48 protein-coding genes (2 of these 48 only partly in view) are annotated in these 57111 nt (G+C 72.7%); 23 read left to right on the top strand and 25 right to left on the bottom strand.

Going from position 1 to position 57111, the window contains the following annotated elements; translation table 11 throughout:
- A protein-coding gene (locus AC4IJH_RS14200) for an NCS1 family nucleobase:cation symporter-1 (RefSeq protein ID WP_490852020.1) crosses the window boundary here: on the top strand, positions 1-577 show its 3' end. 956 nt of this gene lie to the left of the window's left edge; 577 of the gene's 1533 nt are visible here — the last part of the coding sequence; its start codon lies off the left edge, out of view; its stop codon occupies positions 575-577.
- 159 nt (positions 578-736) lie between these two features.
- Here AC4IJH_RS14200 and lplAB read toward each other — a convergent pair whose 3' ends face one another.
- Both lplAB and AC4IJH_RS14190 read right to left on the bottom strand, forming a co-directional pair.
- A complete protein-coding gene (gene lplAB / locus AC4IJH_RS14195; protein WP_490852019.1) occupies positions 737-1804 on the bottom strand; it encodes a lipoate-protein ligase LplAB in 1068 nt (355 codons plus the stop codon).
- Positions 1805-1940: 136 nt separating this feature from the next.
- On the bottom strand, positions 1941-2699 hold the full coding sequence (locus AC4IJH_RS14190) for an SIR2 family NAD-dependent protein deacylase (RefSeq protein ID WP_490852018.1): 759 nt from the start codon (positions 2697-2699) through the stop codon (positions 1941-1943).
- A gap of 101 nt (positions 2700-2800) precedes the next feature.
- Between AC4IJH_RS14190 and AC4IJH_RS14185 the strand changes: the two genes are divergently transcribed.
- The 9 genes from AC4IJH_RS14185 (at position 2801) to AC4IJH_RS14145 (ending at position 11708) form a co-directional block, all read left to right on the top strand.
- On the top strand, positions 2801-3385 hold the full coding sequence (locus AC4IJH_RS14185) for a TetR/AcrR family transcriptional regulator (RefSeq protein WP_490852017.1): 585 nt from the start codon (positions 2801-2803) through the stop codon (positions 3383-3385).
- A 113-nt stretch (positions 3386-3498) separates the two neighbouring features.
- A complete protein-coding gene (locus AC4IJH_RS14180; RefSeq protein ID WP_490852016.1) occupies positions 3499-4284 on the top strand; it encodes an SDR family oxidoreductase in 786 nt (261 codons plus the stop codon).
- Positions 4285-4498: 214 nt separating this feature from the next.
- The gene (locus AC4IJH_RS14175) at positions 4499-6325 is read left to right on the top strand and encodes a gamma-glutamyltransferase family protein (protein WP_490852015.1); all 1827 of its coding nucleotides are present in this window, start codon (positions 4499-4501) and stop codon (positions 6323-6325) included.
- A gap of 32 nt (positions 6326-6357) precedes the next feature.
- Positions 6358-6645, top strand: a complete 288-nt coding sequence (locus AC4IJH_RS14170; RefSeq protein ID WP_490852014.1) for a hypothetical protein — start codon at positions 6358-6360, stop codon at positions 6643-6645.
- A gap of 20 nt (positions 6646-6665) precedes the next feature.
- Complete coding sequence (locus AC4IJH_RS14165; RefSeq protein WP_490852013.1) at positions 6666-7523, top strand: inositol monophosphatase family protein; 858 nt, start codon at positions 6666-6668, stop codon at positions 7521-7523.
- A gap of 49 nt (positions 7524-7572) precedes the next feature.
- A complete protein-coding gene (locus AC4IJH_RS14160; RefSeq protein ID WP_490852031.1) occupies positions 7573-8985 on the top strand; it encodes a phytoene desaturase family protein in 1413 nt (470 codons plus the stop codon).
- A 69-nt stretch (positions 8986-9054) separates the two neighbouring features.
- Positions 9055-9585 carry an O-acetyl-ADP-ribose deacetylase gene (locus AC4IJH_RS14155; RefSeq protein ID WP_490852012.1) on the top strand — a complete coding sequence of 177 codons (531 nt, stop codon included), beginning with the start codon at positions 9055-9057 and terminating at the stop codon, positions 9583-9585.
- 118 nt (positions 9586-9703) lie between these two features.
- A complete protein-coding gene (locus tag AC4IJH_RS14150; RefSeq protein WP_490852011.1) occupies positions 9704-11179 on the top strand; it encodes an AlkA N-terminal domain-containing protein in 1476 nt (491 codons plus the stop codon).
- Positions 11180-11189: 10 nt separating this feature from the next.
- A complete protein-coding gene (locus tag AC4IJH_RS14145) occupies positions 11190-11708 on the top strand; it encodes a methylated-DNA--[protein]-cysteine S-methyltransferase (protein WP_490852010.1) in 519 nt (172 codons plus the stop codon).
- 71 nt (positions 11709-11779) lie between these two features.
- On the opposite strand, the gene AC4IJH_RS14140 is transcribed toward AC4IJH_RS14145, so the two are convergent.
- Both AC4IJH_RS14140 and AC4IJH_RS14135 read right to left on the bottom strand, forming a co-directional pair.
- Positions 11780-12430, bottom strand: coding sequence for a hypothetical protein (locus AC4IJH_RS14140; protein WP_490852009.1), 651 nt, complete (start codon positions 12428-12430; stop codon positions 11780-11782).
- Between the two features lie 153 nt (positions 12431-12583).
- A complete protein-coding gene (locus AC4IJH_RS14135) occupies positions 12584-13393 on the bottom strand; it encodes a nucleotidyltransferase domain-containing protein (RefSeq protein WP_490852008.1) in 810 nt (269 codons plus the stop codon).
- 73 nt (positions 13394-13466) lie between these two features.
- Here AC4IJH_RS14135 and AC4IJH_RS14130 point away from each other — a divergent pair, with 73 nt between their 5' ends.
- Positions 13467-14192, top strand: coding sequence for a hypothetical protein (locus tag AC4IJH_RS14130; protein WP_490852007.1), 726 nt, complete (start codon positions 13467-13469; stop codon positions 14190-14192).
- A gap of 37 nt (positions 14193-14229) precedes the next feature.
- Here the strand turns inward: AC4IJH_RS14130 and AC4IJH_RS14125 are convergent, their stop codons facing one another.
- The 3 genes from AC4IJH_RS14125 to AC4IJH_RS14115 all read right to left on the bottom strand — a co-directional run bounded on the left by AC4IJH_RS14125 (position 14230) and on the right by AC4IJH_RS14115 (position 16972).
- Positions 14230-15168 carry an LLM class flavin-dependent oxidoreductase gene (locus AC4IJH_RS14125; protein WP_490852006.1) on the bottom strand — a complete coding sequence of 313 codons (939 nt, stop codon included), beginning with the start codon at positions 15166-15168 and terminating at the stop codon, positions 14230-14232.
- Between the two features lie 17 nt (positions 15169-15185).
- Positions 15186-15689 carry an NUDIX domain-containing protein gene (locus tag AC4IJH_RS14120; protein ID WP_490852030.1) on the bottom strand — a complete coding sequence of 168 codons (504 nt, stop codon included), beginning with the start codon at positions 15687-15689 and terminating at the stop codon, positions 15186-15188.
- Between the two features lie 173 nt (positions 15690-15862).
- Positions 15863-16972, bottom strand: a complete 1110-nt coding sequence (locus tag AC4IJH_RS14115; RefSeq protein ID WP_490852005.1) for an ADP-ribosylglycohydrolase family protein — start codon at positions 16970-16972, stop codon at positions 15863-15865.
- A gap of 418 nt (positions 16973-17390) precedes the next feature.
- On the opposite strand from AC4IJH_RS14115, the gene AC4IJH_RS14110 reads away from it, so the two are divergent.
- A complete protein-coding gene (locus AC4IJH_RS14110) occupies positions 17391-18884 on the top strand; it encodes a caspase family protein (protein WP_490852004.1) in 1494 nt (497 codons plus the stop codon).
- A 69-nt stretch (positions 18885-18953) separates the two neighbouring features.
- Here the strand turns inward: AC4IJH_RS14110 and AC4IJH_RS14105 are convergent, their stop codons facing one another.
- The 5 genes from AC4IJH_RS14105 to AC4IJH_RS14085 all read right to left on the bottom strand — a co-directional run bounded on the left by AC4IJH_RS14105 (position 18954) and on the right by AC4IJH_RS14085 (position 27845).
- Entirely contained in the window at positions 18954-22304 is a 3351-nt protein-coding gene (locus AC4IJH_RS14105) for an SAV_2336 N-terminal domain-related protein (RefSeq protein ID WP_490852003.1), read from the bottom strand.
- Between the two features lie 2 nt (positions 22305-22306).
- Positions 22307-23320 (bottom strand): AAA family ATPase, encoded by a 1014-nt coding sequence (locus AC4IJH_RS14100; RefSeq protein ID WP_490852002.1) that lies wholly within the window; start codon positions 23318-23320, stop codon positions 22307-22309.
- A complete protein-coding gene (locus AC4IJH_RS14095; RefSeq protein ID WP_490852001.1) occupies positions 23317-25584 on the bottom strand; it encodes a VMAP-C domain-containing protein in 2268 nt (755 codons plus the stop codon). The genes AC4IJH_RS14100 and AC4IJH_RS14095 overlap by 4 nt, the downstream gene beginning before the upstream one ends.
- Before the next feature lie 3 nt (positions 25585-25587).
- Entirely contained in the window at positions 25588-25959 is a 372-nt protein-coding gene (locus AC4IJH_RS14090; protein WP_490852000.1) for a CU044_2847 family protein, read from the bottom strand.
- A 170-nt stretch (positions 25960-26129) separates the two neighbouring features.
- Positions 26130-27845, bottom strand: coding sequence for a BCCT family transporter (locus AC4IJH_RS14085; protein ID WP_490851999.1), 1716 nt, complete (start codon positions 27843-27845; stop codon positions 26130-26132).
- Positions 27846-28063: 218 nt separating this feature from the next.
- Here AC4IJH_RS14085 and AC4IJH_RS14080 point away from each other — a divergent pair, with 218 nt between their 5' ends.
- Positions 28064-29188, top strand: a complete 1125-nt coding sequence (locus tag AC4IJH_RS14080) for a glycerate kinase (protein WP_490852029.1) — start codon at positions 28064-28066, stop codon at positions 29186-29188.
- 163 nt (positions 29189-29351) lie between these two features.
- On the opposite strand, the gene pssA is transcribed toward AC4IJH_RS14080, so the two are convergent.
- From pssA to AC4IJH_RS14035, 9 genes are all read right to left on the bottom strand, one after another.
- The gene (pssA, locus tag AC4IJH_RS14075; protein ID WP_490851998.1) at positions 29352-30224 is read right to left on the bottom strand and encodes a CDP-diacylglycerol--serine O-phosphatidyltransferase; all 873 of its coding nucleotides are present in this window, start codon (positions 30222-30224) and stop codon (positions 29352-29354) included.
- The gene (locus AC4IJH_RS14070) at positions 30211-30858 is read right to left on the bottom strand and encodes a phosphatidylserine decarboxylase (RefSeq protein WP_490851997.1); all 648 of its coding nucleotides are present in this window, start codon (positions 30856-30858) and stop codon (positions 30211-30213) included. Before AC4IJH_RS14070 ends, pssA begins: the two co-directional genes overlap by 14 nt.
- A gap of 169 nt (positions 30859-31027) precedes the next feature.
- Positions 31028-32233 (bottom strand): acyl-CoA dehydrogenase family protein, encoded by a 1206-nt coding sequence (locus AC4IJH_RS14065; RefSeq protein WP_490851996.1) that lies wholly within the window; start codon positions 32231-32233, stop codon positions 31028-31030.
- 2 nt (positions 32234-32235) lie between these two features.
- The gene (locus tag AC4IJH_RS14060; protein WP_490851995.1) at positions 32236-32748 is read right to left on the bottom strand and encodes a MaoC family dehydratase; all 513 of its coding nucleotides are present in this window, start codon (positions 32746-32748) and stop codon (positions 32236-32238) included.
- Positions 32749-32753: 5 nt separating this feature from the next.
- Positions 32754-33716 (bottom strand): HpcH/HpaI aldolase/citrate lyase family protein, encoded by a 963-nt coding sequence (locus AC4IJH_RS14055; protein WP_490851994.1) that lies wholly within the window; start codon positions 33714-33716, stop codon positions 32754-32756.
- Complete coding sequence (locus AC4IJH_RS14050) at positions 33713-35725, bottom strand: protein meaA (RefSeq protein ID WP_490851993.1); 2013 nt, start codon at positions 35723-35725, stop codon at positions 33713-33715. Before AC4IJH_RS14050 ends, AC4IJH_RS14055 begins: the two co-directional genes overlap by 4 nt.
- A gap of 42 nt (positions 35726-35767) precedes the next feature.
- Entirely contained in the window at positions 35768-37105 is a 1338-nt protein-coding gene (ccrA, locus tag AC4IJH_RS14045; protein WP_490851992.1) for a crotonyl-CoA carboxylase/reductase, read from the bottom strand.
- A gap of 443 nt (positions 37106-37548) precedes the next feature.
- Positions 37549-38352: a TetR family transcriptional regulator gene (locus AC4IJH_RS14040; protein WP_490851991.1), complete on the bottom strand. Its 804-nt coding sequence runs from the start codon at positions 38350-38352 to the stop codon at positions 37549-37551.
- Positions 38353-38506: 154 nt separating this feature from the next.
- Positions 38507-40381 (bottom strand): 3-hydroxyacyl-CoA dehydrogenase family protein, encoded by a 1875-nt coding sequence (locus AC4IJH_RS14035; RefSeq protein ID WP_490851990.1) that lies wholly within the window; start codon positions 40379-40381, stop codon positions 38507-38509.
- A 340-nt stretch (positions 40382-40721) separates the two neighbouring features.
- On the opposite strand from AC4IJH_RS14035, the gene AC4IJH_RS14030 reads away from it, so the two are divergent.
- Positions 40722-41372, top strand: coding sequence for a HEAT repeat domain-containing protein (locus AC4IJH_RS14030; protein ID WP_490851989.1), 651 nt, complete (start codon positions 40722-40724; stop codon positions 41370-41372).
- Here AC4IJH_RS14030 and AC4IJH_RS14025 read toward each other — a convergent pair.
- Complete coding sequence (locus tag AC4IJH_RS14025) at positions 41348-41890, bottom strand: GNAT family N-acetyltransferase (protein WP_490851988.1); 543 nt, start codon at positions 41888-41890, stop codon at positions 41348-41350. The two genes, AC4IJH_RS14030 and AC4IJH_RS14025, sit on opposite strands and share 25 nt — an antisense overlap.
- A 111-nt stretch (positions 41891-42001) precedes the next feature.
- Between AC4IJH_RS14025 and AC4IJH_RS14020 the strand changes: the two genes are divergently transcribed.
- Both AC4IJH_RS14020 and AC4IJH_RS14015 read left to right on the top strand, forming a co-directional pair.
- Entirely contained in the window at positions 42002-42811 is an 810-nt protein-coding gene (locus AC4IJH_RS14020; protein ID WP_490851987.1) for an SDR family NAD(P)-dependent oxidoreductase, read from the top strand.
- Between the two features lie 26 nt (positions 42812-42837).
- Positions 42838-43206, top strand: coding sequence for a MerR family transcriptional regulator (locus AC4IJH_RS14015; protein ID WP_490851986.1), 369 nt, complete (start codon positions 42838-42840; stop codon positions 43204-43206).
- Positions 43207-43571: 365 nt separating this feature from the next.
- Here the strand turns inward: AC4IJH_RS14015 and AC4IJH_RS14010 are convergent, their stop codons facing one another.
- A complete protein-coding gene (locus tag AC4IJH_RS14010) occupies positions 43572-44579 on the bottom strand; it encodes an Rv2578c family radical SAM protein (protein WP_490851985.1) in 1008 nt (335 codons plus the stop codon).
- Between the two features lie 169 nt (positions 44580-44748).
- Between AC4IJH_RS14010 and AC4IJH_RS14005 the strand changes: the two genes are divergently transcribed.
- A complete protein-coding gene (locus AC4IJH_RS14005; RefSeq protein WP_490851984.1) occupies positions 44749-45192 on the top strand; it encodes an SRPBCC family protein in 444 nt (147 codons plus the stop codon).
- A gap of 257 nt (positions 45193-45449) precedes the next feature.
- Positions 45450-47957, top strand: coding sequence for an MFS transporter (locus tag AC4IJH_RS14000; protein ID WP_490851983.1), 2508 nt, complete (start codon positions 45450-45452; stop codon positions 47955-47957).
- Positions 47958-48062: 105 nt separating this feature from the next.
- On the opposite strand, the gene AC4IJH_RS13995 is transcribed toward AC4IJH_RS14000, so the two are convergent.
- Both AC4IJH_RS13995 and AC4IJH_RS13990 read right to left on the bottom strand, forming a co-directional pair.
- On the bottom strand, positions 48063-48740 hold the full coding sequence (locus AC4IJH_RS13995; protein WP_490851982.1) for a dioxygenase family protein: 678 nt from the start codon (positions 48738-48740) through the stop codon (positions 48063-48065).
- 49 nt (positions 48741-48789) lie between these two features.
- Complete coding sequence (locus tag AC4IJH_RS13990) at positions 48790-49779, bottom strand: helix-turn-helix transcriptional regulator (RefSeq protein ID WP_490851981.1); 990 nt, start codon at positions 49777-49779, stop codon at positions 48790-48792.
- Positions 49780-50000: 221 nt separating this feature from the next.
- Between AC4IJH_RS13990 and AC4IJH_RS13985 the strand changes: the two genes are divergently transcribed.
- The 5 genes from AC4IJH_RS13985 to AC4IJH_RS13965 form a co-directional block, all read left to right on the top strand.
- Positions 50001-52538, top strand: a complete 2538-nt coding sequence (locus AC4IJH_RS13985) for an ATP-binding SpoIIE family protein phosphatase (protein ID WP_490851980.1) — start codon at positions 50001-50003, stop codon at positions 52536-52538.
- Between the two features lie 53 nt (positions 52539-52591).
- Positions 52592-53314 carry a class I SAM-dependent methyltransferase gene (locus tag AC4IJH_RS13980; RefSeq protein WP_490851979.1) on the top strand — a complete coding sequence of 241 codons (723 nt, stop codon included), beginning with the start codon at positions 52592-52594 and terminating at the stop codon, positions 53312-53314.
- Positions 53315-53400: 86 nt separating this feature from the next.
- On the top strand, positions 53401-54234 hold the full coding sequence (locus AC4IJH_RS13975) for a M55 family metallopeptidase (protein ID WP_490851978.1): 834 nt from the start codon (positions 53401-53403) through the stop codon (positions 54232-54234).
- Positions 54227-55585 (top strand): M20/M25/M40 family metallo-hydrolase, encoded by a 1359-nt coding sequence (locus AC4IJH_RS13970; protein ID WP_490851977.1) that lies wholly within the window; start codon positions 54227-54229, stop codon positions 55583-55585. Before AC4IJH_RS13975 ends, AC4IJH_RS13970 begins: the two co-directional genes overlap by 8 nt.
- Positions 55586-55691: 106 nt before the next feature.
- Positions 55692-57111, top strand: the 5' portion of a protein-coding gene (locus AC4IJH_RS13965; protein WP_490851976.1) for a S9 family peptidase. The gene runs 665 nt beyond the window's last position; only the first 1420 of its 2085 coding nucleotides appear in the window; it begins with the start codon at positions 55692-55694; the stop codon falls past the right edge of the window.

The following is a 57111-nucleotide window of genomic DNA, read 5'->3' as shown; positions in this document are numbered from 1 at the left end:
GGCGGGCAAGACCGACAGCACCTTCGGCCTCCTCTTCGCCCTGCTGACCGTCCTGATCGCCACCATCTCGGTCAACATCGCCGCCAACGTCGTCTCCCCCGCCTACGACCTCGCCAACCTCGCCCCGCGCCACATCAACTTCCGTACGGGCGCCCTCATCACCGGCGTCGTCGGCGTGATCATCCTCCCCTGGAAACTCACCACCACCCCCGAGCTCTACATCTTCACCTGGCTCGGCGTCGTCGGCGGCCTGCTCGGCACGGTCGCCGGCATCCTCATCGCCGACTACTGGATCGTCCGCCGCACCACCCTGCACCTGGCCGACCTCTACCGCCCCACCGGCCGCTACTGGTACCACGCAGGCTGGAACTGGCGCGCGGTCACCGCCTTCACCCTCGGCGGCCTCCTCGCCATCGGCGGCTCCCACTCCACCCCCGGCAAGGGCCCCTTCCCCGCCGACGGCCTCATCCCCTTCCTCCGCCCCCTCGCCGACTACGGCTGGGCAGTGGGCCTGACGGCGTCGCTGCTTCTGTACACGCTCTTGACGCGTACGGCCCGCGGCACGACCGCCTCTTAGGCCGGCCTCTCAGGCGCTCGGGCGCTCAGACCGACCGACCACCGCCGGGGCGGCAGCGTCCTGGCGAAGGAAAGCCGCCGCCGCGGCGCGAGACCACGCCGACGTGGGTCCGGCTGCGTCCGAGGCGGTTTCGGCCACCGCGCCCGGCAGGCCTGCCCGCTACGGAACCCGTGCCGTCCACTCCTCGGAGCTGAACTTCTCCGTTGCCAGCTCCTGGGCGCGGGCCATCTCTTCGGGGGTGACCTTGCCCTCGGCGCCGCCGTAGCGGGAGCGGAAGGAGGTGATCATGCGGTCGATGACCTCGGCGCGCGGCAGGCCGGTCTGGCGGCGCAAGGGGTCGACTCGCTTCTTGGCGCTGGTGGTGCCCTTGTCGGAGAGCTTTTCCTTGCCGATGCGCAGGACCTCGACCATCTTGTCCGCGTCGATGTCGTAGGACATGGTCACGTGGTGCAGTACGGCGCCGTCGCGGCCCACCATCCGCTTCTGGGCCGCCCCCGCGATCTTGCCGGCCTCGGTGGCGATGTCGTTCAGCGGCTTGTACCAGGCGTTGATACCCATGTCGCCCAGCGCGGCCAGTACCCAGTCGTCGAGGTAGGCGTAGCTCTCGGCGAAGGACAGGCCCTGGACGAGGGAGTCCGGGACGCAGAGCGAGTAGGTGATGGTGTTGCCGGGCTCGACGAACATGGCGCCGCCGCCGCTGATGCGGCGTACGACCGTGACGCCGTGCCGCTCGGCGCCCTCGGGGTCGATCTCGTTGCGGAGCGACTGGAAGCTGCCGATGATCACCGCGGGGCGGTCCCACTCCCACACCCGCAGCGTCGGCGGCCGCCGCCCGGCCGCGACCTCGGCCGTCAGTACCTCGTCCAGCGCCATGTGCAGCGCGGGCGGCTGCGGCCCCTCGTGGATGATCTGCCACTGGAAGTCGGTCCAGTCGGCGGCCTGGGCCACCGCGCGGCGCACCGCGATGCCCACCGCCTCGCTGGAGAACCCGAACAGCACGGTCCCGGCGGGCAGCGCCGCGTCGATGCGGGCGGCCAGGGCGCGCGCGTCGGTGTCGGCCGGGGCCCCCTCCAGCGCGCGGTTGATGTCGAGCAGCGCCTCGTCCGGCTCCAGGAAGAAGTCACCGGCGACCCGTACGTCCCGCAGCACCCCGTCGCGGACGTCCAGATCCACGACCACGAGCTTGCCGCCCGGCACCTTGTACTCACCGTGGTGCTTGCTCTGCACGGCGCACTCCTTCTTCCGTCACGTGCTCGACCCGCGGCCCGGGACGGACGGCGGCGAGAGAACGGAATCAACGGTAACGCCGTGCACTGACAATCCCGCCGGGACGGACGGATCAGCCGGTCCCGGCCTGCCCGGTCTACCCGGGGTGCTCCGCCAGCGAGTCCAGCAGGGCGGGCAGCGCGGTGCCGATCGGGTCGCGGATGATCTCGTCGGCCAGTTCGTCGTACGGCGTGGGCTCGGCGTTCATGACGATCAGGCGGGCGCCGTGCTCGGCGGCCGTCCCGGCCAGTGACGCGGCGGGCTGCACCTGGAGGCTCGTACCGACCGCGATGAAGATCTCGCAGGCCTTGGCCACGCCGATCGCCGTCCCCAGCACCTGCGGGTCGAGGCGCTCGCCGAACATCACCGTCGCCGACTTCAGGATCCCGCCGCACTGCTCACAGGCCGGGTCGCTGTCGCCCGCGGCCACCCGCTCCAGCGCCTCGGTCATCGGCGTACGGGCGTGGCAGCGGGTGCAGACGGCGGTGCGCGCGGTGCCGTGGAGTTCGAGGACCTTGCGCTCGGGCATCCCGGCGAGCTGGTGCAGCCCGTCCACGTTCTGGGTGATCACCCGTACCGGCACACCGGACGCCGCCAGCCGCGCCACGGCCTCGTGCGCGGCATTCGGCCGCGCCCGCAGCGCCGGGCCGTCCTTGCGCATCAGCCACGAGCGGCGGCGGATCTCCGGATCGGCCATGTAGTAGTCGTACGTGACGAGCTTCTCGGCCTCCGGGTCGCGCCGCCACAGCCCGTTGGGGCCGCGGTAGTCGGGAATGCCGGAGTCGGTGGAGATCCCGGCGCCGGTGAGCAGCGCCACCAGGGGCCGACGGCCCGCGCCCGCTTCGTCACTGGTCATGCGGCGAGCGTACGCAGGGCTGCGGGCGGTGGGCCAGCGGTTTCCCACGGCGTCCGGCCCTTATTTGACCTGTAGGTCAAGAACGGTGCTACGGTGCGGGCATGGGAAGGCCGAAGCAGTTCGATCCGGATGTCGCCGTCGAGCGGGCGATGGACGTCTTCTGGCGCAAGGGGTACGAGCGGACCACGCCGCAGGACCTCGTGGACGAGCTGGGGATCGGCAAGGGGAGTCTCTACAACACCTTCGGCTACAAGCGCGCCCTGTTCGACCTGGCGCTGCGCCGCTATGGCGACACCCGGAGCGTCGCGGTGATCGACGTACTGGAGGATGCGGGCCGACCGGTGTGCGACCGGCTGCGGACCGCGTTGGGCATGGTCATCGAGCTGGATCTCATGGATCCCGACCGGCGTGGCTGCCTGGCCGTCAACACCGCGGCGGCCGGTCCGGCGGCCATGGACGCCGAGGCGATGGAGCTGGTGCGCCGGATGTTCGACCGTACCGAGGCGGCCTTCAAGGCCGCGATCGAGGACGGGCAGCGGGCGGGCGAGATCGATGCGGCGCGGGACGCCGCCGCGCTCGCGAGCCTGCTGCTGAACACGGTCGTCGGCCTGCATGTCATCGGCAAGGCGGACCGGGGGCCGGAGCGGATGCACCGGGTTGTGGACGCCGTGCTCGACCTGCTCTGAGCCGGGCCCCGGCCTGTCAACTCCTTGAATTCGTCGGGGAGTTGGTTGCCGGGTTCTCTATTTACGCTAGTTCTGTACCTGTAGGTAAAAAATGGAGGGAGATGGAGCGCATCATGGATCTCAACCTCACCGGGAAGACCGCCGTCGTCACGGGAGCCAGCCGCGGCGTGGGGCTGGCCGTCGTGCGGACCCTGGTTGCCGAAGGGGTGCGGGTGGTGGGCGCCGCGCGCACCATCACCCCCGAACTGAAGGGCACCGGGGCCGAGGCGGTCGCCGTCGACCTCAGTACGGCCGAGGGCGCCGGTGAACTCATCGAACGGGCCCGGCTCGCGGTCGGCGGCATCGACCTGCTCGCCAACTGCGTCGGGGGCGCGGACGCCGACGATGCCGTGGGCGGCTTCGGACCGCTCGGCGACGCCGACTGGCAGCGCATTTTCGACCTCAACTTCCACAGCGCGGTACGGGTGATCCGCGCCGCCCTCCCCGACCTGCTGGAGCGCCGCGGCTCCGTCGTCAACATCTCCTCCATCGGTGCCCTCATGCCGGGCGCCGGGCCGCTGCACTACGACGTCGCCAAGGCCGCGCTGACGGCTCTGGGCAAGGGGCTGGCCCAGGAGTTGGGGCCGAGCGGCGTGCGGGTGAACACCGTCACGCCGGGCCCCGTACGCACCGCCATCTGGAATGCGCCGGACGGCTACGGAGCCCGCCTCGCCCAGGAGGCGGGGCTGCCGCTGGAGGACTTCCTGCGGCAGGTGCCCGGGCAGCTGGGCATGGTGACCGGCCGGCTGGCCGAGCCCGAGGAGATCGCGGGCCAGGTCGCCTTCCTGCTCTCCGACCGCGCGGGCAGCACCACGGGCGCGGACCATGTGATCGACGGGGGTCTGGTCAAGGCCCTGTGAGGCGGGGGCCTGGTTGCGGCACTGTGAGGGGAGGGCTGGTTGCGGCGCTGCGAGGAGGAAGGGGGGACGGCGTTGCGAGGGGGTGGGTGCGGATACCGGCCTCCTCCCTGGGCGTCCGAGGCGCCCGTCCCGTACGGCCACCGCTCCCTTCCCGTACGCCGTGCCCTGTGCCTACGATCCGCAGCGCCCCGCCAGGAGACGAGGAGTACGCCCCGTGTTCACCACCCGCCCCACCCTCCAAGGCACCTTCGGCATGGCCGCCTCCACGCACTGGCTGGCCTCGCAGTCCGCCATGGCGGTCCTGGAGGACGGCGGCAACGCCTATGACGCGGCCGTCGCCGCGGCCTTCGTCCTGCACGTCGTCGAGCCGCACCTGAACGGCCCGGCCGGAGAAGCACCCATCCTGGTGGCGCCCGCCGGCGGCCCCGTACGCGTGCTGTGCGGGCAGGGCCCGGCCCCGGCGGGGGCGAGCGTGGCGCACTACACCGCGCTGGGCCTGGACCTGGTCCCGGGCACCGGGCCGCTGGCCGCCGCCGTACCCGGCGCGTTCGACGCCTGGATGCTGCTGCTGCGCGACTACGGCACGCGGTCGGTGGTCGAGGTGCTCAGGTACGCCATCGGGTACGCCGAGCACGGGCACCCGGCCGTCGAGCGGATCGGCCAGAGCATCGAGGCGGTGCGCGAACTCTTCGAGACGGAGTGGGTCTCCTCCGCCGCGATCTACCTTCCGGGCGGCAGACCGGTGGCGCCCGGCGCCCTGCTCACCAACCGCCCGTTGGCCGCGACCTGGCGCCGCCTGATCGCGGAGTGCGAGGCCGCGCCCGGCGGCCGGGAGGCGGGCATCGACGCCGCCCGCCGTATCTGGCGCGAGGGGTTCATCGGGCAGGCGCTGGCCGACTTCGCGGCCCGCCCGGCCATGGACACCTCCGGCGAGCGGCACGCGGGCACGCTCACCGGCGAGGACCTGGCCGCGTTCAGCGCGACCTACGAGGACCCGGTGACGTACGACTGGAACGGCTGGACCGTCGCCAAAGCAGGCGCCTGGTCCCAGGGCCCGGCCTTCCTCCAGCAACTGGCCCTGCTGCCGGGCGAACTGCCCGAGCGGGAGAGCCCCGAGTACCTGCATCTGCTCATCGAGGGCGGCAAGCTCGCCATGGCCGACCGTGAGGCCTGGTACGGCGACGCGGCCGAGGTGCCGCTTCAGGCGCTGCTGAGCGCCGAATACAACGCCGGCCGCCGCGCACTGATCGGTGCGCAGGCCTCGTACGCACTGCGGCCCGGCAGCCCCGAAGGGCGTACCCCGCGGCTGAGCCGCCATGCCGAGGCAGCCGCCGAGCGGTGGGAGAGCGGCCAGCACCGGCCCGTGGTCCGGGTATTGGGGGCGGGCGAGCCGACCGTGGCACCGGCGGAGGACCGCAGCGAGGCGGATCTCCTCGGCCGTGGCGACACCTGCCACATCGACATCGTCGACCGCTGGGGCAACATGGTCTCGGCCACGCCCTCGGGCGGCTGGCTCCAGTCCAACCCCGTGATCCCCGCGCTCGGTTTCCCGCTCGGCACGCGGCTGCAGATGGCCTGGCTGGAGGAGGGCCTGCCCAACTCCCTTACCCCCGGCCGCCGTCCGCGCACCACCCTCAGCCCGTCCCTCGCCCTGCGCGACGGCGTCCCCGTCATGGCCTTCGGCACCCCCGGCGGCGACCAGCAGGACCAGTGGCAGCTGCACTTCTTCCTCGCCGTCGCCCTCGGCCCCCAGGTACGCGGCGGCCTGGACCTCCAGGGCGCCATCGACGCCCCCAACTGGCACCAGGACTCCTTCCCCAGCTCCTTCTTCCCCCGTGCGATGCAGCCCGGCAGCGTCACCGTCGAATCCCGCCTGTCCCCGGACGCCGTGGCCGCGCTCCGCCGACGCGGCCACGCGGTCACCGTCGGCGCCCCCTGGTCGGAGGGCCGCCTGAGCGCGGTGGCCCGCGACCCGGAGACGGGGGTGCTGTCGGCGGGGGCCAATCCGCGGGGGATGCAGGGGTACGCGGTCGGCCGCTGACACCGACCGCCGTCGCAAGTCCGCTTCCGCACATGGTGATCGTCTGGCTGAACGGGGCACTCGGTTCGGTCAAGATCACCACCGCCGAGCTGCTGACCGGACTTCTGTCACCGGCGCGAATCCTCGCCTCCGGGTACGTCGGCGCTGTGCTGCGCCGCTTCGTCCTGCGCCGCTTCGTCCTGCGCTCCGGCAGGGCCGCGCGGCGGGTCGCGGACGCCGGGCGCCGAGCAGGGTCGCACGGTGCGCAACCTGGGGGAAACCGTGGGTTCATCTGCCGGACGGGCCGGATGTCAGTGGGCCGTGATTCGATGGAGGCATGATCGATACGAATCGTGTGGACATGGGAGACACGACGGACACGGCAGGCGCGGCGGAGGTGCTGTCCCGGGTGGACATGGCGGCGGTGGCCGACGCCGTGCGCAAGGCGGCGGCCGAGGAGATAGTGCCGCGCTTCAGGCAGCTGGCCGTCGAAGAGGTCATCGAGAAGAACGGGCCGCACGACCTCGTCACGGTCGCCGACCGGCTGGCCGAGGTGCATCTGACGGCCTCGCTGAGTGCCCTGCTGCCCGGCTCGGTGGTCGTCGGAGAGGAGGCCGTGCACGCCGACCCCGCCGTATTGGACGCGCTGCGCGGCCAGGACCCGGTGTGGATCGTCGACCCGGTCGACGGCACCCGCCAGTTCGTGCACGGCGACCCCGGCTTCGCCACCCTGGTCGCGCTCGCCCACCGCGGGCAGGTCCTGGCCTCCTGGACGTACGCCCCCGCGCTCGACCTGATGGCCGTGGCCCGCCTCGGCGGCGGCGCCGAGCTCAACGGCGTGCCCCTGCGCTCCGGCTCCCCCGAGCCCGGCGCGCGGCTCGAAGTGGCCATATCCCACTACGACTTCACCAACGACGAGCAGAAGCGCGTGCTGGGCGGCCTGGACCGCGACCCCCGTATCGTGCCGCGCCCCTGCGGCTCGGCCGGTCTGGAGTATCTGCACATCGCCCAGGGCGTCCTGGACGGCACCGCCTTCAGCTGGGAGAACGCCTGGGACCACGCCGCGGGCCTGCTCCTGGTGCACGAGGCGGGCGGCGCCAGCGGCACGGTCGCCGGGGAGCCGTTTCGTATCGAGGGAGGCAACGCCCTGCCCTTCGCGGCGGCCCGGGACGCCGAAACGGCCCGGCGTATCCTCGAACTGCTGGCAGCCGCCAACTGATCCTCAAGGGCGAGGGTCGGACACGAGGGGAGTGGCGCAGGTGCCGACGATGCTCGATGCCGTGGTGGTCGGGGCGGGTCCCAACGGGCTGACCGCGGCCGTCGAACTGGCCCGCAGGGGCCTTGCCGTCGAGGTGTTCGAGGCGCGCGGGGCCATCGGCGGCGGGGCCCGCACCGAAGAGCTGACCCTGCCCGGCTTCCGGCACGACCCCTGCTCCGCCGTCCACCCCTTCGGCGTCGGCTCACCCGCCTTCAACACCATGCCGCTGGCCCGGCACGGCCTGCGCTGGCTGCATCCGGACATCCCCATGGCCCACCCCTTCGACGACGGCACGGCCGCGCTGCTGGCCCGCTCGGTGGGTGAGACCTCGATGTCGCTGGGGCCGCGCGACGCGGGCAGCTACCGCCGCCTGGTGGCGCCGTTCCTGGGCAAGTGGCCCACCCTGTCGGCCGACTTCCTGCGCACGCAGTGGATGGGCCTGCCGAGCGACCCGGTGACCTACGCCCGCTACGGCCTGGTCGGCATCCGCTCCGTCTCCCTGCTCAACCGCCGCTTCGACGGCGAACGGGCCCGCGCCCTGCTCGCCGGGCTCGCCGCCCACGTCAGCGCGCCCATCGGCGGCATCGGCACGGCAGGCGCCGCCCTGATGTTCGCGCTGGCCGCGCACGCGGTGGGCTGGCCGGTGCCGCGCGGCGGCTCCCAGGCCATCTCCGACGCCCTGGCCGCCCTGCTGCGCGAGCACGGCGGCGTCATCCACACCGGCTTCGAGGTCAAGCGCCTGGACGACCTCCCGCCCGCCCGCGCCTATGTCTTCGACACCTCGCCCACCGCGCTCGCCCGTATCGCCGGGCTGGGCAACGCCTACCGCACCGTCCAGTACGGCGCCAGCGTCTTCAAGATCGATTACGCCCTGGACGGCCCGGTCCCCTGGACCGCCGAGGAAGCCCGCCGCGCCGGCACCGTCCACATCGGCCCCCGCGCGCAGGACATCGACGCCTCCCTCCGCAGCGCCGTCCACGGCCGCGCCCCCGCCACCCCCTTCCTCATCACCGCCCAGCCCAGCCTGATCGACCCCACCCGCGCCCCCGAGGGCAAGCACACCTTCTGGGCGTACGGCCACGTCCCCAACAGCTGGCAGGGCGACGCCACCGAAGCCATCGAGCGGCAGATCGAGCGCTTCGCCCCCGGCTTCACCGACCTCGTACTGGCCCGAGCCACCGCGGGCCCGCCCCAACTCGCCGCCCGCAACGCCAACTACGTAGGCGGCGACACCGCCGCCGGCACCGCCGCCGGCCTCCACCTCCTCATCCGCCCCAAACTCACCCACAACCCCTACACCACCCCCCACCCCGCCGTCTTCCTCTGCTCCCAGTCCACCCCACCGGGCCCCGGCGTCCACGGCATGTCCGGCCACCACGCGGCCAGGGTGGTGTGGCACCGCCTGCGGGCAACGGGGCGCTGAGCGCGTACCGCCACAGCAGCCGCCGAAATTCTGTTCTCGCAGGTGGGCGCGGGCGGCGATGATGGAGGTATGAGCGCGCAGACCGTTTTGACCCTCGTCCGTGGTGATATCACCGAGCAGGTGGTGGACGCCGTGGTCAATGCCGCCAACTCCTCGCTGCTGGGCGGTGGGGGAGTGGACGGGGCGATTCACCGTAAGGGCGGGCCCGAGATTCTTGCGGAGTGTCGCGCGTTGCGTGCCGGGCATTACGGGCGCGGGCTGTCGGCCGGGCAGGCCGTGGTGACCACCGCGGGGCGTCTTCCTGCCCGTTGGGTCGTGCACACCGTTGGCCCTGTGTGGTCCGAGACCGAGGACCGCTCCGCGCTGCTGGACTCCTGTTATCGCCAGTCGCTGCGCGCTGCCGCCGAGTTGGGGGCCCGTGCGGTCGCGTTCCCGGCCATCTCCACGGGGATTTTCCGCTGGCCGGTGCGGGATGCCGCGCGGATCGCGGTGGCCGCCGTACGGGAGGCCGTCGCGGAGGGAGGGGAGTTCCGGGAGGTGCGGTTCGTGGTCTTCGATGAACGGGCCGAGGAGGCGTACGCCGAGGCCCTGGCGCCGTAGTGGCGGCGCCCTCAGGTCCCCGCCCGGGTGAGGGCTGGACAGGAGTACGGGCCGGTCGTCCGACGTCCATGTCGGATTCTCGCCAGCCTCAGCGGACCTCCTGCTGAATCCTGGAGGCATGCACACCGATACCGAGCGCTGTGTACGCGCCGTGCAGTCCAAGGACGCCCGCTTCGACGGGTGGTTCTTCACGGCGGTGCTCACCACGCGCATCTACTGCCGCCCCAGCTGCCCGGTGGTGCCGCCCAAGGCCGAGAACATGACGTTTTATCCCAGTGCGGCCGCGGCTCAGCAGGCCGGGTTCCGGGCCTGCAAGAGGTGTCGGCCCGATGCGGTCCCGGGCTCGCCGCAGTGGGACGAGCGGGCCGATCTGGCCGCGCGCGCCATGCGGCTGATCGATGACGGCGTGGTGGACCGCGAGGGCGTCCCGGGTCTGGCCGCCCGGCTCGGCTACAGCACTCGCCAGATCGAGCGGCAGCTGCTGGCCGAGGTCGGGGCGGGCCCTCTCGCGCTCGCCCGCGCCCAGCGCGCCCAGACCGCCCGCCTGCTGATCGAGACGACCACGCTGTCCATGGCCGAGGTCGCCTTCGCCGCCGGATTCGCCAGCATCCGCACTTTCAACGACACCGTGCGGGAGGTCTTCGCGCTCGCCCCGACGGAGCTGCGCCGGCGTGCAAAGCCGGGCGCCGGGCACCTGGCCGCCACCGGAGCGCTCTCGCTGCGGCTGCCCTTCCGCAAGCCGCTGTGCCCGGACAATCTCTTCGGGCACCTGGCCGCCACCGCCGTCCCCGGCGTCGAGGAGTGGCGGGACGGCGCCTACCGCCGCACCCTGGCCCTGCCGTACGGGCACGGCATCGTCGCCCTGACCCCGCGCCCCGACCATATCGACTGCAAGCTCTTCCTGACCGACCTGCGCGACCTCGCCGGGGCGATCGCCCGCTGCCGCCGGATGCTCGACCTGGACGCCGACCCCGAGGCCGTGGACGAGGTGCTGCGCAGGGACCCGTATCTGACCGAGCTGGTCGACAAGGCTCCCGGGCGGCGGGTGCCGCGCACCGTGGACGCCGACGAGTTCGCCGTACGGGCCGTGCTCGGCCAGCAGGTGTCCACCGCGGCCGCCCGTACCCACGCCGCCCGCCTGGTCACCGCGCACGGCGTGCCCGTCCAGGACCCGGCGGGCGGGCTGACCCACCTCTTTCCCACCGCCACCGCGCTGGCCGGGCTGGACCCCGAGGCCCTCGCCATGCCGCGCACCCGCCGCGCCACCCTCACCGGCCTGATCGCCGCGCTGGCCGACGGCGACCTGAAGCTCGGCGTCGGCAGCGACCGCGAGCTGGCCCGCGCCCAGCTCGCCGCGCTCGCCGGCATCGGCCCCTGGACGGTGGAGTGCATCGCGATGCGGGCCCTGGGCGACCCCGACGCCTTCACCCCCACCGACCTCGGCGTACGCCGCGCCGCCGCCGGGCTCGGACTGCCGGACACCCCCGCCGCCCTGACCCGGCACTCCGCCGCCTGGCGGCCCTGGCGCGCCTACGCGGTCCAGTACCTCTGGGCCGCCGAGGACCACCCGATCAACCACCTCCCCGCGAACTGAGGCCCCGCACATGCCCGTTGAGAGCACCGCCCTGCACCACACCACGATGGACGGCACCCCCGTCGGCCCGCTCACCCTCGTCGCCGAGGGCGCGGCGCTGACCGGCGTCTACATGACCGACCACCGCCACCGCCCGCCCCTGGAGACCTTCGGGCCCCACCTGGCGCCCGAGGAGGCCCCCTTCGCCGAGGCCGTCGCCCAGCTGCGCGCCTATTTCGCCGCCGAGCTGAAGGAGTTCGACCTGCCGCTGACCCTGCACGGCACACCGTTCCAGCGCCGTGTCTGGGCGGCGCTGCGCACGATTCCGTACGGGGAGACGGTCTCCTACGGCGAACTGGCCGAGCTGATCGGCAAGCCGACCGCGGCCCGCGCGGTCGGCCTGGCCAACGGCAAGAACCCCATCAGCATCATCGTGCCCTGCCACCGGGTCATCGGCGCTTCGGGAAACCTCACCGGCTACGGCGGCGGGCTCGACAACAAACGCCGGCTGCTGGAATTCGAGCGCGGGGACACGCTGCCTTTGATGTGAGGGTTTTTGACGTGAGGGTCTTTGGGGCGGGGCCTCTGGTGTGAGGGCCGCTGAATTCAGGGCGGCGACGGTCAGGAGCCCTTCACCTTCGGGCCGTTCCTGCCGGTGTCCCAGGTCCATTGGGCGGGTGCGAAAGCCTTGACGCCGAGATAGCTCCGGCCGATGTCCGCGTGATAGTCGAATGCGGTCTCCGCGTAACCGATCTTTGCCGGATCGGCGAGGTACTTGGTGAGTTCGTCGAAGACCGTCTGGAGCTTTTGGTAGTGCGTGGTGGTCGGGCCGAGGATGTGCGCGGCGGGGGCGTCGAAGCCCTCGCCCGGGTCGTCCACCCGGTTCCGGGGGCCGCAGAAGAGGTTCCCGGGGAGCCAGACGTAGACCTGGGCGAAGTTGTCCCAGCCGTCGGGACGGGGCCGGGCGGCGTCATGGGTGCAGGACCCGTTCTTGATGCCGTTCGCGATGTTCTTGACGTGCTGCCGGTCGGCGGGCACCAGCGTGGTGCCGTACTTGTCGACGTACTGGGATATCGCGCTCAGCAGCGGCTTGGCGGCGGAGAGATGGCCCCTTTCGAGGGCGAGATTCCACAGCCGGATCAGACCGGTGCGCGCGCTCTTGGGGACGATGTGGTGGTACATCAACTCCACTTGATGGCCCGAGACCGTGCCGGTGCCCGGATTCGGATACGGGTGGCCCAGTTCCTGCATCGTGAGATTGAACGACGGCATCGCAATTCCTCCCGCGCACTGTGTCCGGCCGTGCCATGACGTTCGGCTGGGTCATGGCCTTCGGCCGTGCCATGACTCCGGAAGTCCTTGGCCGCACGGCCACCGGGCAAACGGCCGAAACCGGCCAGGCCGGGAATCACCCAGGAAATCGCGCTATTCGGCCACGGCCGCCCGTACGTCCTTCACCAGCCGCTCCGCATCCTCCAGCGTCCGAGCCAACTCCTCGCCCGTACAGCCCACACGGCCCAGCAGGACGCTCGCCCGCTCGGCGAATCCGGGCGGGGTGCCGGGCAGCGCGGCCACCGCCGCCAGCGCACCCTTCTCGTTGAGGCACCACATGCGGTGGTGCGCGTGCAGCGCCTGCACCAGGTAGCCCACGGCCCGCGACAGACACAGCGCGGCGTGCAGCACATCCGCCGACGCCGCCGACTTGCCCGCCATCGCCACCGAGAAGCCCGCGTCCCACACCGCGGCCCCGGCCAGCGCCTTGCGCAGCGCCTCGGGGTAGTCCCGCGTCTCGTGCTGCAGCGCCGCCAACTCGCCCTGCGGATCGGCCAGTACGCGCCCCAGCGCCACCTCGCCCGGATACGCGGGCGACCAGAAGCCGAGCGGGTGGCCCGGCTGCGTACCGATCTCGAAGCGTCCGCCCCGGCAGTCCCGCCACACGCCGCGCACCCGGTCCAGATCCCGCAGGATCCAGTCGACATGGCTGCCGTCGGGCATGACCAGCCAGGCACCGCCGTTGACCCACGCGCCCCACTGGCCCGGCGCGTGGATCTCCACCGCGCCGCCCGTCACCTCCGCGGCCAGCTCCGCCAGCGCCCCCGTATCCACCTCGCCGCGGTAGTACACCCCCAGATCCCAGTCCGAGTCCTCCCGGTGCGTCCCCCGTGCCCGGCTTCCGCCGAGCATCACCCCCACCACGCCCGGTACGTCCACCAGTTGCTCGGCCACCCTGTTCATACGGTCAGGGTAGTGAGGTGTTACGTTCCCCGTTCCGCCGACCACGTCCACGCACTACGGGGGACCACGAGAAATGAGCACGTTCGTCTGGCTGATGCTTCGCGAGGAGGGGTCGGACAAAGGTGAGAAGACCGGAAAGGACCGGCCGCCGCGGCCGGACGACGGCCGGGTCCGGCACGAGTTGTGGACCAGCGGCCCCGAAGGGGGCTTCGGTGACACTCCGGGCCACGTACTGGCCTATATGGAGCGGGAGTTGGGGCCCGAGGGTCCGGGTCCGTACCGGGAAGCACGCAAGCGCGGCGCGCGGTCCTTCCTGCTGTGGGCCGACCCGTACCGGCGGCAGCCATGGGCAAGGGTGGTCACCACCTCGGCGGGCAAGGGCAAGCCGTCCGTCTACGAGGTGCACGGCCCGGCCGGTGAGCCGCTGGCGCAGATCATCCGCGAGCGGGCGCTGAACGGCTCGGCGGGCCGCACCCGCTGGACGGTACGGCAGCAGGGCCGGTCCGACGCGGTCGGCCGCAAGGGGCGGCTGTTCTGGTGGTGGGTCTGGTGGCTGTTCTCCCCCGTACAACTGGCCATTGCCGTCGGCAGCCTGATCGGCGGGGGCGGAGACATCGCCCGTATGCCGCGCCGCATCCGCTTCCGGTCCAGCGGCGAGTACGTCCTGGACCACCCCTCCGACGGCCCCCTCGAGGTCGTGTCCGGCACCTGGGACCCCCGGGTGACGGCGGGCCTGCTGGCCCTCCTGGACAGCCACGACGGGATCTTCGGCAGCGCCTGGGACGACTACAAGGACTGACGCCCCCACCCGCACCGAAGGCGCTTGCCGAAGCCCCTCACCGCAACAGCTCCCGCACCCGCGCCAGCAGTTCCACCTGCCCCCGCCAGTCGCCGCCCGCCACCGCCATCACCACCCGCGTCGCGCCCGCCCCGCAGTAGCTGTGCAGGCGCTCGGCGGCCTCCCGTACGCTCCCGGTCACCGCTGCCTCGGCCGACGGCGGCCGGACGGTTCCGAAGGCCGCCGCGCCGTTCGCCGCCAGTTGCGCGCGGGAGGGAAGGCCCGCGCCCTCGCCCAGCGCCCCGGCCGCGCCGATGGTGACGGCGGGGGCGGGGCGGCCGTGCCCGGCGGAGAGTTCGGCCAGCCGGACGGCGCCCACGGCCACCTCGGCCGGGGTCGTCAGCGAGGGGAACCAGCCGTCGCCGAGCCGCGCGGCGCGCCGTACCGCGGCCGGCGAGCTGCCGCCGACCCACACCGGAGGCATCGCCACCGGCGGCGCCAACTCGGCCTCCGGGCCGCCCGTTTCGTACGGCAGGGGCACCCGCTCGCCCGCCAGCAGCCGCGGCAGCAGCCGCAGTGCGGAGTCGGTGCGGCGGCTGCGCTCCTCGTAGGGGACCCCGGCCGCCGCCCACTGCGCGGGCCGCCCGCCCGCGCCCACGCCCAGCACCAGCCGCCCGCCCGAGACCTGCTGCAGACCGGCGATCTGCTGGGCCGCCCACACCAGCGGGCGCAGCGCGGGGACGTAGAGCGCGGTCATGATGCGCAGGTGGTCGGTGGCCGCCGCGGCCGCCGCCAGCGCCACCGCGACGTCCAGCGACGGGGTGCCGGCGGCCAGGTGGTCGCCGTGTGCGACCAGGTCCAGGCCCGCGTCCTCGGCGTGCCGCGCGGCCTGCGCGACCGAGAGCTTCTGCTCCTGCTGTACGGCGGGGGACGGCAGCATCACCCCCACCTCGAACCGGTCCAGCACCGACGCCCGTCGGCTCGCCCGAGAAGTCATGCACCGACGATGCAACGTCAAGCGGACTTGAAGTCAAGCGCCGCGGGCGGCACTCCGTCCTCCAGTTCGACGGGGCCGCTGCCGCGGGCCGCCGCGTCCAGGGCGGCCCGCAGGCGCCGCGCCAGCCCCTTGTCCAGCAGCCGCTCCGCCTCGTCCCACTCCACCAGCCGCCAGGAGAGCAGCTCGGACTCCTGGAGCCGGATCGCGGCGAGCTGCCCGGCCGTGAGCACCCCGCCGTCGTACAGGTAGGACACCAGCGGCGGGCGCCGCTCGCTGGTGACCCAGTCGACCGCGAGCAGCGCGCCCAGCTCCACGTCCAGCCCGATCTCCTCGGCGCTCTCGCGGCGCGCGCCCTGGCGCGGACTCTCGTTGCGGTCGGACTCCACGGTGCCGCCGGGCAGGGTCCAGGTGTCCCGGTAGTTGGGCTCGACCAGCAGGATGCGGTCCTGCTCGTCGCGGAAGACGGCGGCCGCCGCGGCGAACACGCGGGGCAGCGAAGCGATGTAGGTGGCGTAGTCCATGGTCACGGCCCCGAGCCTAGGGCCTGTCGGCAAAGTCCCGTCCGGCCTGCGGCGCCTGGCACGCGCGCTCGCGGCGTTGTCGGGCCCGACCGGGTACGCCCCGTACGCGGTCGACCCTCCGCCCTGCGCGCGCACGCACCGGACTTCCGCGAGTGCGTTCGCGCCGCCGCGGATCATCCAGCGAGCGCCAACCGGCAGGTCCGGTCCGCCAGTTCGCTGATCCGGGCGCCGTCGAAGCCGAAGACCGCGCTGCGCACCCGGTCGTGGAGTGGCGCGGTCCACTGCGGCGGGAGCGCGGCGGCGCCGCACAGCACACCGGCCACCGAACCCGCCGTCGCGCCGTTGGAGTCCGTGTCCAGGCCGCCGCGTACGGTGAGCGCGATGGTGGAGGTGAAGTCGCCTGCGCCGTACAGGAGTCCGGCGGTGATCACGGCGGCGTTGGGCAGGACGTGGATCCAGTGCAGCCGCCCCACGGTGCGCTCCATCTCCTGCAGGGTGTCGGCCCACGCCAGCCCGGCGTCGTGCAGCGAGACGGTGTGCCGGACCGTGCGCGCCAGCCTGCTGCCCGGCGGTACGCACGCCAGCGCCTCCTCCAGTGCCGCGCGCGGGCCGTCGGCGGTGAAGGCCGCCGCGATCAGCGCCGCCGCCCACATCGCGCCGTACACCCCGTTGCCCGTATGGGAGAGCACCGCGTCGCGGCGGGCCAGCGCCGCGGCCCGGCGCGGGTTGCCGCAGCACACCCAGCCATAGACATCGGCCCTGATCAGCGCGCCGATCCACTCCTGGTGGGGGTTGTCGACGGTGGCCGTGAGCGGCGGGCGCAGCCCGGCGGTGAGATTGCGGTACGCGGCCCGCTCGGCGGTGTAGGTCTGCAGGTACGGCAGCCGCCGCAGCCACAGGTCGCCGACCTGCTCGGTGGTGAAGTCCTGCCCGTGGCTCTCCAGCAGCTCCAGGCCCAGGATCGCGTAGTCGATGTCGTCGTCCCGGCAGCTGCCGTCGATCCGCCCGCGCACACACGCGGGCCACTCCGGCCGCAGCGCGAACTCGCCCGGATCGGCGGCCGGTTCGAGCTCGGGGAGATAGTCCTCCAGCGGCAGCGCACCGGCCGCGCGCAGATAGCGCTCGATGCGCTCCCGCGTCCAATGGTCCCCGTCCTCCACGGGCTTGCCGAGCATGTTCCCGGCGATCCGCCCGAGCCAGCCGCCGTGAATGCGGTCGGCCAGGTCCGTGCGGTCCGCGGCCTTGCCGCGGCGGTCGGGGTCGGGGCGCGCGGGGATCGTCATGCGCCACATCTACCGGAGGCGGCGCCCCTTGGCGAGCGTGCGGCCCATGGCGCCGCGCAGTGCATTTTCGTGCCCGGTGTGCCTGTTCGTGCCCGGTGTTCCTGTTCGTGCCCGGTGGTTGGGCGTCCTGGTGCCCGCCCTTCGGGTCGCGCCGGGGTGCCTGATGGACGAATGAGCGCGAAGGGCTGCCGTCGGCGGTCGCGGTTCGTCACACTGTGAGCAACGGTATGGGACGCTTCGTCATCGGGGGACTCGTGCAGGTTGAGGAATCCAGGGGCCACGGACCGGGCAGATCCGGTTCGGACGGCGTGATGCAGGCGCTGCCGCCCACCGCGGTCGATCCCGGGCGGGCACCGGAGCCCGCCGAGCGGCGGGAGCGGATCGATGCGTCCGTCCGTCGCCACCCCGGCGGATAGCCATGGCTCGCCGACTGGCGCTGCTGATCGCCACGTACGAGTACCAGGACGACGGGCTGCGGGCGTTGACCGCCCCGGCGCACGATGCGGAGGCGCTCGCGGCGGTCCTGAGGGACCCCGGCATCGCGGGTTTCGAGGTCACCACGCTGATCAACGAGGCGCACTACCGAGTCGGTGAGGCCATCGGCGACCTGTACCGCGACCGCAGGCGCGACGACCTCACCCTGCTGTACTTCACCGGCCATGGCCTGAAGGACGACGACGGCCGGCTCTATCTGGCGACGACGAACACCCGCCGCGGCAGTCTGCTGTTCACGTCGCTGCCCGCGGAACAGATCGACCAGGCCATGTCCGGCTGCGTGTCCCGGCAGAAGGTGCTGATCCTCGACTGCTGCTACAGCGGCGCCTTCCCCGCCGGGCGTGCCGCCAAGGCCGACACGGACGTGCACACGCTGGAGCGCTTCCAGGGCCGGGGACGCACCGTGCTGACGGCATCCGACGCCACCCAGTACTCGTTCGAGGACAACCAGCCGCACGGCACGGCCGCGCGGTCGGTGTTCACCCGCCACCTGGTGGCAGGTCTGCGGGACGGCAGCGCCGATCTCGACGGCGACGGCGACATCGCCCTCGACGAGCTGTACAGCTACGTGCACGACCGGGTCGTCGACGAGATGCCGCAGCAGCGGCCCAAGAAGCAGGACAACGTCGAGGGCCGCATCATCATCGCCCGCAACATCCACTGGACCCTGCCCTCCCACCTGCGTCACGCGCTGGCCAGCCCCATCGCCACCGACCGGCTCGGCGCCCTCGACGGGCTCGCCCACCTGCACCGGATCGGCAACGACCACGTGCGCCGACGCGCCCTCGACGAGATCCGGCGGCTGGTGGACGACGACAGCCGCACCGTCTCCGCCGCCGCTGCGGCCCGGCTCCAGGCCCTGCTGCCACCGGCCCCTGAGCCCGCGCCCGAGGCGGCCGTCGAACCCGCGCCGGCCACCGGGCCGGTCGTGGCAGCACCGGCCCCGCCGGCCGGCCCCGCACCCCAGCCGTCCCGGCCGCGGGAAGCGCGGCCCGACTCCGGCAACGGCTTTCGGTCCCCTCCGCTCATCAGGCCGGCTCCTGCGCAGCCGGGGCACACGGCTCCTGCGCAGCCGGGGCACACGCGAGATCCCGGCCAAGGTGCTCGGAGAGCACGCACCAGGGCCACCACCGGCCCGGGGACGGGGCCACCCCACGGCCCCGGACGTTCACGGCTCTCCGTTCCACTACGGCGAAGGGCGGCACCGCCACGCACGGACACGCCAAGGGGGACCTGGCCCCGGATTCTCCGGATCGCCCGCACCGCCGTCGCGGCCTATGTGTGCGTGTTCGGCTGCGCAGCCCTGATCGGCGTCCTCTTCGAGCACGGCCCCGTCTGGCTCGGCCTGCTCGTCATCGTCGCCGTCGCAGCGGTGGCGGTGACGTTCTTCGTACGCCGTCGCCGTCGCGATCACTGACTGGTCCCGGCGCCGTACCCGTCACCGTGAGCCACTCGGCATCCCGCGTCCCGAACCGGGCACGCAGGATTAGGTCAGCAGCAGTGCCGCCAGCCGCAGATACGCCTTGTACGTCTCCGGGGCGAGCCAGGACAGTTCGATGACGCTGCTGGTGGCCAGGTGGCTGTCGCGCGGGATCATGATCACGCCGCGGCAGCGGGTGCCCAGGTCGCGCACGGTGGCGGGGTCCAGCGTCCAGCCGGCCGCCGGGCGGCTGTTGTTGAGGACCACCACCGCCCCGGCGACCAGGTGCGGCATGCCCAGGGTCAGCAGCCGGTCCATGGCCTGCTGGGCCTGGGTGAGCCCGGCCGGGTCGGCGCGGCTGACGATCACGACCCGGTCGGCGCGCTCCAGTACGGCCTGCGGGAACCGGTCGGTGTCCGTGAGGATGACCCGGTGGAACCAGTCGGCCAGCGCCGACACCCGCGCGTACTCCTGGTCGGAGAACTGCCCGGGGACCGCGGGCCGCGAAACGGAGTCGTTGGCCAGCACCGTCAGCCCGGAGCGGTGCTCGGAGACGAACAGCCGGAACGCCTCGTAGGTGTGCACCTCGCCGGCGGCGTGGGCCAGGTCGGCCAGCCGGGCCTCGGTGCTGCGGTAGACCCGCCGGGTGATGCGGATGTGGCCGCCGGGGTGCTGGTCGGCGTCGATGGCCAGTACGGGCTCCTGGCGCTGCTCGGCCAGCAGCGCGCCGAGCACGGTAGTGGTCGTGGTGCAGCCCACCCGGTCCTTGACGCCCAGCACCGTCAGGTGCAGCGAGCTGGGCACCGGCGCCCGGATCTGGCCGAGCAGGCGGTCGCGTTCGGCGTCCTGGTCCGGCCCGGCACCGACAGGCTCTCCCTTCGGGGGAGTTGCCCGTTCCTCCTCGTGCACCCACGCGTCGGGCAGGTAGGCGGCGAAGACCTCGGCCACCTCCGCAGCGGTGGGCCGGGCCTCCGGCTCCTGCTCCACGCAGCGCGTCAGGACGTCCCGCAGATCGTCGCTCAGCTGCTGGAACTCGTGCTGGAGGAAGAGCGGTTCGCGCTGGAACCACCGCCAGTTCCGGCCGGTGGCGGCCTCCACCAGGATCGTGCCCAGCGCGTACACATCACCGGCGGCGATCCGCGACTCGGCCCAGCTGGTGACCTCCGGCGCGCGGTAGGGCGAGGCGGTGGGCATCGCCAGCGGGGAGGCGCTGGAGGTCCCGTCGATGCGCGCCGAGGTCCAGTTGACGATGCGCAGGGTGTCCTCGGTGACCAGCACCGTGCCGGGGGTCAGCGCGCCGTGCACGATGCCCTTGGCGTGGCAGCGGCCCACCGCGCGCGCCAGGTGCCAGCCCAGCCAGGTCAACAGCGGCGAGTCGTGGAGCGGGCCCGCCGCGTCCAGTACGGCCCGCAGGGGCGGTGCGGGCAGCCCGGTGCTCAGGGTGTCCAGCTCCAGCGCGATCCACGGGTCGGGGTGGTTCACGGCGCTGTCGAGCACGGCGGGCGCGTACACCCCGTCCATCCGGCGCAGGGCCCGCAGTTCGACGCCCAGCAGTTCGCGCGCCATCGGTGAGGCGAAGGTGTGCGGCACCCTCAGCAGCACCTGCCGCCCGTCCGCGTCGGCGCCGATGTACGCCACCGGCCTGACCTCCGCCTCACCGCGCATCCGCAGCTCGTACGGGCCCAGCCTGCGCGGATCCAGGGGCCGCAGCGGGAGCCAGGAGGGGGAGCGCTCCAGCCCCTCGGGCAGCCGCACCTCCTGGAAGTCCTCCACCGGACGGGCCCGCGGCGGCGCCATCGGCTGGGCTCCCAGGTGGGTGAGCAGCCGGTCCTCCAGCCAGGCGAACGGCCGGGTCCCCGGCATGAGTTCGCCCGTTCCCGCCGGGTGCGCCAGCCAGGCGGGGAAGTCCGGCGAGCGGCCCACCAGCGCGCTCAGGTGCTCGGTCACCGCCCGTGTGGTACGCAGCAGTTCGACGGGCGAGGCGGTGTCCAGCAGGATCTCCTGCGCGCCCTCGACGAACTCGAAGCTGTGCTGTTGCGGCGGCAGCCGGTCGCCGTCCTGCGGGCTGCGGCGCATCAGCCCGCCCAGGAACACCTCCGCCAGATGCCCGGTCTGCGCCGACGGCACCGCGGCCAGCACCAGCCGCATCACCGGCACCGTGATCGGTGATACCGCCGCCAGATGGGCGGCCAGCCGGTACGCCTGCGGGGAGGCGGCGTCCTTGAAGCGCAGCACCGCGTCCGGCGCCGCACTGCCGCGCACCGCCGCCGAGGGACGCCGCCCGGGCTCCGACACCGGTGCCAGCAGCGGCAGTTCGGCACTCGCGCCGGGCGAGGCCACCAGCTGGGCCCAGGCGGCGATGTGCGCGGGGTAGGGCTCCAGTACGGGGACGGCCACCCCCTCGAAGTCCTCGGCCAGCTCCGGCGGCAGCAGTGGATCGCTCACCTCCCAGCTGTCGTTGGCCGAGCCCCGCCGCCGCGTGGTCACCCGCCACTTCTGGGCGCGTATCCCGGAGCCGTCCCACATGTGGGCGGGCAGCGCGTGGATGACCGCGGTGGGGCCCAGCCGCGCCCAGCGCTCCAGCGCGGCGTGCATGTCCTTGCCCCGCCAGCACGCGCCCACGCCGTCGCTGATGACCAGCACCAGACTGCGGCCCGAGGGGTCGGCGGCCGAAGCGGGCGACAGCAGCGGGGCGTCGGGGTCGAAGGGCCGTACCCGAAGCCGCGGCCCGTCCGGTGAGCGGCTGTCCAGGCCGTGGACGCGGAGGGCGCGGAAGGCGCCGAGGCGCTCCAGCATGAAGCGCAGCTCGGTGGCCAGCCTGCGCCACAGCAGCATGGAGATGCCGTCGTCGATGACCAGGACGAGGTCCAGCCAGCGCTCCCTGGCCGGGCGGGTCACCACGTCCGGCAGACCGGTCTCGGCCATCGCTGCGGCGGTCGCGCTCTCGTCGAACTCCCGGTCGTGGCGCCCCGGCTGACGTTGTTTCAGTGGCCGTAGCGCGCGGCCGATCCGCAGTTCCTCGGCGCCCAGCGCCTTGTCCTCGGGGACGCGCACCGGCAGCGCCCCGGCCGGCGGCGAGGGGCCGCGCGGCGTGGCGGGCCCGGTGAAGTCGGGGGCGCGGGCCGTGGAGGCGGCCGCGTGCAGGGCGCCGATGAGCTGGGCGGGGGAGTGCCGGGGCGGCGGGGCGGGGCCCGGCGGCTGCCCGCTCCCGGGTGGTCCGCCGCGCGGCGCGGGCGGCGGGCGCTCGGAGGGCGGGGATCCGTAGGGCACCGGCGTGGCGTGCAGCGCCCCGGCCAGCGGCGCCGAGCCGTCCCTGGGCAGCCGCCCGGCCAGCCACAGCGCGTCCAGCAGCTCGTGGATGGACAGGTCGTAGCCGGTGAGCGCGGCCAGCTGTGCCAGCGAGGAGCCGCCGGACACGCCTAGACCGTCCCGCCGAGCCGGTGCAGCACCGCCTTCAGCAGCCCCTCGGCGTTCAGATTCACCCCGCCCTTGCGCAGGAAGACGGCGTTCAGCAGCTGGTCGGTGGCCAGTTCGCCGGGCGCCCGCCGGTTGATGAAGGCGTGCACGAGGTCGTCGACCTCGCCGAGCGCGTCCTCGCCCAGATGCGCGGCCACGATGTCGCGCAGCTGCTGTTCGTCCGGGTCCGGCAGCGCCAGGCGCACACAGCGGCGCAGGAACGCCGGAGGGAAGTCCCGCTCACCGTTGCTGGTGATCACCACCACCGGGAACTCCCGGCAGCGCACCAGCCCGTGCGCCACCCGCACCCGCCCGCCACGGGTGTCGTGGGTGAGCACGTCGACCTCGCTCTGGTCCTCCGGCAGCCGCGACAGCTCGGGAATCTCGAACTCGCCGTCCTCGAAGACGGTCAGCAGGTCGTTGGGCAGGTCCACATCGCCCTTGTCCAGCTCGTCCACCAGCAGCACCCGCGGCTTGTCGCGCGGCACCAGCGCCGTCCCCAGCGGCCCGAGCTTGACGTACGTGCCGATGTCGGGCTCGGGGCCGCCGCGCTCCTTGCGCAGATGGGTCTCGCGCAGCCGCCCGATCGCGTCGTAGTCGTACAGCGCCTCCTTGAGCACCGAGCGGCTGTTGACCGCCCAGTGCAGGACGGGGCCCAGGGACAGCTCGTGCGCGATCGCGTGCGCCAGCGAGGACTTGCCGGTGCCGGGGTGGCCGGTCACCAGAAGCGGCCGGCGCAGATGCAGGGCGGCGCTGACCACATCGGCCTCGGCCTCGCCGATCAGGTACGGGCGGTAGCGGGCGCGGCCCGTGGGCGCGGGGGAGAACTGCCGCCAGGGCGGGGCCTCGGGGAAGGTGACCTCGCGGGCCCCGCCCGTGCCCCTGAACAGCCGCCAGTCCTCACCCTCCGAGGTAGGGGCACGGTCTGGCAGGTGCGCCGTCGGCGGGGTGGCCGGGCGGTCCGGGGTGTCCGTCATCGGCTCTGCGATCCTTCCGGAGGGTCGGTGTACCCGGCGCCCGTGCCGGGTCCGTCCAAGGGGTCGGCCAGCCGCAGCTCCTCGGGCACCGGCAGCCCCGCGTCCTCCCACACCAGCGCGGGGCGCGCGGGCTGCGCCGGATCGCGGTACGCCAGTACCCTGAAGTGCCGTACTTTCTCCGGGAGTTCCTCCAGCGGCCCGGCCGGCTGCGCCGCGTCCAGCCGGATTGCGTGCCGGTGGTCCACCGCCTCCCGGTCCCACAGCACCACCGGCACCCCCAGAAACAGGCACACGTTCAGCAGCTGCGCCCGCAGCTTGGGCGGGCCGTGCACCACGACCCGGCAGGCGTCGCGGTGCGTGGTCTTGAGCATCCCCAGCAGCTCCTGCTCGCCGGTGATCCGCTCGTCCGCGACCAGCGGGTCGCCCTGCCCGCGCGCGTCCCAGCGGCGCACCAGGTCGCCGGTGCCCGTACGCGAGCGGCGGCGCATCTCCGGGCAGCGCAGCACCAGTTGGAAGTCCTCGCCCAACGGCGCGGGGTAGAACTCCTCGGGGCCCGCGCCGTCCCACTCGTCCACGGGCAGCTGGAGGCCCGCGCGGTCCACGGACACCGCGACCATCGGCACGCTGTGCCCCGGGGTGTCCGTACCGCCCGCGATCTCGCGCACCAGCCGGGCGATCTCCCGCCCGGTGCGCGGCAGATCGCCGGTGGCGCCGGTCCGCGCGGCCGTGCCGTCCTCGCGCACCCGCCACACCGCGCAGCGGTAGTGGTCCGCCGGATCGCCGGTGTGCCGGGTCAGCTCGACCAGGATGCGGGCGCCGGGCGCGGCCGACCTGGCCGCCCAGCGCTCCGCGTCCGCGCGCCGCTCCTCCAGTGCGGAGGGGTGTACGCCCAGCCGCCCGGCGACCCGGGTGTTCCACTCCTGGAGCACCTGGCAGGTCAGCCCGCCGAACTCGGCCGCCACGTACTCCACCACCCGCAGCAGCGCCGGCAGCCGCGGGGACTCCCCGGGCACCGCCGTGCTGTCCCCCGTCCAGGCCTCCAGGGACCGTACGGCGGCGGGCACGGCCGCCTCGGGAATGCGCGCGGCGTGCAGCGGGCGGGGCAGCGCCACGAAGGGCAGCGCGGCCGCGGCGGCCCGGGGCAGCAGCGCGGGGTCGAGCTTGGCGATGTGCCGCAGTTTGCCCGTCAGCTTGCGGTGTTCGCCCGCCGACAGCAGCCCGGCGCTCTCGATGAGCCGCCCGAGCGCCAGCAGCCGGTCCAGCTCGGCGCGGGCGGTGCGGTCGGCGAGCAGCGCGGGCGCCAGCGACTCGGTGAGCGTGGGCAGCGCCCGCTCGCGTGCGCACAGCTCGTCGGCGAGCTCCTCCACCGTGGGCGCCGAGCCGTCCCCCGGGGTCCCCAGGCCCAGTTCGGCGGCGAGTTCGGTGGCTCTGGACGCCCGTGTCCCGGGCGCGCCCAGCAGTCTCTGGAGCGGCCCGATGAGCATGTCCCGTACCGATTCGTCGCCGGGCGCGGCTCGCGCGGCGGGTACGGGGCCGGGGTCGGGCCGCAGCAGCGCGGCGGCTCCTATGCGCTCCAGCTCGGCGTGGACGGCCTGGCGGGTGATGCCCCAGCTGCGCCGCACGGTGTGCTGGGCGGAGAACGGCCCGGACGGCGCGGTGATCCGCCCCATCACCAGCCCGACCACGGCCGCGTCCCGCAGCGACCACAGCGGGCCGCCGCTGTAGCCCTCCTCGACCGCCGCCCCCGCCAGCTGCCCGTCCAGATATCCCGTCCGCCCGTCGCAGGCCCCCACCCGTACATCCGCGTACGTGAAGGGCTGCCCGCCGCCGTACCACGCCCGCACCTCCTGACCCACCGTCATATCCCGCCAGGGCAAGGGGTGTACGGGTTCGGTCGGCGCATCCGTCAGCTCCAGTACGGCCAGGTCGCCCGCCCACTCCAGCGCCCCGTCCGCCACCGGGCCGTCGTCCGCGGCATCGCGCGGCGGCACCCAGGCGATCAGCGTCGCGGACAGCGGGTCGCGCGCGGGCAGTGCGGGGAAGGCGACCTTCAGGCGCGCCCGGCCCGGGTGGCCGTCGGCCAGCGCGCGTCTGCCGAGCGCCTCGTTGACCACGTGCGCGCAGGTCAGCAGGCGGCGGCCGGACAGGCACACCCCGGCGCCGACCGTCCGCGGCACTCCCGTACGGCCGATGCGCACCACCCGCACCAGCGCCTCGCGCGCATCGGCGGGCCGCGCCGCATCGGGCGCGGTGAACCAGCCCATCGCTCACCCCCGTTCGCCGGGCTGCCAGGTCGCACTCACGGTGATGCTGGCCTGGCCGGTGGCGCCCACGATGCCGAGCTTGAGGTCCTGGCCGATCTGGACGCCGAAGGTCACCGACAGCTCCCGCGGCGGCTCGGGCACCTGCGCCACCGCGTCGTGGATGTGCTGCAACAGTGGCCCGAGCGGGCGCAGGACGGCCCGCAGCGCGTCCGAGGCCAGCACGGCCGCCCCGGCGCCGCGCCCCACGGGAGTCAGCCCGCCGACACCGCCGGGCAGGTCCGCCGCGCCCTGCCTCTCTTCGCCCGCCGGCGCCAGCTCCACCCGGATCGAGGAGGCGTCGTCGAGCGGGAACTCCACATAGTCGTAGTGCGGCACAGAGACATTGTGCAGATCAACTCCCTTTGCCGACAGGGTTGTTCACGGATCGGTTCGGCTGTTCGACCCGTACGGGAGCGGGTCAGGACACCGAAAGCGGGCCCGTTCCCGTGCCCCCAGTGACGCGGGGAAACAGGAACGGGCCCGTCACAGACCGGGTGCGGCGCCGGTCAGGCCTCGGGTCCGGAGGAGTCGTCGCTGGAGCGCTTGGACTCCGCCGCCCTGCGCAGCCGGTGGTGCCGGGTCGGGCCCTGTTCGGTGACCGCGTCGCCGACCATCGCCTTGACCGCGTCCCGCAGCCCGTGCAGCGCGTGGTGCCGGGCGGGCCCGGCCCCCGGATCCTCGCGCAGCTCCTTCAGCAGCGCCCAGCACAGCGCCAGCATGACGATGGCGAACGGCAGCGCCACCAGGATCGTGGCGGTCTGCAGCGAGCTGAGCCCGCCGGCCACCAGCAGTACGGCGGCGACCGCGGCCATCAGGATGCCCCAGGTGACCACCAGCCAGGTCCGTGGGTGCAGCGCGCCCTTGCTGGTCAGCGAGCCCATCACCAGGGAGGCGGAGTCGGCGCTGGTGATGAAGTACGTCATCACCAGGATCATCGCCACCCAGGAGGTGACGGTGCCGACCGGCAGCGCGTCCAGCATCCCGAACAGCGAGGCCTCCGCGTCCTTGGCGTTCTTCGCCAGGTCCGCGACGCCGGTCGCGTCCAGCCGGATCGCGCTGCCGCCCATCACGCAGAACCACACCATCGTCGCGCCGCTGGGCACCAGCAGGACGCCGATGAGGAACTCACGGATGGTGCGGCCGCGCGAGATCCGCGCGATGAAGGTGCCCACGAACGGCGCCCAGGACAGCCACCACGCCCAGTAGAAGATGGTCCACGCGCCCAGCCAGGACTGGTCGGTGAAGGCGCCGGTGCGCGAGGCCATCGGCAGCAGGTCGTGCAGATAGCCGCCGACGGTGGCCGGGATGCTGTCCAGGATGTAGACGGTGGGCCCGAGCACGAAGACGAACAGCATCAGCAGCGCGGCCAGCGCGATGTTCAGGGTGGACAGCCACTTGACGCCCTTGTGCAGGCCGGAGAAGGCCGAGGCCACGAACGCCGCGGACAGCGCGGCGATGATGACCAGTTCGACAGTGGTGCTCTCCTCCACGCCCGTCGTCAGGTTCAGTCCCTTGGCGACCTGGAGGGCGCCCAGGCCCAGGCTGGTGGCCGTACCGAAGACGGTCGCGAAGACCGCCAGCAGGTCGATGCCCTTGCCCTGCCAGCCGTCCGCCCGCTTCTCGCCGATCAGGGGGACGAAGGCGGAGGAGAGCCGGTTGCCGCGGCCCTTGCGGAAGCCCGCGTACGCCAGGGCGAGCCCGGCGATGCCGTAGATGGCCCAGGGCTGGAGCGTCCAGTGGAAGAAGGAGTACTCCAGGGCGGTACGGGCCGCGGCGCCCGTCTGGCCCTCGACGCCGCTGGCCGGCGGCGGATCCACATAGTGCTGGAGCGGCTCGCCCACCCCGTAGAACATCAATCCGATGCCCATGCCCGCGCTGAACATCATCGCGATCCAGGCGAGATTGCCGAACTCCGGCTCCGCGTCGTCCTTTCCGAGCCGGATGCGGCCGAAACGGCTGAAGGCGATGACCACGCACAGGACGAGAAAGACATCGGCGGCCACCACGAACAGCCAGCCGAAATTGTTCAGCACCCAGCTCAGCGCGGTGCCGGAGACGGACTCGAAATTCTTCTTGCCGAGCGCGGCCCAGGCGACCACCGCGAGTACCGCGGCCACGCCGATACCGACGACGACGCGGTCCGGCGGCGGATCGTGGGCGGTTTCCCCCGGGGTCCCCGGTACGGGATTCGGGCTCGTTTCTTCGGTCGAATGCACGCTCATGGCGCCCCACTATGGCCGCTGATAAGGGGCTATGCCCGATTGGCGCGCCGTATGGCAACACCCCGCGCCGCACAGCGTTCTCTATTCGCCACCGGCCTTTGGCGGATAGGGTCGCACCGGCGCGACTGCCAGTTCGAAAGCAAGGGGAATTGACGATGGCGGACGCAGCAAGGACGCAAGGGACACGGGCGGCCGAGGGGCCGCAGGACGGCGTGCGGGTGCTGATCGCCGCCGACAAGTTCAAGGGCTCGCTGACGGCCGTCGAGGTCGCCGAGCACGTCACGGCCGGGCTGCGGCGGGTGGTCCCCGGCCTGGCGGTGGAGTCGGTCCCGGTCGCCGACGGCGGCGACGGCACGGTCTCGGCGGCGCTGGCGGCCGGTTTCGCCCGGCACGAGGTACGGGTGACCGGACCGGTCGGCGAGCCGGTGACGGCCACGTTCGCGCTGCGCCCGGACGGTACGGCCGTGGTGGAGATGGCCGAGGCCTCCGGCCTGCAGCACCTGCCCGACGGCGTCTTCGCGCCGCTCACGGCCACCACGTACGGCACCGGCGAACTGCTGCTGGCCGCGCTGGACGCCGGCGCCACTTCCCTCGTCCTCGGCGTCGGCGGCAGCGCCACCACCGACGGCGGCGCGGGCATGCTCGCGGCGCTGGGCGCCCGCTTCCTGGACGCGGCGGGGCAGCCGCCGGCCCCCGGCGGCGGCCCGCTGCGCGACCTGGCCACCGCGGACCTCTCGGGCCTGGACCCCCGCCTGGCCCGTACGGACATCACCCTGGCCAGCGACGTCGACAACCCGCTGACCGGGCCCAAGGGCGCCCCCGCGGTGTACGGGCCCCAGAAGGGCGCCACCGCGCAGGACGTCGCGGCGCTGGACGCGGCGCTGGCGCACTACGCCAAGGTCCTGGAGGGTGCGGTGGGCCCGCGGGCCGCACAGTGCGTGACGGCGCCGGGAGCGGGCGCGGCGGGCGGCATCGGCTACGGCGCCCTGGTGGGCCTGGGCGCCGCCTTCCGCCCCGGCATCGACGTCATGCTCGACGTCCTGGGCTTCGCTCCCGCCCTGGCCCGTGCCACCTTCGTCATCACCGGCGAGGGCTCCCTGGACGAGCAGACCCTGCACGGCAAGGCGCCGGCCGGCGTCGCCGCGGCGGCCCGCGCCCGCGGCCTCGACGTCGTCGCGGTCTGCGGCCGCCTCACCCTCCCCCCGGAGGCCCTCGGCCACGCCGGCATCCGCCGCGCCTACCCCCTCACGGCCCTGGAGCCGGACCCGTCCCGCTGCATCGCCGAGGCGGGCCCCCTCCTCGAACGCGCTGCCGCACACCTCGCCCAGGACTTCCTGACCTGAGCCCGCCCACGCCCTCTGCCTCCCCACCCACGGGAGGGGACGGGCCGGCACAGCACCAAACAGCCCCGCGCAGCGGCCGCGGGCGCAACGGCGAGGGCCCCGTGTGAACCGGAAGCGGTTCACACGGGGCCCTCCTGCGTCGGCCGGGCTCAGGCGCCGGCGGTTACGGCAGCTGCGCCGCCCGCGCGGCGCGGCGCTCGTCGCGGACCTCGCGGCGGTTGCCGCGGAAGGTGTTGACGCGGCGGGCCGTCGCGAAGACGGGGATCATCGCGCCGAGGACGACCTGGAGCGCACAGCCGGTCTGGAGCAGGAGCTGGCCGCCGGGGGCGTCCAGCGCCCAGGCCGCCAGCAGGCCCATGGCCAGCACGATCCAGGTGAGCATCGCCACCGCCAGCACACCGCGCGGCTTGGGGTACTCGACCCGGCTCACCATCAGCCAGGCCACCCCGATGATCGCGAAGAGGGTCGGCAGGAAGGGGAGCTCCAGCAGGACGATGGCGACCACCGTCAGCGCGCCGAAGGGGCTCGGCATGCCCTGGAAGATGCCGTCACGCAGGGTGACGCAGGAGAAGCGGGCCAGGCGCAGCACCACCGCCAGCAGCACCACCACCGCCGCGACCACCGAGACCCGCTGGTGCGCGTCCTGGGCGACCATGCCCCAGGTGACCACGAAGTAGGCCGGGGCCAGACCGAAGCTGATCAGGTCCGAGAGGTTGTCCAGCTCGGCCCCCATCGCCGAACTGCGCAGCTTGCGCGCGACCAGCCCGTCGAAGAGGTCGAAGACGGACGCCGCGAGCATCAGGATCACGGCCATGGCGGCGCTGTGCCGCGCCATCCCGCCGTCCTCGTTGCCCGTCAGGTGCGGGATCAGGACGCCGGTGGTGGTGAAGTACACCGCCATGAAGCCGCAGATCGCGTTGCCCAGGGTGAGGGTGTCCGCTATTGACAGCCGCGTGGACAGCGGCATGTCATCGGCCTCGTCCTCCTCGGCCTCGGGGACCCACCCCGCCTGGGTGTCGGGATCAATCACGGTCAAGGCGAGTCACCCCCGCGGTGGTGGCCTGGCCGACCTCGACGGCGACGTCCACGCCTTCCGGGAGGTAGACGTCGACCCGCGAACCGAAGCGGATCAGGCCGATGCGCTCACCCTGCTCGACCTTGGTGCCCTCGGGGATGTACGGAACGATGCGCCGCGCGACCGCGCCGGCGATCTGGACCATCTCGATGTCGCCGAGCTCGGTGTCGAAGTGCCAGACGACCCGCTCGTTGTTCTCGCTCTCCTTGTTGAACGCGGGAACGAATCCGCCGGGGATGTGCTCCACGGACGTCACCGTGCCGGCCAGCGGCGCGCGGTTGACGTGGACGTTCAGCGGGCTCATGAAGATCGCGACGCGGGTGCGCCCGTCCTTCCACGGCATGATGCTCTGCACCACGCCGTCGGCCGGAGAGATGACGCGGCCCTGAGCGATCTCTCGCTCGGGGTCGCGGAAGAACCACAGCATGCCCGCCGCGAGTGCGGTGGTGGGCACGGCGACGGCGGCCCAGCGTCCCGAACGACGGGAACGGGCCAGGCTGACCGCTGCCGTTGCCACGGTCGGGAGGAGCCACGGCGACGCTCCGCGCGCGAGGCGGACGCGACCGCGTTGTGCAGAGGATTGGCTGTGGGGCATGGATGACCTTCGTAGCGGAGGATGCCGCATATGCAATGGGGGACGGCGGCTTTCCGGGGATGCTATCGGTTGCGAGCGGCAACTGGCCAAGAGCCAGAGCCAATCCGTGGCCGAACAACGATGACAGGGTGTGATCTTCGTCTAGAATAAATCACCCCAAATCGGGCGTTCACCCCTGGATTCGGTACTCCTCGAGTAGGCGACGTCCAATGATCATTTTCTGGATCTCGGCGGTACCTTCACCGATCAGGAGCATCGGAGCCTCACGGTAGAGACGCTCGATCTCATACTCCTTGGAGAAGCCGTAACCGCCATGGATGCGGAACGCGTCCTCCACCACCTCCTTGCAGTACTCGGAGGCCAGGTACTTGGCCATGCCCGCCTCGAGGTCGTTTCGCTGTCCCGAGTCCTTTTTGCGAGCGGCATTGACCATCATCGCATGGGCGGCTTCGACCTTTGTCGCCATTTCGGCCAGTTTGAACTGGATGGCTTGGTGCTGGGCGATCGGCTTCCCGAAGGTGTGCCGCTGCTGCGCATAGGAAATTCCCAGCTCGAAGGCGCGTTGTGCGACTCCGCAGCCCCGTGCGGCGACATTGACCCGGCCGACCTCGACGCCGTCCATCATGTGATAGAAGCCACGTCCACTCTGCCCGCCCAGAACCCGGTCGGCGGGGATTCGCAGACCATCCATGATCAATTCTGTGGTGTCGACCCCCTTGTAACCCATCTTGTCGATCTTGCCGGGAATCGTCAGGCCCTTTCGGACCTCTCCGAAACCCGGCTCCTTTTCGACCAGGAAGGTCGTCATCGACTTGTGCGGGGCACTTCCTTCGGGGTGGCCTTCGTCCGTACGGCACAACACCGCGACCAGCGTTGACGAACCGCCGTTGGTGAGCCACATCTTCTGGCCAGTGAGGACGAACTCCTCGCCCTCGCGCACCCCTTTGGAGGTGATGGCGGACACGTCCGAGCCCAGGCCCGGCTCCGACATGGAGAAGGCGCCGCGGACCTCGCCCGTCGCCATCCTGGGCAGGAAGTGGTCCTTCTGCTCCTGCGTGCCGTGCTGCTTGAGCATGTACGCAACGATGAAGTGGGTGTTGATGATGCCCGAGACGCTCATCCAGCCGCGGGCGATCTCCTCCACCGTCAGGGCGTACGTCAGCAGCGACTCGCCAAGGCCCCCGTACTCCTCGGGAATCATCAGCCCGAAGACGCCGAGTTCCTTCAGCCCCTCGACTATCTGCGTCGGGTACTCGTCCCGGTGCTCCAGTTCCGTGGCGACCGGCAGGATCTCTTTGTCGACGAAGTCACGGACCGTGGAGAGGATTTCCCGCTGGATGCCGGTCAGGCCCTCGGTCTGCGAAAGGCGCGGCATGCTCACTTCTCCTTGGCCTGAAGCTCGGGGCGGCCGGGCTGTTCTCCGCCGCGCTCCTTGATGTACGTGGCGGTGGGCACCATCACCTTGCGGCGGAAGACGCACACCAGCGTTCCGTCCTGCTTGTAGCCCTTGGTCTCGACGTACACGATCCCGCGGTCCGACTTGGACTTGGAGGGGGTTTTGTCGAGCACCGTCGTCTCGCCGTACAGCGTGTCGCCGTGGAAGGTCGGCGCCACATGCCGCAGCGACTCGATTTCCAGGTTCGCGATGGCCTTCCCGGACACATCCGGAACGGACATGCCCAGCAACAGCGAGTAGATGTAGTTGCCTACGACGACGTTCTTCCCGAAATCGGTGGTCTTCTCCGCATAGTTGCTGTCCATGTGCAGCGGGTGATGATTCATGGTGAGAAGACAGAAGAGGTGGTCGTCGTATTCGGTGACGGTCTTGCCGGGCCAGTGCTTGTAGACGTCCCCGACGGTGAACTCTTCGTAGGTGCGGCCGAACTGCATGTCCCTTACGCCTCCGGAGCCTCGAACGTGGTGGTGCGCGACATCCCGGCGGCGCGGCCCTTTCCGGCGATGACGAGCGCCATCTTGCGGCTGGCCTCGTCGATCATCTCGTCGCCGAGCATGGCCGCGCCCTTCTTCCCGCCCGCCTCGGAGGTGTGCCACTCGTAGGCGTCCAGGATCAGCTCGGCGTGGTCGTAGTCCTGCTGCGAGGGCGAGAAGACCTCGTTGGCGGCGTCGAGCTGGCCGGGGTGCAGCACCCACTTGCCGTCGAAGCCGAGGGCGGCGGCGCGGCCGGCCACCTCGCGGAAGCCGTCCACGTTCTTGATCTGGAGGTAGGGGCCGTCGATGGCCTGGAGGTCGTTGGCGCGGGTCGCCATCAGGATCTTCATCAGGATGTAGTGGTACGCGTCCGCGCCGTAGCCGGGCGGCTGCTCGCCGACGACCAGGGACTTCATGTTGATGGACGCCATGAAGTCGGCGGGTCCGAAGATGATGGTCTCGGTGCGCGGCGAGGCGGCGGCGATCTCGTTGACGTTGTTCAGGCCGCGGGCGTTCTCGATCTGCGCCTCGATGCCGATCTTCCCGACCTCGAAGCCCATCGTCTTCTCGATCTGGGTCAGCAGCAGGTCGAGCGCCACGACCTGCGCGGCGTCCTGGACCTTGGGCAGCATGATGCAGTCGAGGTTGTGGCCCGCGCCCTCGACGACGGTGACCACATCGCGGTAGGTCCACTCCGTCGTCCAGTCGTTGACCCGTACGACCCGCGTCTTGCCGCCCCACTCGCCCTCGTTGAGGAACTTCACGATGGTGTGCCGGGCCTCGGGCTTGGCCAGCGGCGCGCAGGCGTCCTCCAGGTCCATGAAGACCTGGTCGGCGGCCAGGCCCTGAGCCTTCTCCAAGAAGCGGGGGCTGGAGCCGGGCACCGAGAGGCAGGAGCGGCGCGGGCGAAGGCGGTTAGGGGCAGTCATGCGGGGACCTCCAACGGGTCGAGCTGGTTGGCTTTGCGGATCTCGTCGACGATACGGCCGATGATCTCCGTGATGCCGAAGTCTTTCGGTGTGAAAACGGCCGCAACTCCCGCTTCGCGGAGCGCGGTCGCGTCGGCGGAGGGGATGATGCCGCCGACGATGACGGGGATGTCCTCGACGCCCGTGCGGCGCAGCCGGTCCAGGACGTCCGGCACCAGCTCGGCGTGCGAGCCGGAGAGGATGGACAGCCCCACGCAGTGCACGTCCTCGGCCACGGCCGCGGAGACGATCTGCTCGGGGGTGAGGCGGATGCCCTGGTAGACCACCTCGAAGCCGGCGTCGCGGGCCCGTACGGCGATCTGCTCGGCGCCGTTGCTGTGCCCGTCCAGGCCGGGCTTGCCCACCAGCAGGCGCAGTTTGCCGCTGCCCAGTTCCTCGGCGGTCCTGGCGACCTTCTCGCGGACGGCGGCCAGCGGGGTGCCCGCTTCGGCGGCGACCGCGAGCGGGGCGCTGGAGACGCCCGTGGGGGCCCGGAACTCGCCGAAGACGTCCCGCAGGGCCCAGGCCCACTCGCCGGTCGTCACGCCCGCGCGGACGCAGTCCAGCGTGGCGCCGAAGAGGTTGCCGCTGCCGGCCGCGGTCTTCTTCAGGGCGCTGAGCGTGTCCTGTGCGCGCCCCTCGTCCCGCTCCTCGCGCCAGCGGTGCAGGGCCGCCACGACCCGCGCCTCGTTGGCGGGGTCGACGGTCATGATGGCGGTGTCCAGATCCGCGGTGAGCGGGTTGGGCTCGGTGGACTCGTAGCAGTTGACGCCGACGATCTTCTCCTCGCCGGCCTCGATACGGGCCCGCCGCTCGGCGTGCGAGGAGACCAGCTGCGACTTGAGGTAGCCGGACTCCACGGCGGCCATCGCGCCGCCCATCTCCTGGATACGGTCCATCTCGGCCTGGCACTCGGTGACCAGCTCCGCGACCTTGGCCTCGATGACGTGCGAGCCGGCGAAGATGTCCTCGTACTCCAGCAGGTCGCTCTCGTGTGCCAGGACCTGCTGGATGCGCAGCGACCACTGCTGGTCCCAGGGCCTGGGCAGGCCCAGCGCCTCGTTCCAGGCGGGTAGCTGGACGGCGCGGGCGCGGGCGTCCTTGGAGAGGGTGACGGCCAGCATCTCCAGCACGATGCGCTGGACGTTGTTCTCCGGCTGGGCCTCGGTCAGGCCGAGGGAGTTGACCTGGACGCCGTAGCGGAAGCGGCGCTGCTTGGGGTTCTCGATGCCGTAGCGCTCGCGGGTGACCTGGTCCCAGATACGGCCGAAGGCGCGCATCTTGCACATCTCCTCGACGAAGCGGACACCCGCGTTCACGAAGAAGGAGATGCGCGCGACCACGTCGCCCTTGCGGTCCTGTGGCACTTGTCCGGAGGCGAACACCGCGTCCAGCACGGCGATCGCGGTGGACATCGCGTAGGAGATCTCCTGGACCGGGGTGGCTCCCGCCTCCTGCAGGTGGTAGCTGCAGATGTTGATCGGGTTCCACTTGGGGATGTTGTTCACCGTGTAGGTGATCATGTCCGTGGTCAGCCGGAGCGAGGGGCCCGGCGGGAAGACGTGCGTCCCGCGCGAGAGGTACTCCTTGACGATGTCGTTCTGCGTGGTCCCCGACAGCTTGGTGATGTCGGCGCCCTGCTCCTCGGCCACCACCTGGTACAGCGCCAGCAGCCACATGGCGGTGGCGTTGATGGTCATCGAGGTGTTCATCTGCTCCAGCGGGATGTCCTGGAACAGGCGGCGCATGTCGCCGAGATGGGAGACCGGGACCCCGACCCGGCCTACCTCGCCGCGGGCGAGGATGTGGTCGGGGTCGTATCCGGTCTGCGTCGGCAGGTCGAACGCGACCGACAGGCCGGTCTGGCCCTTGGCGAGGTTGCGCCGGTACAGCTCGTTGGACGCCTCGGCGGTGGAGTGTCCGGCGTAGGTCCGCATCAGCCACGGACGGTCCTTGTGACGCTCAGTCATGTACGGCTCTCAGTCGCCTAGTTCACATGGTAGGGACGTGGTTCAGACGTTGCGGAAGCGGTTGATGGCGTCCAGGTGCTTCTCGCGCATCTCCTGGTCGCGCACCCCCATGCCCTCCTCGGGCGCCAGCGCGAGCACGCCGACCTTGCCCTGGTGGAGGTTGCGGTGCACGTCGTAGGCGGCCTGGCCGGTCTCCTCCAGGCGGTACGTCTTGGAGAGGGTCGGGTGGATCTTGCCCTTGGCGATCAGCCGGTTGGCCTCCCACGCCTCGCGGTAGTTGGCGAAGTGCGAGCCCACGATGCGCTTGAGCGACATCCACAGATAGCGGTTGTCGTACTCGTGGTTGAAGCCGGAGGTGGAGGCGCAGGTGACGATCGTGCCGCCCTTGCGCGTGACGTACACCGAGGCGCCGAAGGTCTCGCGCCCGGGGTGCTCGAAGACGATGTCCACGTCCTCACCACCGGTCAGCTCCCGGATGCGCTTGCCGAAGCGCTTCCACTCCCTGGGGTCCTGATTGTGCTCGTCCTTCCAGAACTTGTACCCCTCGGCGGACCGGTCGATGATCGCCTCGGCGCCCATCTTCCGGCAGATCTCCGCCTTTTGGGGGCTGGAGACCACGCAGATGGGGTTGGCGCCGCCCGCGAGCGCGAACTGGGTCGCGTAGGAGCCCAGTCCGCCGCTGGCGCCCCAGATGAGCACGTTGTCGCCCTGCTTCATGCCGGCGCCGTTGCGCGAGACCAGCTGGCGGTAGGCGGTGGAGTTCACCAGCCCGGGCGATGCGGCCTCCTCCCAGCTCAGGTGCGCGGGCTTGGGCATGAGCTGGTTGGACTTCACCAGCGCGATCTCGGCCAGGCCGCCGAAGTTGGTCTCGAAGCCCCAGATGCGCTGCTCGGGGTCGAGCATGGTGTCGTTGTGCCCGTCGGCGCTCTCCAGCTCCACGGACAGGCAGTGCGCCACGACTTCGGCGCCGGGGCGCCAGGCGTTGACGCCGGGGCCGGTGCGCAGCACGACGCCCGCCAGGTCGGAGCCGATGATGTGGTACGGCAGGTCGTGCCGCTTGGCCAGCGGCGAGAGCTTCCCGTAGCGCTCCAGGAACCCGAACGTGGACATCGGCTCGAAGATCGAGGTCCACACGCTGTTGTAGTTCACCGAGGAGGCCATGACGGCCACCAGGGCTTCTCCCGGCCCCAGTTCGGGCAGCGGGACGTCGTCCAGGTGCAGCGACTTGCGGGGGTCCTTCTCCTTGGTGGCGAGGCCGTGGAACATCTCGGTCTCGTCCTTGTGCACGGTCACCGCGCGGTAGGACTCGGGAAGGGGGAGCGCGGCGAAGTCCTCGCTCGTACTGTCCGACGCCAGGATCGCGTCGAGGATTGCATTCACGGTTTGCCTCCGGCGAAGCACGTTGAGGGAAACGGCTTGAGGGACGTCGGGGTGGTGCAGAGGCGGTGCCGTCGGTTCGGCGGATGCGGGTGGAGCTGAAAGCCGCGCCGGTGAGCGCGAGAGGGGCCTGTGACGCAGGCGTCCGGGCGGGCAGGCCGGGTGGCTTGCTGGGACAGCCGGCGCGCGGAGGATCGCTGCGCGCCGGCCGCCCGGACACCCTCAAGGTATGGCACCGCGTGCCACTCGACAAGACACCGAGTGCCAACAATTTCTCTCAGATGTCATCCGGGTGGCACGCATGAGCAAGGGGGAGGGGTGACGAGTGGGGAAGATATCCCTTTTTGCAGTCAATGCTGCACGCTGCGTCGCCGCGGTGCTCGTTGTACGGCACGGCCCGCCGGCGAACCGCCGACGGGCCGTGGTGGCACGCTGTGCCCGGTGCGCTACCCGCGCTGCTTGAGCGCCTTCTCGATGGTGCGCATGACCTCGGGCAGGGGCGCGTCCGTACGCGCCACCGCGACCAGTACCTCTCCCTGGCCGGAGACGGCCGCGGCGGGCCGTTCCTCGGTCAGGGCGCGGCCCGCGCCGATGCCGGTGCCGAAGGTCTCGCGGACGATCTCGAAGGCGTGGTCCAGCTGGGACTCCACGTCGCCCTGCGCGCCCGCCCGCAGCCAGCGGCGCAGCACGTGGTTGTGCGCGGTGACCACGGCGGAGGCCGCGACCTCGGCGAGCAGCGGATCGTCGTCGCCCTCGCGGTGCGCGCCCTCGTCGAAATGGCCCAACAGGTAACGGGTGAAGAGGCGTTCGTAGCGCGCCACCGAGGCGATCTCGGCCTCGCGCAGGGTGGGCACCTCGCGGGTGAGGCGGTAGCGGGCCACGGAGACCGCGGGGGAGGCCGCGTACATCCGCATGACCTCTTTGATGCCCCGGCAGACGGTGTCCAGCGGGTGCTCGTGGGGCGGGGCTGCGTCCAGGACCGCCTCGGCGCGTACGAGGGTGTCGTCGTGGTCGGGGAAGATCGCCTCTTCCTTGGAGCGGAAGTGGCGGAAGAAGGTGCGCCGGGCGACGCCGGCCGCGGCGGCGATCTCGTCGACGGTGGTCGCCTCGTAGCCCTTGGTCGCGAACAGCTCCATCGCCGCCGTGGCCAACTCCCTGCGCATCTTCAGGCGCTGGGCGGCGGCCCGGCGATTGCCGGGGGTGACGGTTTCGGTGCCGTCGGATGCGGGCGTGCGAGCGGGCTGGGACATGTGGGGACGGTACTTCATATTCCCGTCGCCCGTGGCATGCGCCCGTTGTGCGGACGGGGCAACGGGCCGGGGCGGGCCGCCGCGCGGTTCCAGCAGCCCGCCCCATCCGCCTCCCCGGGCCGCCGGGCGGGGGGACCCCGATGCCGACGCCGCCTCAGCGCCGGGCGTACTCACGGAAGCCGCGGCCGGTCTTGCGGCCGAGGCAGCCCGCCGCGACGAGGTGCTCCAGGAGCGGCGCCGGGGCCAGTCCTGGGTCGCGGAACTCGGCGTGCAGCACCTTCTCGATGGCCAGGGAGACGTCCAGGCCGACCACGTCGAGGAGTTCGAAGGGGCCCATGGGGTAGCCGCCGCCGAGCTTCATCGCGGCGTCGATGTCGTCCAGGGAGGCGTAGTGCTCCTGGACCATCTTGATCGCGTTGTTCAGGTACGGGAACAGCAGGGCGTTGACGATGAAGCCCGCCCGGTCGCCGCAGTCCACCGGGTGCTTGCGGACCGCCTGGCACACCGCGCGCACCGTGGCGTGGGCGTCGTCGCTGGTCAGGACGGTACGCACCACCTCGACGAGCTTCATGGCGGGCGCCGGGTTGAAGAAGTGCATCCCGATGACGTCCTGCGGGCGCGCGGTGGCGCGGGCGCAGGCGATCACCGGCAGCGAGGAGGTGGTGGTGGCCAGCACCGCGCCGGGGCGGCAGACCTTGTCCAGCGCGGCGAACAGCTGCTGCTTGACCGCCAGGTCCTCGGCCACCGCCTCCACGGCCAGGTCCACCTCGGCGAAGGCGTCCAGCGAGCCCGCCGGGGTGATGGCCGCCAGCGCGGCGTCCCTGGCCTCGGCGCCGAGGCGCCCCTTGGCCACCGAGCGGGCCAGCGAGGCGGCGATGCGCTCCTTGGCCGCCTCGGCCTTCTCCATCCCGCGGGCCGCCAGCACGACCTGGAAGCCCGACTTGGCGAAGACCTCGGCGATCCCGCTGGCCATCGTGCCGGAGCCGGCCACGCCCACCCGGCGTACGGTGTGCGCCGCCGCGGCCTGGTGCGCGTCGCAGGGGCTCTCGGCGTCCGGCACGGCCTCGGCGCTGCCCGGTGCCTGGTACGTGTAGAAGCCGCGGCCCGCCTTGCGGCCGGTCAGCCCCGCCTCCGCCAGCTGCCCCAGGATGGGCGCCGGGGCGTGCAGCCGGTCGTGCGAGGCGGCGTACATCGCCTCCAGGACGGTGCGCGCGGTGTCGATGCCGATCAGGTCCAGCAGGGCGAGCGGGCCCATGGGCAGGCCGCAGCCCAGCCGCATCGCGGCGTCGATGTCCTCGCGGGTGGCGTACTTGGACTCGTACATCGCGGCGGCCTGGTTGAGATAGCCGAACAGCAGGCCGTCGGCGACGAAGCCGGGGCGGTCGCCGACCGCGATGGGGTCCTTGCCGAGGTCCGCGGCGAGCGCGGTGACGGCCGCGACTGCGGTCGGCGCGGTGAGCACCGAGGAGACCACCTCGACCAGCTTCATGGCGGGCGCGGGGTTGAAGAAGTGCAGTCCCAGGACGCGTTCGGGGTGCAGCGACTCGGCGGCGAGCCGGGTCACCGACAGCGCGTTGGTGCCGGTGGCCACGATGGTGTCCGGGCGCACGATGCGGTCCAGCTGCGCCAGGACCTCGCGCTTGAGGCCGTAGTCCTCCGGCACGACCTCGATGACCAGATCGGCGTCCGCCGCGGCCCGCAGGTCCGAGAAGGTACGGAAGCGGGCCAGCGCCTCGGTGCGGAGGCGCTCGGTGAGGCGCTCCCGGCGCACGGCGCGCGCGGTGGAGGCCTCCAGGGCGGCCACGGCCCGGCGCGCCGCGGTCTCGTCGGTGTCGATGCCGATGACCTCGCGGCCGGCCCGGACGAGGACCTCGGCGATGCCGGTGCCCATGGTGCCCAGGCCCACGACGGCCACAGTGGACAGGGCGGGCGCGGCGGCGGGGGCGGCCTGCGCGGGCCGGGGCGCGGCAGGGGCAACGGGTGGGGCGGCGCGGCCGGTTGAGGGATCAGGGGTGGACGTGCGGTCCATCGCGAGACTCCAGAGGGTGTTCCCCCGAGGGCAGGGGAGAAGGTGACGACTGAGGAGCGGCCGCACCCGTGCGCGACGGGCGCAGGCGGCAAGGGAGCTGCGGCGGGCCCTGTCCCGGGGCCGTGCCTGGGGTACCGCCCGGAGTTGACCGGGGGCACCGTAGTGCTGAAACACCGAACCGACTTCACACAGTGGCGGCTGCGTCACCAGGCCGCCGGAGCAGGGGTACTGCTCGTTCCGGCAGGTTAACTCGCCGGTAACCATGAGCGCCAGGGGGTGGTGCGGGTCATTAGGCTGTGACGCGGGACACGTGACAGGTGCCGGGGGAGGGCGACGGTAAATGGAAGACGAATTCCACGAGTTGACGGACCGGGTGCGTGCCGAGCTCCGCACACCTCAGGACCTGGTCGCCTACGAGCGGCTGCTGGCACTGGCCCGCAAGAACGCCCCTTCCGGGCGCGAGGAGCTGGTGCGGATGCTCACCGCCGTCGAACGCCCGCTGTGGGCACGGGAGATCGCGGCCTTCGTGCTGGGCTGCGCCGGTGACCGGCGCGCGTTCGAGACGCTGATCCTGCTGCTCAACTACCGCGACCCGGTGCGCTGCGCCACCGCGGCGCACGCCCTGGCCCGCCTGGGCGATCCGCGCACCGCCCGCGCCGCCGCCGCGCTCGCCACCAACCCGCTGCGTACGGCCTATGCGCTGCACCCCGTACGCCTGCTGGCCGAGCTGCGTGCGCCGGAGTCCGTACCCGCCCTGATCGCCACCCTGGAGCGGCTGTTGACGCCGCACAGCCCGTACTGGCGGGTGGCCCTGGCCTGCGTGGAGGGCCTGGGCGCGCTGGGCGACGACCGCGCCGTCCCCGTGCTCACCGTCGCCCAGACCTACCCCCGCCTGGCCGCGGCGGCCGCCGCCTCCCTGGCCCGCCTCGGCGTCCACGAGACGGGCCGCCCCGGCGAGAGTCCCCCTCACAACAACAGCGGCCGCCCGTAACGCACTTCGGGCACGGTCACCCCGCCCACCTCGTACCCCTCCTCGGCCCCGTCGGCGGCGAAGCCCGCCCGCTCGTAGAACCGCCGCGCCCGGACATTGCCCTCGGCCACCCACAACAGCAGCTCCGCAACCCCACGGTCCCTGAGCCGTTCCATGCAGGCGCCGATCAGGGCGCGGCCCACCCCGCTGCCGATGTGCTCGGGGAGTACGTAGAGCGCGTACACCTCACCCGCCCCCGACGCAGCGGCCCCGTCCCCGCTCTCCCGATACGGCCCGAAGGCGGCCCACCCCACCACCGCGCCGCCCCGCTCCACCACCAAATTGCCGACCGGGGGCGGCGTCCGTGCGAAGATCTCGCGCCGCACCGCGATCTCCTCCTTCAGGCTCAGCCCGTCCAGATACTCCTGCGGCATCAGCCCCCGATAGGCCCACTGCCAGCCCCGCATCCTGACGACGGCCACCGCCTCGACGTCGGCCGCGGTCATCTCCCGTACGCACAAGGTCTCGACGCGCTCCATGCGCCACCACGCTAACGGGGCGGCCCGGCCGGACTCCTCCCGTTTTCGGCCTCCCGCTGTCGGCCTCCCGCTTTGACCTTGCCGTTGGCGGCAGGGTTGGACAGTGCTCGCATGAACAGCGCACAGAGCAAGAGCAGCAGCACACACAGCACCGCGGACGCGCCCGGCGGGCCGTTCGAGGGCCGGGCCGTCATCGTGACCGGCGCGGGGACGGGCATCGGGCGGGCCACCGCGCGGCGGTTCGCCGAGCAGGGGGCGTCCGTGGTCGCGGTGGGGCGCAGGCCCGGGCCGCTGGCGGAGGCGGCCAAGGGGTACGCCACGATCGCGCCGTACGCCGCCGACATCACCGGCGAGGGGGCGCCCGAGGAGATCGTGCGGCATGCGGTGGGCGAGTTCGGGCGGCTGGACGTCCTGGTGAACAACGCCGCGGCGGTGGGCGGCGGGGAGAGCGGACCGCTGACCAAGGAGCGCGTCGAGCCGCTGGTCGCCACCAATCTGACCGCCCCGGCGCTGCTGGTCCAGGCGGCGCTGGGCGAACTGGAGAGGACCGGCGGCGTGGTGGTGAACATCAGCACCGCGCTCGGACAGCGCGGCTGGCCCTGGGCGGACACCGCGCTCTACGCGGCGACCAAGGCGGGCATCGAAGCGCTCACCCGCAGCTGGGCGGTGACCCACGCGCCGCGCGGCGTCCGCGTGGTGGCGGTGGCGCCCGGCGCGGTCGAGACCCCCGTCGGCGCGCACCAGGGCCTGTCGCAGCAGGCCTCGGACGCCATCAGGCAGTGGCAGATCGCGCACACCCCGATGGCCCGCAGGGGCCGCCCCGAGGAGATCGCCTGGGCCGTCACACAACTCGCCGCGCCCGCCGCCTCCTTCGTCACCGGCGTCGTCCTCCCCGTCGACGGGGGAATCCAGGTGGCTTGATACAACGGTGTCCGGAGGTGGGGCCGATGCGGATCGGAGAGCTGGCGAAAGCGGCAGGCGTGACGCCGCGCGCGCTGCGCCACTACGAGGAGGCCGGACTGATCAGCTCGGCCCGGGAGGACAACGGCTACCGCCACTACGACGACCGCGCCCTGACGCGGGTGCGCAACATCCGCTACCTCCTCGACGCCGGCTTCACCCTGGCCGACGTGGCGTGCTTCACCGCCTGCCTGGACGGCGACATGACGACCGTCACCCCTTCACCGGCGGCCCTGCGCCTCGCCCAGGACCGCCTCGCCGCCATCGACGCTCGCATCGCCGCCCAACTGGAGGCCCGCGACCGGTTGGCCCGCACCCTGAGTGCCTTCGCAGAGGCGGCTTTCGAAGGCGTGTGAGGGGACCGGGCCCCGCTTCCGGCCGGTGACCTGGACCGGTGACCTGAAGGCCTGCCCGATCACGGACGCCGCACGAGTGCGGCCGCCGCCCCGCTCAGCGCGCGCAGCTCCATGACGGCCGCGACGGCTTCCAGTCATCGGGCTGTGAGGTCGTCCCTGTCCACCGCCGAGCCGGCCCGGCGCGACTGCCGCGACCACCGCGCCGTCACCGAACAGCGCGGTGCGGTGCGGTCCCGGCATGGGGAGCGGTTGACGGTCACGGTGCAGGTGGCGCGCTGGGCCGGGGCGCCGTTGGGCGGGACGGTGCCGGCGCGGACGCGACGGGGGCGCTGGGGCACGGCGGGGTCCTTCACGGGCGAGGCCGGTCAGAGCAGGGTCAGTTGGGTGGGTTTGGGGGTGGAGCTGGGAGGAGTGGGGGCGGCGGGGGTGGTGCGGGGGTGGGTGGGGCCTATGCCGTGTTGGGCGGCCAGGTCGTGGACCTGGCGGGTGATGCGGCGTTGGTACCAGGTGGGGGCGTAGGGGCCGGTGGAGTAGAGGCGCTCGTAGCGGTGTACGAGGTGGGGGTGGTGGTGGGCGAGCCAGGACATGAACCACTCGCGGGCGCCGGGGCGCAGGTGCAGGACGAGCGGGGTGACCGAGGTGGCGCCGGCCGCGGCGATGGCGCGGACGGTCGTGCGCAGTTGCTCGGGGGAGTCGCCGAGGAAGGGGATCACGGGGGCCATCAGGACCGAGCAGTCGATGCCGTGGCCGGTGAGGGTGCGCACGACGTCCAGGCGGCGCTCGGGGGCGGGGGTGCCGGGCTCGACCGTGCGCCACAGCTCGCGGTCCATGAAGCCCACCGAGACCGAGATGCCGACCTCGGTGACGGCCGCCGCCTGCCGGAGCAGGTCCAGGTCGCGCAGGACGAGGGTGCCCTTGGTGAGGATCGAGAAGGGGTTGGCCCGGTCGCGCAGGGCCGCCAGGATGCCGGGCATCAGGCGGTAGCGGCCCTCGGCGCGCTGGTAGCAGTCGACGTTGGTGCCCATCGCTATGTGGTCGCCGCGCCAGCGCGCCCCGGCCAGTTCGCGGCGCAGCAGCTCCGGGGCGTTGACCTTGACCACGATCTGGGAGTCGAAGTCCAGGCCGGTGTCCAGGTCGAGATAGCCGTGGGTCTTGCGGGCGAAGCAGTACACACAGGCGTGGGTGCAGCCGCGGTAGGGGTTGACCGTCCATTCGAACGGCATGCGGGAGGCGCCGGGGACCCGGTTGAGGACCGAGCGGGCGCGTACCTCGTGGAAGGTGATCCCGCGGAATTCGGGGGTGTCGATCGTGCGGCTGACGACGTCCGTGCCGAACAGGGCGGCGCCGCGCCCGCTCAGGTTCTCCCAGCGCATCGCGCCTCCTCGTGGGTCCTGCGGTGAATCCGGTGGTCCCCCCGGGCTGTGTCCGTACTCGATAATAGAACACACGTTCCCTTCTGGTCGGGCGACCCGGATTTTGGGCGCGCCGCCCCGGGGTGGTTGGCTTGCCGCACCGCAGTCCAGGACCGGAGGAAGAGGCAACATGGGTCAGGTCGAGGCCAGCACGCAGCGCGAGATCGCGGCGGACCCGGAGGACGTGTTCGACGCGCTCGCCGACTACAGCGGCATGCGCAAGAAGCTGCTGCCCGAGCACTTCAGCGAGTACGAGGTCCGCGAGGGCGGCGACGGCAAGGGCACCCTCGTGCACTGGAAGCTCCAGGCCACCAGCAAGCGGGTGCGCGACTGTCTGCTGGAGGTGGACGAGCCCACCGACGGGCAGCTCGTGGAGAAGGACCGCAACTCCTCCATGGTCACCACCTGGGTCGTCACCCCGGCGGGCCAGGGCCGCGCCGCCGTCAAGGTCACCACCACCTGGCAGGGCGCGGGCGGCGTCGGCGGCTTCTTCGAGCGCACCTTCGCGCCCAAGGGGCTCGCCCGGATCTACGACGCGATCCTGGCCAACCTCGCCGCCGAAATGGAGAAGTGAGCCGCGCTCGCGCTGTCGGCCCTCACTCTTTCGGGGAGTCGGCGCGCTCACCGATTCGGGTGGACTCCACGGGCGCCGCGGGTACGCCGCCCGCCGCCGCCATCGCCCCGTATCTCCTGGTGAGCGCACAATGGACGCCCCGGGCAACGTAGTTGGGGAACGGTTCCGCCCCGCTCCCGCCGCTTCGCCGTCTTGATCGCTGTTGTCCCCGATGCGAGAAAGGGGCGGCGGCACAGGCGTGACGAGGGGAGCAGCACGTGGGCGGGAGCGGGACCACCCTGGCGAAGTGGGGAGCGGGGGAGCGGGGAGCCGGGCCCCCCGTCCCCGTACCGTCTGCGGGGGCGGTCCCCCGCCAGGAGGCGGCCCCCGACGACCCCTGGCCGGACGACCCCAGAACCGTTCACCCCAGCCCGGCCCGGGTGCGCACGGTCGTTCTCGGCCTGCTGCTGGCCCTGCTCCCGGCGGCCCTGGACCAGACGGTCCTGGCCACCGCGCTGCCCAAGGTCCTGGCCCAGCTGCCCGGCCCGGCGGCCCCTGACCTCCCTGTCTGGGCGGCCACCTGCTACCTCCTGACCGCCGCGCTCGGCCTGCCGGTCTTCGGCAAGCTCGGCGACGGCTTCGGCCGCAAGCGCGCCTTCCTCTTCGCCCTCGCGCTGTTCGCCGCGGGATCGGCGCTGACCGGCTGGTCGCGTACGGCGGGCGAGCTGACGGCCTTTCGCGCCCTGGCGGGCCTGGGCGCCGGCGGGCTGGTGATCGGCGTCCAGGCCGTGCTCGCCAACCTCCTGCCGCCGCGCCGGCGCCGCCGTCACATGGCCCTGATCGGCGCGGCCTTCGGCCTGGCCTGCATGGCGGGCCCCACCCTCGGCGGCTTCCTGGCCGACCGCGCCCTGTGGCGCTGGGTGTTCTACGCCAACGTGCCCGTCTGCGTGGCCGCGCTGGTCGTCATCGCCTGCGCGCTGCGGCTGCCCAGGCCCGCCGCCCGCCCCCGGCTGGACCTGGCCGGCGCGGTGCTGTTCGTGTGCTGCGCCACCAGCCTGGTGCTGCTGGCCACCTGGGGCGGTACGCGCCACCCCTGGGACTCCCGGGTGATCCTCGGGCTCGGCGCCGCGGCGCTGGGCACCGCCCTGATGTTCCTGTGCGTCGAGCACTTCGCGGCCGAACCGCTCGTCCCGCTGCGCCTGGTCCGCGAGGCCGCGCTGAACGTCACCGGGCTCGTCGGCGCCGCCGCGGGACTCGCCCTGTTCGGCGCCGTCGGCCAGCTGCCGGCCTTCCCCAAGTCGGCCCAGGGCATCACGGCCATGGAGGCGGGAGTGCTGATGCTGCCGATGACCGGCGGGGTGGTCCTGGCCGCCGTCGTCTCCGGGCACCTCGTCAGCCGCACCGGCCACTACCGCCTCTTCCCCGTCCTGGGCTGCGCGATGGCCGGGGAGGGGATGTGGCTGCTGTCCCGGATGGACGTGGCGGCCGGATCCCTGGTGTACGGCCTGTGGACGGGCATCCTCGGCCTGGGCGTCGGCTTCGTCCTGCCCGTCCTCGTCCTGGCCGTACGCAACGGGGTACGCCCCGCCGACCTCGCCACCGCCACCGGCGCCACCATCTGCTTCCGGCGCATCGGCGGCACCGTGAGCGCGGCGCTCTTCGCGCTGGTGCTGGCCGACCGGACGGTGGCGCACCTCGTCGGCGAGCGGCGCGCACCGGCCCGCCCCGCCCTGACCGAAACCCTCCTGACGCGCGCTGTGGACGCCCTGCCGGACGCCCTGCGCGACAGCCCCGCAGTGGCCGCCGTACAGGCCGCACCGCCGGTCTTCCTGTGCTTCGCGCCGCTGCTCGCCCTGGGCCTCGTACTCGCCTTCCTCCTGAAAGAGAAACCCCTGGTGTCCTACGCCCCCCACGCCCCCCGCACCGTCCCCGCCCCCTCCGGGCCCCCCGCGGCCCCACCGGGGGAGGGCGATGCCGTCCCGCCCGCCCGCGGCGCCGCGGGCGCGCTGCCCGCGCCGCCCGCCCCCGTCGGCGTACCGGTCTGCGGCACCGTCCAGCACCACGACGGCACCACCGTGCCGCGCGCGGCCCTCACGCTCATCGACGCCGCCGGGCGGCAGGTGGGGCGCGGCGCGACCGGCGAGGACGGCCGGTACGTGCTCGGCACGCCCGGCGCCGGATCGTATGTGCTCATCGCGGCGGCGGGCGGGCACCAGCCGCAGGCGGTCAGCGTCACCGTCGGCGAGCGGCCGGTCGAGCTGGACGTGGTGCTCGGCGGCGCGGGACGGCTGGCGGGGACCGTGACCACCGCCGACGGCACGCCCGTACGCGACGCGCTGGTCACCCTCACCGATGTGCGCGGCGAGGTCGTGGCCGGCACCCGCAGCGGCCGCGAAGGGGGCTATGTCATCGAGGAGTTGGTGGCGGGGGAGTACACCCTGGCCTCCAGCGCCCCGGCCTACCGGCCCGCCGCGCTGCCGGTGACGGTCCAGGCGGCCCGCGAGACCCGCCAGGACATCGAGCTGGCGGGCGGCGCGGTGCTGCGCGGGACGGTACGCGCCGGCGCCGGGCGCCCGGTGGAGGACGCCCGGGTCACGCTGCTGGACGCGGCGGGCAACGTCGTGGACACCGCCACCACGGGCGCCGACGGGCTGTTCCGCTTCGTGGACCTCTCGGCCGGCGAGTACACCGTCATCGCCGCCGGGTACCCGCCGGTGGCCACCGTCCTGCAGGTGGCGGGCGGCGGCCGCACCGAGCGCGACCTCCAGCTGGGCCACGAGGACTGAGGGCCGCGGGCCGGGCCGGGGGCGGGCCGTGGGCCGGGACAGGGGAGCGCGAAAGGGTGCCCGGGTACCGCCGACCGGACCGGCGGTAGCCGGGCACCCGTGCCGCTAACGGACGTTGAGGACGAAGTCGAACGTCGCCTCTTTGGCGCGGCCGACATCGCGCACGTTCATCAGCAGCGCGGGGTGGAAGATCGGGTCGGTGTTGTTGCGCGGCTCGCCGGGGAAGTACAGCTGGGTGGTGAGCACCCGCTGACCAGGAGCCTGCACCTTGACGTGCAGGTGCCGGGTGCGGCCGGGGTAGAGCCCGGGGAAGATCGTGGTCAGCTTGAACGCTCCCTGCGCGTCGGTGAATTGATGCCCGCGCAGCCGGAAGCCCGCATTGTCGTACGCGCCCGACGCGTCCGCCTGCCAGAAGTCCAGCAGCGCGTTGGCGACGGGGCGGCAGGTGATGCCGAAGACGAAGCCGCTGACGGTCAGGCGGATGCCGCGCATCCCGGGCTCCAGGAGCGAGGTGCGCCGCGGGGAGTTCGGCTTGAAGTACGGGCCCTCGGTCTGCGGCGGGGTCGGGTCGTCGCCGTCGTCGCAGGAGGGCGTGGGGGTCAGCGGCCGGTCGGAGGGCGGCCGCCGTACGGTGTCCGTCTCGGCGTCACGGGCCTGGGCCGCACCGCCCAGGACCATCGGCAGGGGCACGGCGGCCACCGCGGCCCTCAGTAACCGCTTGCGGCTGATGGCACTTTTGATGCCGTCGTGCTTCGGGGTCTCCTCTGAATGGTCGTGTTCCATGGCGCGCTCCTGGGGGGACGAGGGGCGTAACTGCCGGTCGCGCCAGAGATTATTGGGGTCCCGCGGGCTCTTCGATGGACTGTGCGCGCAGGTCGTGGTGAATCCTTCCGCCGGGCGGGGCGGCGGTGTCGGCGCGGCGGAAGGCGCCGGGGCTCAGGCCGGTCTCGCGGCGGAAGAAGCGGCAGAAGTAGGCGGGGTCGGCGAAGCCCACCCGGTGGGCGACCTGCGCGACGGTCAGGTCCGTCGTGGTCAGCAGCCGCTTGGCGGCCACCGTCTGCGCGTGCCGGATCAACTGGCCCGGGGTGCGTCCGGTGGCCCGCTTGACCGCCTCGTTCAAATGGCTTACGGAAACCCCCAGTTCTCCCGCGCAGTCCCGTACGGACCGGGCCGGTGCCCGCGTGGGGGACATCAGCAGCCGCAGGAACTCCTGGGACACCCCGGCCTCGCGCCCGGAGGGGAGCGGCGGACCGGCCGCGCCCGGCAGCCGCAGCGCCCGGGTGAGGAGGATGTGTACGTACGCCTGGAGGACCGAGACGAAGGAGGCCGAGCGCTCCTCGAACTCCCCGGTCAGCTCCGCCACCAGCGCCGCGATGCGCCGCCCGCTCCCGGCGTCCAGATACAGCCGGGGGCGCTCCCCCAGCAGGCGCAGCGCCGCCGCGTCGGAGGGGTGGGCCGCCAGGAAGTCGTCGGTGAACAGGATCAGCCAGCCGCTCAGGTCGCAGACGCGGTCCCAGTAGTGGACCTGGCCCGGCGCGATGACGCACAGCAGCGGCGGCCGCAGCGGACAGCGGTTCCCATCGGTGACGTGGGTGCCGGTGCCCGCCGTCACGTACACGATCTCGTAGAAGGAGTGGCGGTGCGGATAGCCCGCGCGCGAGAGGGGCCCGATGGTGTCGAAGGAACCGATCGCGAACGGCAGGGCGTTGGGGTCGGGCACGGCCAGGCGGTGCAGCGGTACCGGGCCGCCCACCTCGTCGTTGCCGCCGCACGGTACGAAGACGTCCGGCGCGGGCCCGGCCACCCGCCCGCTACGCGCCACGCCGCACGCTCCGCTGCGCAGTCCCTCTCGGCACACGCCCACCATACGGGCGGGCGCAAGGGCGCCCGGAAGGCCGCGGGGTCCAACGCCTTTATGCCGCAGGGGTATTCGCGCGGGGCGCACGACCTATTCGCGCATTGGCCCGCGCGGAGCCGTGCCACGGTCGTACCGTGGTAGCGGTGGCGCAGATCTTGCGTACGCGTACGAAGGAGCAACCACCCATGGAGCGTGGCCCGTCGCACGGCGACGACACGGTGGGCGCGGCACACCCGGTGCCCGTGCCCCGGGACGCGGTGCCCGGGCGGATCCCGCTCGCGGTCGTCGTGGTGGACTGCGACGGCCTGGTCTCCCACTGGAGCACGGGTGCGCGCAGGCTCTTCGGACCCAGCCGCGAGCAGGCCGTGGGCGCGCCCGCCGTCGACCTCATGCCGGTCTCCGGCGCGCTGGGCACCGAGCGCGGGCCGCGGCGCGGCTGGCTGGAGGAGGCCGCCGCCCAGCAGCAGGACGGCCACGGGCCCGACCTGGAAGCCTCCTTGTGCGGCGAGACCTGCTACCCCACCTCGGGCCGGGCCCGGATGGCCGATGTCGACCGGGGCTCGGTGGACGTCCTGTGGTGGGCCTACCCCCTGGTGGGGCCGGGGCGCGAGCGGCTGCTGGTCCTGGCGGCCGACGCCGACCAGCTGCACGGCGCCCACGGCGTCCCCGACGCCGAGCACGAGCGCTTCGCACCCGACTTCGCGCTGCACACCGACTTCCCCGGCTCCGAGGACCTCGCCCGCCGGCTGCCGGACATCCTGCCGAGCATGAGCCCCCAGGAGAGCGCCCGGATCGTCTCCCAGGTGCTGGAACTGGGCTATCCCGTACTGGAGATCAGCCAGCAGGAGCGCTTCCCGGTCACGCCCGACTGGGGCGTACCGCGGCGGGTGGAGCGGCGGGCGCGGCTGCTGCGGGCCGCGCGCGAGGGGGACCTGGACCCGCGGGCCGCCGCCGAGGCGGTGGCGGAGCTGGAGTCCGACCTGGAGTACGCCGCGGTGCGCGAGCGGCTGGAGTTCCTCAACGAGGTCAGCGGGAAGATCGGCTCCTCCCTCGACCTCGCCGTGACGATCCAGGAGGTCAGCCGGGCCGTCGTGCCCCGCTTCACCGACGTCGCAGGGACCTATCTGCGCGAGCAGGTCATCGCGGGCGAGGGCTTCCCCGACGGGCCGCCGGACGCCACCACCATGTGGCACCGCGTCGCGGTGGAGCACAACGACGAGCCGGGCCGCTGGGACGACGTGGTGCCGGTCGGGGAGTCGATGCCCTTCCCCGCGCACACGCCGTTCTTCCAGTGCATGACCACCGGCGAGCCCGTACTGATCCCCAGGATCAGCGAGGAGATGGGCCTACGCATCGCCTCGCAGTTCGAGAAGCGCGACATCAGCCCGCTGATCTCCCTGCGGTCGATGCTGGTCGTGCCGCTCAAGGCGCGCAATGTGGTGCTGGGCTTCATGATCCTGCTGCGCCATCCGGAGCGTACGGAATTCAACGACATGGACCGGGTCACCGGCGCCGAACTCGCCGCCCGGGCCGGTCTCGTGCTCGACAACGCCCGCATGTACACCTACCAGGAGAACGTCGCCGAGACGCTCCAGGACAGCATGCTGCCGCACATAGAACCCAGGATGGCGGGCTGCGACACCGCCACCCGCTATCTGCCCGGCACCCGGCTCGGCCGGGTCGGCGGCGACTGGTTCGACACCATCAAGCTGCCCGGCTCGCGCACCGCCCTGGTCGTGGGCGACGTCATGGGACATGGGCTGAACTCCGCGGCGATGATGGGCCAGTTGCGCACCGCGGTGCAGACCATGGCGGCCATGGACATGGCGCCCGCGCACCTGCTGCGCGGCCTGGACGACCTGGCCCAGCGCCTGGGCGACAACTACCTCGCCACCTGCCTGTACGTGGTCTACGACCCCATCGAGTCCCGGGTCACGCTCGCCAACGCCGGGCACATCCCGCCCGTCCTGGTGCGCGCCGCCGACGGCCGCAGCGAGCTGCTGGACCTGCCCACCGGCGCGCCCATCGGCGTCGGCGGCGTCCCCTTCGAGGCGGTCACGCTCCCCGTGGAGCCCGGCGACCGGCTCGTGCTGTGCACGGACGGGCTGGTGGAGGTGCGCGGCGAGGACATCGGCGTGGGGCTGGCGGCGCTCGCCGAGTCCGCCGCCCACCCCGCCGCGTCCATGGACGACGCCTGCGACGCCATCATCCGCTCCCTGGCCCGGACCCTGAACGTGGGCCGCGGCGGCCGCAAGGACGATGTGGCGCTGCTGATGGCGCGGCTCAACGGCATCGCCCGGGAGTCCGTCGCCGAGTGGCAACTGCCCCTGCAGGCCGAGCAGGTGGGCCGGGCCCGGCGCCTGGTGCGCGGGCAGCTGGAGCACTGGGGCCTGTCGGAGGCGGCGGAGAACGCCGAGCTGCTGGTCAGCGAGGTGCTGACCAACGCCGTACGGCACGCGCACACCGAGCAGGTGGTGCTGCGCCTGGTGCGCACCGACGCCCTGCTGTGCGAGGTGTGGGACGACGACCACGCGCTGCCCCAGCTGCTCAGCGCCCGCGACGAGGACGAGTTCGGGCGCGGGCTGCGGGTGGTGAGCCGGCTGGCGCGCGAGTGGGGCACCAGCCGTACGGCGACCGGGAAGACCGTGTGGTTCGAGCAGTCCCTGCCGGGCTCCGCGCCGTCCTCGCGCGCCCGGCGTGCACCGGCGCCGAACATCGCGTGAAAGGGGCGTCACCTGACTTGCGGGGTGCGCGGGTGCGGCAGTAGCAATTGGCCATGAGCACTTCGAGCCGCTACGCGCAGGCATGGGAAGGCTTCTGGCGTGACGCGCCCCCGGGTGAGGGAGGCGTGTTCTGGGACTCCGGGCCCGCGCTCAACGCCCGGCTCCATCTGCCCCTGTTCGAGCCGTACTTCGATGCCGGGCTGCCGCTCCTGGACGTGGGCTGCGGCAACGGCACCCAGACCCGCTTCTTGGCCGGTCGCTTTCCGCGGGCGGTGGGCATCGACTTCTCCGCGGCCGCCGTCGAGCGCGCGCGGGCCGAGGACGTGGGTCAACTGGCCGAGTTCCGGCGGGTGGACGCGGCCGACGAAGGGGCGATGGGTGCGCTCGGCGAGGAGCTGGGCGAGGTCAACGTCTATCTGCGCGGTGTGCTCCATCAGTGTGAGAGCGCCGAGCGCGAACGGATCACCAAGAACCTCGCGGCGCTTTTGGGCGTACGCGGACGGCTCTTCGCCGTCGAGCCGGGCGAGGCCGCCAAGGGCGTGTTCGCCTCCCTGGCGCAGCGCCCCGAGGGGCCGCCCGCCAAGCTCGGCGCGGTCTTCGCGCACGGCATCGCGCCCGGCGTGATGGCCGATGCTGAGGTGCCCGAACTCCTGCGTGTCAGCGGGCTCGTGGTCCTCGCGCAGGGGCAGCTGCCGCTGTCCACGACGGAGTGGACACACGGCGGAGAACGGATCGAGATCCCCACGAACTGGCTGGTGGCAGGGCCGGTCGGCTGAGTCCGTGTACGCCATGAGTGGAGTAGACCTCTGCACTTATCCACAGGCCTGTCCGACTCGCGGCGAAACGCGTAACGTTTCGGGGCATGAAGATCCTCATCTCGGCGGACATGGAGGGCGCCACCGGCGTGACCTGGCCCGCGGACGTACTGCCGGGCACGCCCCAGTGGGAGCGCTGCCGCCACCTGTTCACCTCCGACGTCAATGCGGCGGTCGCCGGATTCTTCGACGCCGGAGTCGAGGACATCCTCATCAACGAGGCCCACTGGAGCATGCGCAATCTGCTGCTGGAGAAGCTCGACGAGCGGGTGCAGATGCTCACCGGGCGGCACAAGGCCCTGAGCATGGTCGAGGGCGTGCAGCACGGCGATGTGGACGGCATCGCCTTCCTCGGCTACCACACCGGCGCCGGCACCGAGGGCGTGCTGGCCCACACCTACCTCGCCAACACCATCACCGGGGTGTGGGTGGACGGCACCCGCGCCAGCGAGGGCTACCTCAACTCCCTGGTGGTGGCCGAGTACGGCGTACCGATCGTGCTGGTCACCGGCGACGACCGCACCTGCGCCGACGCCAAGGGGTACGCACCGAGAGCACCCGCCGTCGCGGTGAAGGACTATGTGTCGCGGTATGCGGCGGTGTGCCGGACCCCGGCCCGTACCGCGGCCGACATCAGGGCCGGGGCCAAGAAGGGCGCGGCCCTGGCGGGGCGTCAGAAGCCGGTCCACGGCGGCCCGTTCACCGTCGAGGTGGAATTCGACGCCGAGCATCTGGTGAGCGCGGCGACCTGTGTACCGGGTGTGGAGCGCACCGGCGAGCGCCGGGTCGCCTACACCAGCCCCGACATGTACGAGGGCATCCGCTGCTTCAAGGCGGTCACCTCCATCGTGTCCTCGCATGTGGAGGAGCAGTATGGCTGAGCGCACCGAAGGCGAGGAGCGGGCCGGTGACGTCGGCGGCCAGGCGCTGGAGGAGGTGGTCCGCTTCACCTCCGAACTGATCCGGATCGACACCACCAACCGCGGTGGCGGCGACTGCCGGGAGCGCGAGGCGGCGGAGTACGTCGCCGGCCAACTCGCCGGGGCCGGGATCGAGCCGACGCTGCTGGAGCGCAGCCCGGGCCGGACCAACGTGGTCGCGCGCATCCCCGGCAGCGACCCGAGTGCACCCGCCCTGCTGGTCCACGGCCATCTGGACGTGGTGCCCGCCGAGCCCGCCGACTGGAGCGTGCACCCCTTCTCCGGGGAGATCCGCGACGGGGTGGTCTGGGGCCGCGGCGCCGTCGACATGAAGAACATGGACGCGATGGTGCTCGCCGTCGCCCGCGACTGGGCGCGCCGGGGCATCCGCCCCCGGCGGGACATCGTGCTGGCCTTCACCGCGGACGAGGAGGCCAGCGCGATCGACGGCTCCGGCTTCCTGGCCGACCACCACCCCGAGCTGTTCGAGGGCTGCACCGAAGGCATCAGCGAGTCGGGCGCCTTCACCTTCCACGCGGGCGGCGGCATGCGGCTGTACCCGATCGCGGCGGGGGAGCGCGGCACGGCCTGGCTGCGGCTGTCCGCCCAGGGGCGGGCGGGCCACGGCTCCAAGGTCAACCGCTCCAACGCCGTGAGCCGGCTGGCCGCCGCCGTGGCCCGCATCGGCGAGCACGACTGGCCGGTGCGCATCACCCCGACCGTACGCGCCGCCCTGGCCGAACTCGCCGCGCTGCACGGCATCGAGGCGGACCTGGACGCCCCCGACTTCGACGTGGACCGGCTGCTGAGCAAGCTCGGCCCCTCGGCCGCCCTGGTCGAGCCGACGGTCCGCAACAGCGCCAACCCGACGATGCTGCAGGCCGGTTACAAGATCAATGTGATTCCCGGGAGCGCCACCGCGCATGTGGACGGGCGGGTGCTGCCCGGCGGCGAGGCGGAGTTCCGTACGACCCTGGACCGGCTCACCGGACCGGATGTGACCTGGGACTACGACCACGGGGAGGTGGCGCTGCAGGCCCCGGTGGACTCGCCGACGTACGCGGCGATGCGGGCGGCGATCGAGCGCTTCGACCCCTCGGGCCATGTGGTGCCGTACTGCATGTCGGGCGGCACCGACGCCAAGCAGTTCTCCCGCCTGGGCATCGTCGGCTACGGCTTCTCGCCGCTGCGGCTGCCCGAGGGCTTCGACTACCAGGCGCTCTTCCACGGCGTGGACGAACGCGTCCCCGTGGAGGCCTTGCACTTCGGTGTGCGGGTACTGGACCACTTCTTGAAGGACAGCACGGGGTGATGAGGCGGCACGGGATGAGTGCCGCACGGCCCGAGGGACAGCTCAGCGTGAGAGGCAGTACGGCCTGACCGGCAGCAGCGCCCGACGTACCGAGGAGGAAGACCCCATGGTGACCACGGCCCCCTACGGAGCCTGGCCGTCCCCGATAGACGCCCGGCTGGTCGCCGCGCACGACGGCAGCCCCCAGTACCTCGGCACGGTCGGCGACGAAGTGTGGTGGACCGAGCCGCGCCCCGCCGAGAGCGGCAGGCGGGCGCTGATCCGCAGGCGGCCCGAAGGCGCCGAGGAGTGCGTGCTGCCCGCCCCGTGGGACATCCGCAGCCGGGTCCTGGAGTACGGCGGACAGCCCTGGGCCGGCGCGGCCGGGCCGGGCGGGCCGCTGGTGGTCTTCTGCCACTTCCCCGACCAGCGGCTGTACGCCTACGAGCCCGACGGGGAGGGGCCGCCGCGCCCGCTGACCCCGCTCTCACCCGTCGGCGGCGGGCTGCGCTGGGCGGATCCGGTGCTGCGCCCGGAGCGCGGCGAGGTGTGGTGCGTCCTGGAGGAGTTCACCGGTGAGCGCCCCACCGATGTGCGCAGGGTGCTGGCCGCCGTGCCGCTGGACGGCTCCGCGGCCCAGGACCGGGGCGCCGTACGGGAGTTGAGCGATGGCCGGCACCGCTTCGTGACCGGGCCGCGGCTCTCCCCCGACGGGCGGCGCGCGGCCTGGATCGCCTGGGACCACCCGCGGATGCCCTGGGACGGCACGCTCGTGATGCTCGCCGAGATCACCGAGGAGGGCGGCTTCACCGACGTCCGGCCCGTGGTGGGCGACCTCGGCGGCCCGGGCGGCGGCGCCGGAGCCCGGGACCACGCGGCCGCCGCGCCCGCCGAGGGGGACGCCCTCGCGCAACACCTGGCCGACGGCGAGTCCGTGGCCCAGGTCGAGTGGGCCGCGGACGGCACCCTGCTGTTCGTCTCCGACCTCAGCGGCTGGTGGGAGCTGCAGCGCATCGACCCCGACGCCACCGGCGACGGCATCGTGCCCAGCACGGGCCTGTGCCGGGCCCGCCAGGAGGAGTTCGGCGGCCCGCTGTGGAACATCGGCCAGCGCTGGTTCCTCCCGCTGTCCAACGGCACGATCGCCGTCATCCACGGCCGGGGCGCGACCGCGCTGGGCATCCTGGACCCGGCCACCGGCGAACTGGTCGACGCGGCGGGCCCGTGGACGGAGTGGGCCCCCTCGCTGGCCGTGCACGGCACCCGCGTCATCGGCATCGCCGCCAGCCCCCGCAGCTCGTACGAGATCGTCGAGCTGGACACCTCCACCGGGCGCTCCCGGGTGATCGCCGCCCGCCATGTCGACGCCCTGGACCCGGCGTACTACCCCGAGCCGCAGATCCGCACCTTCACCGGGCCCGACGGGCGGGACATCCACGCCCACATCTATCCGCCGCACAGCCCCGTGTGCTGCGGCCCCGCGGGCGAACTCCCGCCGTATGTGGTGTGGGCCCACGGCGGCCCCACCAGCCGCGCCCCCCTCGTCC

The organism is Streptomyces sp. UF-297 (assembly GCF_058245575.1).
The sequence above is the reverse complement of the archived record's forward strand: the minus strand, read 5'-3'. Positions and strand labels throughout refer to the sequence as shown.

Coding starts and splice junctions, on each gene's coding strand:
- AC4IJH_RS14190 (WP_490852018.1), bottom strand. CDS start 2,699: ATGACCAGTGACGAAGCGGGCGCGGGCCGTCGGCCCCTGGTGGCGCTG.
- AC4IJH_RS14185 (WP_490852017.1), top strand. CDS start 2,801: ATGGGAAGGCCGAAGCAGTTCGATCCGGATGTCGCCGTCGAGCGGGCG.
- AC4IJH_RS14180 (WP_490852016.1), top strand. CDS start 3,499: ATGGATCTCAACCTCACCGGGAAGACCGCCGTCGTCACGGGAGCCAGC.
- AC4IJH_RS14170 (WP_490852014.1), top strand. CDS start 6,358: ATGGTGATCGTCTGGCTGAACGGGGCACTCGGTTCGGTCAAGATCACC.
- AC4IJH_RS14165 (WP_490852013.1), top strand. CDS start 6,666: ATGGGAGACACGACGGACACGGCAGGCGCGGCGGAGGTGCTGTCCCGG.
- AC4IJH_RS14160 (WP_490852031.1), top strand. CDS start 7,573: ATGCTCGATGCCGTGGTGGTCGGGGCGGGTCCCAACGGGCTGACCGCG.
- AC4IJH_RS14155 (WP_490852012.1), top strand. CDS start 9,055: ATGAGCGCGCAGACCGTTTTGACCCTCGTCCGTGGTGATATCACCGAG.
- AC4IJH_RS14150 (WP_490852011.1), top strand. CDS start 9,704: ATGCACACCGATACCGAGCGCTGTGTACGCGCCGTGCAGTCCAAGGAC.
- AC4IJH_RS14145 (WP_490852010.1), top strand. CDS start 11,190: ATGCCCGTTGAGAGCACCGCCCTGCACCACACCACGATGGACGGCACC.
- AC4IJH_RS14140 (WP_490852009.1), bottom strand. CDS start 12,430: ATGCCGTCGTTCAATCTCACGATGCAGGAACTGGGCCACCCGTATCCG.
- AC4IJH_RS14135 (WP_490852008.1), bottom strand. CDS start 13,393: ATGAACAGGGTGGCCGAGCAACTGGTGGACGTACCGGGCGTGGTGGGG.
- AC4IJH_RS14130 (WP_490852007.1), top strand. CDS start 13,467: ATGAGCACGTTCGTCTGGCTGATGCTTCGCGAGGAGGGGTCGGACAAA.
- AC4IJH_RS14125 (WP_490852006.1), bottom strand. CDS start 15,168: ATGACTTCTCGGGCGAGCCGACGGGCGTCGGTGCTGGACCGGTTCGAG.
- AC4IJH_RS14120 (WP_490852030.1), bottom strand. CDS start 15,689: ATGGACTACGCCACCTACATCGCTTCGCTGCCCCGCGTGTTCGCCGCG.
- AC4IJH_RS14115 (WP_490852005.1), bottom strand. CDS start 16,972: ATGACGATCCCCGCGCGCCCCGACCCCGACCGCCGCGGCAAGGCCGCG.
- AC4IJH_RS14110 (WP_490852004.1), top strand. CDS start 17,391: ATGGCTCGCCGACTGGCGCTGCTGATCGCCACGTACGAGTACCAGGAC.
- AC4IJH_RS14100 (WP_490852002.1), bottom strand. CDS start 23,320: ATGACGGACACCCCGGACCGCCCGGCCACCCCGCCGACGGCGCACCTG.
- AC4IJH_RS14095 (WP_490852001.1), bottom strand. CDS start 25,584: ATGGGCTGGTTCACCGCGCCCGATGCGGCGCGGCCCGCCGATGCGCGC.
- AC4IJH_RS14085 (WP_490851999.1), bottom strand. CDS start 27,845: ATGAGCGTGCATTCGACCGAAGAAACGAGCCCGAATCCCGTACCGGGG.
- AC4IJH_RS14070 (WP_490851997.1), bottom strand. CDS start 30,858: ATGCCCCACAGCCAATCCTCTGCACAACGCGGTCGCGTCCGCCTCGCG.
- AC4IJH_RS14065 (WP_490851996.1), bottom strand. CDS start 32,233: ATGCCGCGCCTTTCGCAGACCGAGGGCCTGACCGGCATCCAGCGGGAA.
- AC4IJH_RS14060 (WP_490851995.1), bottom strand. CDS start 32,748: ATGCAGTTCGGCCGCACCTACGAAGAGTTCACCGTCGGGGACGTCTAC.
- AC4IJH_RS14055 (WP_490851994.1), bottom strand. CDS start 33,716: ATGACTGCCCCTAACCGCCTTCGCCCGCGCCGCTCCTGCCTCTCGGTG.
- AC4IJH_RS14050 (WP_490851993.1), bottom strand. CDS start 35,725: ATGACTGAGCGTCACAAGGACCGTCCGTGGCTGATGCGGACCTACGCC.
- AC4IJH_RS14040 (WP_490851991.1), bottom strand. CDS start 38,352: ATGTCCCAGCCCGCTCGCACGCCCGCATCCGACGGCACCGAAACCGTC.
- AC4IJH_RS14035 (WP_490851990.1), bottom strand. CDS start 40,381: ATGGACCGCACGTCCACCCCTGATCCCTCAACCGGCCGCGCCGCCCCA.
- AC4IJH_RS14030 (WP_490851989.1), top strand. CDS start 40,722: ATGGAAGACGAATTCCACGAGTTGACGGACCGGGTGCGTGCCGAGCTC.
- AC4IJH_RS14025 (WP_490851988.1), bottom strand. CDS start 41,890: ATGGAGCGCGTCGAGACCTTGTGCGTACGGGAGATGACCGCGGCCGAC.
- AC4IJH_RS14020 (WP_490851987.1), top strand. CDS start 42,002: ATGAACAGCGCACAGAGCAAGAGCAGCAGCACACACAGCACCGCGGAC.
- AC4IJH_RS14015 (WP_490851986.1), top strand. CDS start 42,838: ATGCGGATCGGAGAGCTGGCGAAAGCGGCAGGCGTGACGCCGCGCGCG.
- AC4IJH_RS14010 (WP_490851985.1), bottom strand. CDS start 44,579: ATGCGCTGGGAGAACCTGAGCGGGCGCGGCGCCGCCCTGTTCGGCACG.
- AC4IJH_RS14005 (WP_490851984.1), top strand. CDS start 44,749: ATGGGTCAGGTCGAGGCCAGCACGCAGCGCGAGATCGCGGCGGACCCG.
- AC4IJH_RS13995 (WP_490851982.1), bottom strand. CDS start 48,740: ATGGAACACGACCATTCAGAGGAGACCCCGAAGCACGACGGCATCAAA.
- AC4IJH_RS13985 (WP_490851980.1), top strand. CDS start 50,001: ATGGAGCGTGGCCCGTCGCACGGCGACGACACGGTGGGCGCGGCACAC.
- AC4IJH_RS13980 (WP_490851979.1), top strand. CDS start 52,592: ATGAGCACTTCGAGCCGCTACGCGCAGGCATGGGAAGGCTTCTGGCGT.
- AC4IJH_RS13975 (WP_490851978.1), top strand. CDS start 53,401: ATGAAGATCCTCATCTCGGCGGACATGGAGGGCGCCACCGGCGTGACC.
- AC4IJH_RS13970 (WP_490851977.1), top strand. CDS start 54,227: ATGGCTGAGCGCACCGAAGGCGAGGAGCGGGCCGGTGACGTCGGCGGC.